The organism is Trueperella pyogenes (genome assembly GCF_001070855.1).
In the GTDB taxonomy this organism is placed as follows: Bacteria; Actinomycetota; Actinomycetes; order Actinomycetales; family Actinomycetaceae; genus Pauljensenia; species Pauljensenia pyogenes_A.
In genome coordinates, this window is record NZ_JVLH01000008.1 from 57,672 (window position 1) to 115,342 (window position 57,671).

Annotated in this window: 56 protein-coding genes (2 of these 56 cut by a window edge); 8 read left to right on the top strand and 48 right to left on the bottom strand. The window is 55.1% G+C overall.

Annotated elements, in window-relative coordinates; genetic code table 11:
• A protein-coding gene (locus tag ADG72_RS03070; protein WP_048712156.1) for a hypothetical protein crosses the window boundary here: on the bottom strand, nt 1-384 show its 5' portion. Its footprint begins 1,224 nt before the window's first position; 384 of the gene's 1,608 nt are visible here — the first part of the coding sequence; the start codon lies at nt 382-384; its stop codon lies off the left edge, out of view.
• Nucleotides 385-623: 239 nt separating this feature from the next.
• Here ADG72_RS03070 and rpmB point away from each other — a divergent pair, with 239 nt between their 5' ends.
• The 3 genes from rpmB to ADG72_RS03085 all read left to right on the top strand — a co-directional run bounded on the left by rpmB (nt 624) and on the right by ADG72_RS03085 (nt 3,936).
• Complete coding sequence (rpmB, locus tag ADG72_RS03075; RefSeq protein WP_019127135.1) at nt 624-815, top strand: 50S ribosomal protein L28; 192 nt, start codon at nt 624-626, stop codon at nt 813-815.
• Between the two features lie 294 nt (nt 816-1,109).
• Nucleotides 1,110-2,615: a sucrose phosphorylase gene (gtfA, locus tag ADG72_RS03080; protein ID WP_048712157.1), complete on the top strand. Its 1,506-nt coding sequence runs from the start codon at nt 1,110-1,112 to the stop codon at nt 2,613-2,615.
• Nucleotides 2,616-2,634: 19 nt separating this feature from the next.
• Complete coding sequence (locus ADG72_RS03085; RefSeq protein ID WP_048712159.1) at nt 2,635-3,936, top strand: MFS transporter; 1,302 nt, start codon at nt 2,635-2,637, stop codon at nt 3,934-3,936.
• 89 nt (nt 3,937-4,025) lie between these two features.
• Here ADG72_RS03085 and ADG72_RS03090 read toward each other — a convergent pair whose 3' ends face one another.
• From ADG72_RS03090 to ADG72_RS03115, 6 genes are all read right to left on the bottom strand, one after another.
• Nucleotides 4,026-4,874: a TrmH family RNA methyltransferase gene (locus ADG72_RS03090; RefSeq protein WP_048712161.1), complete on the bottom strand. Its 849-nt coding sequence runs from the start codon at nt 4,872-4,874 to the stop codon at nt 4,026-4,028.
• Between the two features lie 7 nt (nt 4,875-4,881).
• Nucleotides 4,882-5,262, bottom strand: coding sequence for a 50S ribosomal protein L20 (gene rplT / locus ADG72_RS03095; protein WP_009747984.1), 381 nt, complete (start codon nt 5,260-5,262; stop codon nt 4,882-4,884).
• Between the two features lie 29 nt (nt 5,263-5,291).
• Complete coding sequence (gene rpmI, locus ADG72_RS03100) at nt 5,292-5,486, bottom strand: 50S ribosomal protein L35 (RefSeq protein ID WP_009747983.1); 195 nt, start codon at nt 5,484-5,486, stop codon at nt 5,292-5,294.
• Between the two features lie 43 nt (nt 5,487-5,529).
• The gene (gene infC, locus ADG72_RS03105) at nt 5,530-6,204 is read right to left on the bottom strand and encodes a translation initiation factor IF-3 (RefSeq protein ID WP_080978643.1); all 675 of its coding nucleotides are present in this window, start codon (nt 6,202-6,204) and stop codon (nt 5,530-5,532) included.
• A gap of 241 nt (nt 6,205-6,445) precedes the next feature.
• A complete protein-coding gene (locus ADG72_RS03110; protein WP_048712167.1) occupies nt 6,446-7,210 on the bottom strand; it encodes an SseB family protein in 765 nt (254 codons plus the stop codon).
• A complete protein-coding gene (locus tag ADG72_RS03115; RefSeq protein WP_107070838.1) occupies nt 7,210-7,818 on the bottom strand; it encodes a hypothetical protein in 609 nt (202 codons plus the stop codon). The genes ADG72_RS03110 and ADG72_RS03115 overlap by 1 nt, the downstream gene beginning before the upstream one ends.
• A 160-nt stretch (nt 7,819-7,978) precedes the next feature.
• Between ADG72_RS03115 and ADG72_RS03120 the strand changes: the two genes are divergently transcribed.
• Nucleotides 7,979-8,212: an RNA-binding S4 domain-containing protein gene (locus ADG72_RS03120; RefSeq protein ID WP_009747979.1), complete on the top strand. Its 234-nt coding sequence runs from the start codon at nt 7,979-7,981 to the stop codon at nt 8,210-8,212.
• 74 nt (nt 8,213-8,286) lie between these two features.
• Here ADG72_RS03120 and dnaE read toward each other — a convergent pair whose 3' ends face one another.
• The 21 genes from dnaE to dinB all read right to left on the bottom strand — a co-directional run bounded on the left by dnaE (nt 8,287) and on the right by dinB (nt 31,588).
• The gene (dnaE, locus tag ADG72_RS03125; RefSeq protein WP_048712168.1) at nt 8,287-11,835 is read right to left on the bottom strand and encodes a DNA polymerase III subunit alpha; all 3,549 of its coding nucleotides are present in this window, start codon (nt 11,833-11,835) and stop codon (nt 8,287-8,289) included.
• A 57-nt stretch (nt 11,836-11,892) separates the two neighbouring features.
• The gene (locus ADG72_RS03130) at nt 11,893-12,807 is read right to left on the bottom strand and encodes an RluA family pseudouridine synthase (protein WP_178707037.1); all 915 of its coding nucleotides are present in this window, start codon (nt 12,805-12,807) and stop codon (nt 11,893-11,895) included.
• 2 nt (nt 12,808-12,809) lie between these two features.
• Nucleotides 12,810-13,274 carry a signal peptidase II gene (gene lspA / locus ADG72_RS03135; RefSeq protein WP_048712169.1) on the bottom strand — a complete coding sequence of 155 codons (465 nt, stop codon included), beginning with the start codon at nt 13,272-13,274 and terminating at the stop codon, nt 12,810-12,812.
• An 82-nt stretch (nt 13,275-13,356) separates the two neighbouring features.
• Nucleotides 13,357-13,974, bottom strand: coding sequence for a DivIVA domain-containing protein (locus ADG72_RS03140; RefSeq protein ID WP_048712171.1), 618 nt, complete (start codon nt 13,972-13,974; stop codon nt 13,357-13,359).
• Between the two features lie 194 nt (nt 13,975-14,168).
• A complete protein-coding gene (locus tag ADG72_RS03145; RefSeq protein WP_048712172.1) occupies nt 14,169-14,477 on the bottom strand; it encodes a YggT family protein in 309 nt (102 codons plus the stop codon).
• A 2-nt stretch (nt 14,478-14,479) separates the two neighbouring features.
• Entirely contained in the window at nt 14,480-14,944 is a 465-nt protein-coding gene (locus ADG72_RS03150) for a cell division protein SepF (protein WP_009747973.1), read from the bottom strand.
• Nucleotides 14,945-15,003: 59 nt separating this feature from the next.
• The gene (locus tag ADG72_RS03155; RefSeq protein WP_048712174.1) at nt 15,004-15,750 is read right to left on the bottom strand and encodes a polyphenol oxidase family protein; all 747 of its coding nucleotides are present in this window, start codon (nt 15,748-15,750) and stop codon (nt 15,004-15,006) included.
• Nucleotides 15,750-16,988 carry a cell division protein FtsZ gene (gene ftsZ, locus ADG72_RS03160; protein ID WP_048712175.1) on the bottom strand — a complete coding sequence of 413 codons (1,239 nt, stop codon included), beginning with the start codon at nt 16,986-16,988 and terminating at the stop codon, nt 15,750-15,752. The genes ADG72_RS03155 and ftsZ overlap by 1 nt, the downstream gene beginning before the upstream one ends.
• Nucleotides 16,989-17,124: 136 nt before the next feature.
• On the bottom strand, nt 17,125-18,228 hold the full coding sequence (locus ADG72_RS03165; RefSeq protein ID WP_048712176.1) for a cell division protein FtsQ/DivIB: 1,104 nt from the start codon (nt 18,226-18,228) through the stop codon (nt 17,125-17,127).
• The gene (gene murC, locus ADG72_RS03170; RefSeq protein WP_080978644.1) at nt 18,225-19,631 is read right to left on the bottom strand and encodes a UDP-N-acetylmuramate--L-alanine ligase; all 1,407 of its coding nucleotides are present in this window, start codon (nt 19,629-19,631) and stop codon (nt 18,225-18,227) included. The genes ADG72_RS03165 and murC overlap by 4 nt, the downstream gene beginning before the upstream one ends.
• Nucleotides 19,628-20,755, bottom strand: a complete 1,128-nt coding sequence (gene murG / locus ADG72_RS03175) for an undecaprenyldiphospho-muramoylpentapeptide beta-N-acetylglucosaminyltransferase (protein WP_048712178.1) — start codon at nt 20,753-20,755, stop codon at nt 19,628-19,630. The genes murC and murG overlap by 4 nt, the downstream gene beginning before the upstream one ends.
• Nucleotides 20,752-22,035 carry an FtsW/RodA/SpoVE family cell cycle protein gene (locus ADG72_RS03180; RefSeq protein ID WP_048712179.1) on the bottom strand — a complete coding sequence of 428 codons (1,284 nt, stop codon included), beginning with the start codon at nt 22,033-22,035 and terminating at the stop codon, nt 20,752-20,754. Before ADG72_RS03180 ends, murG begins: the two co-directional genes overlap by 4 nt.
• On the bottom strand, nt 22,032-23,486 hold the full coding sequence (gene murD / locus ADG72_RS03185) for a UDP-N-acetylmuramoyl-L-alanine--D-glutamate ligase (protein WP_048712181.1): 1,455 nt from the start codon (nt 23,484-23,486) through the stop codon (nt 22,032-22,034). Before murD ends, ADG72_RS03180 begins: the two co-directional genes overlap by 4 nt.
• The gene (mraY, locus tag ADG72_RS03190; RefSeq protein WP_048712183.1) at nt 23,468-24,553 is read right to left on the bottom strand and encodes a phospho-N-acetylmuramoyl-pentapeptide-transferase; all 1,086 of its coding nucleotides are present in this window, start codon (nt 24,551-24,553) and stop codon (nt 23,468-23,470) included. Before mraY ends, murD begins: the two co-directional genes overlap by 19 nt.
• Nucleotides 24,550-25,944 carry a UDP-N-acetylmuramoyl-tripeptide--D-alanyl-D-alanine ligase gene (locus tag ADG72_RS03195; protein ID WP_048712185.1) on the bottom strand — a complete coding sequence of 465 codons (1,395 nt, stop codon included), beginning with the start codon at nt 25,942-25,944 and terminating at the stop codon, nt 24,550-24,552. Before ADG72_RS03195 ends, mraY begins: the two co-directional genes overlap by 4 nt.
• Before the next feature lie 42 nt (nt 25,945-25,986).
• Nucleotides 25,987-27,750, bottom strand: a complete 1,764-nt coding sequence (locus tag ADG72_RS03200; protein ID WP_048712186.1) for a peptidoglycan D,D-transpeptidase FtsI family protein — start codon at nt 27,748-27,750, stop codon at nt 25,987-25,989.
• Entirely contained in the window at nt 27,747-28,142 is a 396-nt protein-coding gene (locus ADG72_RS03205; RefSeq protein ID WP_009747962.1) for a hypothetical protein, read from the bottom strand. The genes ADG72_RS03200 and ADG72_RS03205 overlap by 4 nt, the downstream gene beginning before the upstream one ends.
• Nucleotides 28,139-29,152 carry a 16S rRNA (cytosine(1402)-N(4))-methyltransferase RsmH gene (gene rsmH, locus ADG72_RS03210; RefSeq protein ID WP_048712188.1) on the bottom strand — a complete coding sequence of 338 codons (1,014 nt, stop codon included), beginning with the start codon at nt 29,150-29,152 and terminating at the stop codon, nt 28,139-28,141. The genes ADG72_RS03205 and rsmH overlap by 4 nt, the downstream gene beginning before the upstream one ends.
• Before the next feature lie 72 nt (nt 29,153-29,224).
• Complete coding sequence (gene mraZ / locus ADG72_RS03215; RefSeq protein ID WP_019127157.1) at nt 29,225-29,656, bottom strand: division/cell wall cluster transcriptional repressor MraZ; 432 nt, start codon at nt 29,654-29,656, stop codon at nt 29,225-29,227.
• A gap of 333 nt (nt 29,657-29,989) precedes the next feature.
• A complete protein-coding gene (locus ADG72_RS03220) occupies nt 29,990-30,361 on the bottom strand; it encodes a DUF3040 domain-containing protein (protein ID WP_009407982.1) in 372 nt (123 codons plus the stop codon).
• A gap of 9 nt (nt 30,362-30,370) precedes the next feature.
• Complete coding sequence (dinB, locus tag ADG72_RS03225; protein ID WP_048712189.1) at nt 30,371-31,588, bottom strand: DNA polymerase IV; 1,218 nt, start codon at nt 31,586-31,588, stop codon at nt 30,371-30,373.
• A gap of 30 nt (nt 31,589-31,618) precedes the next feature.
• On the opposite strand from dinB, the gene ADG72_RS03230 reads away from it, so the two are divergent.
• Nucleotides 31,619-32,416 (top strand): spermidine synthase, encoded by a 798-nt coding sequence (locus ADG72_RS03230; RefSeq protein ID WP_048712191.1) that lies wholly within the window; start codon nt 31,619-31,621, stop codon nt 32,414-32,416.
• Here the strand turns inward: ADG72_RS03230 and ADG72_RS03235 are convergent.
• On the bottom strand, nt 32,413-33,600 hold the full coding sequence (locus tag ADG72_RS03235; protein ID WP_048712193.1) for a proteasome assembly chaperone family protein: 1,188 nt from the start codon (nt 33,598-33,600) through the stop codon (nt 32,413-32,415). The genes ADG72_RS03230 and ADG72_RS03235 overlap by 4 nt on opposite strands.
• A gap of 174 nt (nt 33,601-33,774) precedes the next feature.
• Here ADG72_RS03235 and ADG72_RS03240 point away from each other — a divergent pair, with 174 nt between their 5' ends.
• Nucleotides 33,775-36,030 carry a HelD family protein gene (locus ADG72_RS03240; protein WP_048712195.1) on the top strand — a complete coding sequence of 752 codons (2,256 nt, stop codon included), beginning with the start codon at nt 33,775-33,777 and terminating at the stop codon, nt 36,028-36,030.
• Between the two features lie 88 nt (nt 36,031-36,118).
• On the opposite strand, the gene nrdR is transcribed toward ADG72_RS03240, so the two are convergent.
• Both nrdR and ADG72_RS03250 read right to left on the bottom strand, forming a co-directional pair.
• Nucleotides 36,119-36,601, bottom strand: coding sequence for a transcriptional regulator NrdR (gene nrdR / locus ADG72_RS03245; RefSeq protein WP_026066715.1), 483 nt, complete (start codon nt 36,599-36,601; stop codon nt 36,119-36,121).
• 72 nt (nt 36,602-36,673) lie between these two features.
• Complete coding sequence (locus ADG72_RS03250; protein WP_048712270.1) at nt 36,674-37,120, bottom strand: LysM peptidoglycan-binding domain-containing protein; 447 nt, start codon at nt 37,118-37,120, stop codon at nt 36,674-36,676.
• 194 nt (nt 37,121-37,314) lie between these two features.
• Between ADG72_RS03250 and lexA the strand changes: the two genes are divergently transcribed.
• Nucleotides 37,315-38,001: a transcriptional repressor LexA gene (gene lexA / locus ADG72_RS03255; RefSeq protein ID WP_048712197.1), complete on the top strand. Its 687-nt coding sequence runs from the start codon at nt 37,315-37,317 to the stop codon at nt 37,999-38,001.
• Between the two features lie 82 nt (nt 38,002-38,083).
• Here lexA and ADG72_RS03260 read toward each other — a convergent pair whose 3' ends face one another.
• From ADG72_RS03260 to hflX, 3 genes are all read right to left on the bottom strand, one after another.
• Nucleotides 38,084-39,070, bottom strand: a complete 987-nt coding sequence (locus ADG72_RS03260; protein ID WP_048712199.1) for an L-lactate dehydrogenase — start codon at nt 39,068-39,070, stop codon at nt 38,084-38,086.
• Nucleotides 39,071-39,165: 95 nt separating this feature from the next.
• The gene (locus ADG72_RS03265; protein WP_048712201.1) at nt 39,166-41,115 is read right to left on the bottom strand and encodes an ATP-dependent DNA helicase; all 1,950 of its coding nucleotides are present in this window, start codon (nt 41,113-41,115) and stop codon (nt 39,166-39,168) included.
• Entirely contained in the window at nt 41,112-42,659 is a 1,548-nt protein-coding gene (gene hflX / locus ADG72_RS03270) for a GTPase HflX (RefSeq protein ID WP_048712202.1), read from the bottom strand. Before hflX ends, ADG72_RS03265 begins: the two co-directional genes overlap by 4 nt.
• 139 nt (nt 42,660-42,798) lie before the next feature.
• Between hflX and ADG72_RS03275 the strand changes: the two genes are divergently transcribed.
• On the top strand, nt 42,799-43,416 hold the full coding sequence (locus ADG72_RS03275; protein WP_019127169.1) for a class I SAM-dependent methyltransferase: 618 nt from the start codon (nt 42,799-42,801) through the stop codon (nt 43,414-43,416).
• Nucleotides 43,417-43,517: 101 nt separating this feature from the next.
• Here ADG72_RS03275 and ADG72_RS03280 read toward each other — a convergent pair whose 3' ends face one another.
• From ADG72_RS03280 to ADG72_RS03345, 14 genes are all read right to left on the bottom strand, one after another.
• On the bottom strand, nt 43,518-44,807 hold the full coding sequence (locus ADG72_RS03280; protein ID WP_048712204.1) for a S8/S53 family peptidase: 1,290 nt from the start codon (nt 44,805-44,807) through the stop codon (nt 43,518-43,520).
• Nucleotides 44,808-44,827: 20 nt separating this feature from the next.
• The gene (locus ADG72_RS03285) at nt 44,828-45,376 is read right to left on the bottom strand and encodes a hypothetical protein (protein WP_048712206.1); all 549 of its coding nucleotides are present in this window, start codon (nt 45,374-45,376) and stop codon (nt 44,828-44,830) included.
• A 56-nt stretch (nt 45,377-45,432) separates the two neighbouring features.
• Nucleotides 45,433-46,437: a tRNA (adenosine(37)-N6)-dimethylallyltransferase MiaA gene (gene miaA / locus ADG72_RS03290; protein WP_048712208.1), complete on the bottom strand. Its 1,005-nt coding sequence runs from the start codon at nt 46,435-46,437 to the stop codon at nt 45,433-45,435.
• Nucleotides 46,424-47,962 carry a tRNA (N6-isopentenyl adenosine(37)-C2)-methylthiotransferase MiaB gene (gene miaB, locus ADG72_RS03295; RefSeq protein WP_048712210.1) on the bottom strand — a complete coding sequence of 513 codons (1,539 nt, stop codon included), beginning with the start codon at nt 47,960-47,962 and terminating at the stop codon, nt 46,424-46,426. The genes miaA and miaB overlap by 14 nt, the downstream gene beginning before the upstream one ends.
• A 12-nt stretch (nt 47,963-47,974) precedes the next feature.
• Nucleotides 47,975-48,475: a CinA family protein gene (locus tag ADG72_RS03300; protein ID WP_048712212.1), complete on the bottom strand. Its 501-nt coding sequence runs from the start codon at nt 48,473-48,475 to the stop codon at nt 47,975-47,977.
• Complete coding sequence (locus ADG72_RS03305; protein WP_048712214.1) at nt 48,465-49,061, bottom strand: regulatory protein RecX; 597 nt, start codon at nt 49,059-49,061, stop codon at nt 48,465-48,467. Before ADG72_RS03305 ends, ADG72_RS03300 begins: the two co-directional genes overlap by 11 nt.
• Before the next feature lie 3 nt (nt 49,062-49,064).
• On the bottom strand, nt 49,065-50,156 hold the full coding sequence (recA, locus tag ADG72_RS03310) for a recombinase RecA (RefSeq protein WP_048712272.1): 1,092 nt from the start codon (nt 50,154-50,156) through the stop codon (nt 49,065-49,067).
• A gap of 201 nt (nt 50,157-50,357) precedes the next feature.
• Complete coding sequence (locus tag ADG72_RS03315; RefSeq protein ID WP_048712216.1) at nt 50,358-50,606, bottom strand: DUF3046 domain-containing protein; 249 nt, start codon at nt 50,604-50,606, stop codon at nt 50,358-50,360.
• A complete protein-coding gene (locus ADG72_RS03320; RefSeq protein ID WP_026066718.1) occupies nt 50,603-50,926 on the bottom strand; it encodes a helix-turn-helix domain-containing protein in 324 nt (107 codons plus the stop codon). The genes ADG72_RS03315 and ADG72_RS03320 overlap by 4 nt, the downstream gene beginning before the upstream one ends.
• Nucleotides 50,927-51,125: 199 nt before the next feature.
• Entirely contained in the window at nt 51,126-51,770 is a 645-nt protein-coding gene (gene pgsA, locus ADG72_RS03325; RefSeq protein ID WP_239667639.1) for a CDP-diacylglycerol--glycerol-3-phosphate 3-phosphatidyltransferase, read from the bottom strand.
• A gap of 18 nt (nt 51,771-51,788) precedes the next feature.
• On the bottom strand, nt 51,789-54,467 hold the full coding sequence (locus ADG72_RS03330; protein ID WP_048712218.1) for a DNA translocase FtsK: 2,679 nt from the start codon (nt 54,465-54,467) through the stop codon (nt 51,789-51,791).
• A gap of 72 nt (nt 54,468-54,539) precedes the next feature.
• Nucleotides 54,540-55,472, bottom strand: coding sequence for a PfkB family carbohydrate kinase (locus tag ADG72_RS03335; RefSeq protein ID WP_048712220.1), 933 nt, complete (start codon nt 55,470-55,472; stop codon nt 54,540-54,542).
• A 54-nt stretch (nt 55,473-55,526) separates the two neighbouring features.
• Nucleotides 55,527-57,218 (bottom strand): ribonuclease J, encoded by a 1,692-nt coding sequence (locus ADG72_RS03340; protein WP_048712222.1) that lies wholly within the window; start codon nt 57,216-57,218, stop codon nt 55,527-55,529.
• Between the two features lie 47 nt (nt 57,219-57,265).
• A protein-coding gene (locus ADG72_RS03345) for a GNAT family N-acetyltransferase (protein ID WP_239667640.1) crosses the window boundary here: on the bottom strand, nt 57,266-57,671 show its 3' portion. It continues 146 nt past the right edge of the window; only the last 406 of its 552 coding nucleotides appear in the window; its start codon lies off the right edge, out of view; its stop codon occupies nt 57,266-57,268.

Sequence of the window (57,671 nt, forward strand, 5' to 3'; positions counted from 1 at the left end):
TGTGGCGCTTCCCTGAGCGTGCGCAGCCTTCAGTGCGGAAGGGGTCGCCAAGAGCATGCGACGAAGAACAACCGGAGTGATGGAGGCATCATCAAGCGCTGAATGCCAAGAAGAAAGGATCGATACGAGAAGCACACCGCAGTGTCCCAGAGCTCCGCGGATTCCCGATTGGATTGCACAGTCGAGGCCAACGGAGAGTGGATCGCTGTCGGAAAGCTGTTCGCATCCGTGAGCAAGGGTTTGGAAGGTGACACGCGCATTTGTTCCGGTATCGCAGTCTCCCCCGCCGACTCCGTCGAGGTCATCGATGAAAGGGGCGAGCTTTGTCATTTCATCAGCCGCGATCTGGAAGCTACGCGCCAAAACTCCAGAATCTAGTGCCACAACTTGTCCTTATAACGATGTCTCAACCTGATAGTGCTGCGAAATGGGATACCTTCAACATTGTTCCGCCTTCGGGCACATGTGTGCCACCTGACACGCATATTTTCCTCTGTGGACTTGGTTATTCGGGACGAAATCAGTTAAGGTGTCATAGTTGCCTGCGGTGAGCTGTCACCAATGGCCTCTTGATCTTCATGATCAAGACAACTAATCGTGTAAGAAAAACCGAGGAGAACATCGTGGCTGCCGTTTGTGACGTGTGCGGTAAGGGACCCGGCTTCGGCAAGAGCGTGTCGCACTCGCACGTTCGTACCAACCGCCGGTGGAATCCGAACATTCAGCGCGTTCGCGCCCTGGTCGATGGGACGCCCAAGCGCCTGAACGTGTGCACCAAGTGCCTGAAGTCTGATCGAGTCGTTCGCGCTGCCTGATTCAGACTGAGATCGGCCGAGCTCGCTTTGCGGGTTCGGCCTTTTCTTTTATCCCAGAGCAGCCTTTAGTCCTATTCGACATAGAAGCAACCAAAGCAACAAAACTAAGAAAAGCGCAGGTCAAAACACTTTTATCTCCCTAGCACTCGCCAGCTTCAGGCTCTTCTCAGTAAATATCCACCTTTTTGGTTGACTCAATATCTGTATCCGACAGAACATTTTATTTTTTCGCACGTTATTCTGAATTTGCTCATATCCAATTTGCGAAATCTCGCACCTCGATTGGGGAGACCATTGCAGAATAAGGTTCAACTCATCGCCTATGCCGATCGTTTCGGTGGCAGTACTATTTCCGCCTTGACCGCTACGCTCCGCCAGCATTTTTCAGGAGTCTACGAAGGCGTTCACATCCTCCCCTTCTTCACCCCCTTCGATGGTGCTGATGCAGGTTTCGACCCTGTCGACCATACAAAGGTTGATCCGCGTCTTGGTTCTTGGGATGACGTCGCGGAGCTCTCAAAGAGTCACGAAATCATGGTCGACACCATCGTCAATCACGTGTCATGGGAATCCGAGCAGTTCCAAGACGTCATGAAGAATGGCGAAACTAGTCCTTTCGCTCCAATGTTCCTGACCTTGTCGAGCGTTTTTCCCGAAGGTGTAACCGAAGAAGAGCTCGCTGGCATCTACCGTCCTCGCCCGGGTCTTCCGCTCACCCACTACACCTGGGGTGATAAGACCCGGCTAGTCTGGACGACCTTCACACCGCAGCAGGTCGATATCGATACAGATTCGAAGCAGGGCTGGGATTACCTCATGTCAATCCTTGACCAGCTGGGTGCAAGCCATGTTTCCTCGATCCGCCTTGATGCAGTCGGATATGGAGCTAAGGAAGCACGCACCTCCTGCTTCATGATCCCTAAGACCTTCAGACTGATCGAACGGATCAAGGAAGAGGGCGCAAAGAGGGGCCTGGAAACTCTGATCGAGGTTCACTCCTACTACAAGAAGCAAATCGACATCGCCAGCAAGGTCGACCGCGTCTACGACTTCGCGCTTCCCCCGCTCTTGCTCCACTCAATTTTCTCAGGCAGCGTGGATGCTCTTGAGCACTGGATCAACGTACGTCCCAATAATGCTGTGACTGTGCTGGATACCCACGATGGAATCGGCGTCATCGACATCGGTTCGGACCAACTGGACCGGTCTCTCAAGGGCTTGGTTGCAGATCCCGACGTCGACCGCCTCGTCGAAACAATCCACACAAACACCCACGGGGAATCGCGCGAAGCGACGGGGGCCGCAGCCTCGAACCTAGATCTCTACCAGGTTAACTCCACGTACTACTCCGCATTGGGATGCAACGACCAACACTACCTCGCCACGCGAGCAGTTCAGTTCTTCCTACCCGGGATCCCCCAGGTCTACTACGTGGGTGCTCTTGCAGGCGCAAATGACATGGATCTGCTCAAGCAAACCAACGTTGGTCGTGACATTAACCGTCATTACTACACCGCACAAGAGGTCGAAGAAAACCTTCAGCGTCCGGTTGTTCAGGCCCTCAATGCACTGTGTGTATTCCGCAATACTCTTCCGGCCTTTGATGGCGAATTCTCTTACCAACGAGATGGCGAAGTCCTCACGCTCACTTGGGAAGCTAGGGACTCCAGCGCACAGCTGATTTTCAATCCCGCCAGCCCCTCTGAGACCGGGTCTATTGCTTCCCTGACGTGGACCGACAGCGAAGGCCAACACCGCACTGATGACCTGCTTGCCCAGCCACCGATTGCCCACATCTGACTAGCCATAAGGAGCCACAATGAACAAGGTTTCTAGACAGCCAAGAGAAAACCGGGTCAACCTCATCCGCCTGAGTGTCGGTTTCACCGTCAGCGCGGTTGCCTGTGCGATCCCCTGGGTCGCGTTGACCTCCGTCATTTTGCCGGCAGTGCTTGAAGATATTAACGCGGCCGGAAAAGAATCAATGCTGGGCACCATCAACGCGGTTGGTTCGGTAGTTGCGCTTCTTGCAAACGTTATTTTCGGAACTTTCTCCGACCTGACCCGTTCGCGTTTCGGTAAGCGCACTCCCTGGATCATCATCGGTGGGCTCATTGCTGGTGGCGCGATGGCACTGCTTGCACTGAACCAACATTCATTCCCGATGATCCTCCTGCTGTGGTGCACGGCCCAGCTGGGATACAACGTCATGCTTGCGCCCTTTGTGGCAACAATGTCTGATCGCATTCCCGACGAGGTCCGCGGAACAATTTCGGGCTTCTATGGCGCCGGAATCGCGGCAGGTCAAACCATCGGCAATCTGGTTGGAGCCCGCCTTCTCAAGGCGGACAATGGACTGACTCACGGCTGGCTCCTGGGCGCCGCAGTCTTTGCCGCTATCGGTATCGTCACCGTGATCATCTGGCCACGCGAAGGGGACAATCGGGGTGAATCTGATGAGAGCTTCTCAGCAAAGCGCATCCTCGAATCCTTCCGCCCGCCAAAGAATGCACCTGATTTCTACTACGCACTTGTTGGCCGTACCTTGATGATGGGCGGCTACTGGATGATCAACACCTACCTGCTCTACATCGCTCAGGACTACATCTTCGCAGGTAATGCGAATGCAACCACACTAGCAGCGGAGCTCATCGCCTCGATGGCAGTGATTACTCTTGCTGTCTCACTGGTCGCTGCGCTGGGCGCTGGACCGATCACCGATCTCATCGGTCGCCGCAAGCTTCCGGTTGCCCTGGCCAGCGTCTTGTTTGCGATTGGCTCCGCAATGCCGCTGATCTTCCACTCTGCACTAGGTATGTACCTCTTTGCGGGAATCGCAGGCCTTGGGTATGGCGTATACAACGCGATCGATCAGGCGCTCAATGTTTCGGTCCTTCCCAACCCCGACGAGGCCGGGAAAGACCTGGGAATCTTGAACCTGGCGAACACGCTGTCGATGGTCGTCGGCTCTTTGATGACCTCCGCAATCGTCGTGATTGTCAAGAACATGACCCATACATCGACAACGCCAACCTCGGCCTACACGGTCGTCTTCATTGTTGCGATCATTATCGTGCTGATTGCCGCATGGCTTATCATGCGAATCAAGAAGGTGAAGTAAACCTCACACACAATCGCCCGGTGCGTCAGTTGCTTCTTAAGCGACCGATGCGCCGGGCTTTTATTTTCGAGGCCGTACCTGAAAGACCCCTACTCCCCCACGCGCGCGTTCTGCGAGGCAAAGAGGCACATAGCAGCAGCGCTCGCAACGTTGAGGGACTCTGCCTGGCCACTCATCGGAATCATCACCAGTGCATCGCATGCGGCCATCTCATCGTCGCTCATTCCCTGAGCTTCATTTCCGAAGACCCACGCATGTGATTGGACAAGCCAGCCGCGCCCTTCAAGAGCGGCCTGGGACATCAGTTCACTCAGACTGTAGGCGCCCTGTGCGCCAGAAGTCCCCAGGATTACACAATGATGATCACGAAGGTGCTGACAGGCCTCGTCAAAGGAGGAAAGGGGAACAATGGGAAGATGGAAAACGGAGCCGGCGGAGGAACGAATGACCTTGGGGCTTGATGCCTCGACACTCCCCTTAACGCTAACGATTGCACGCGCACCCATCGCGTCTGCAGTACGCATAATCGTTCCTGCATTGCCCGGGTCCCTGCTCTGCGCAAGAACAACAATGCAGTCGCCGGGATAAATTTCAGGAAGTTCGCTCTCAATCGCGCCGGTGCGAGCAACCGCGCAGATTCCCTGGCTATCACGGCTCAGTACCTCGCAGACTTCGTCGGTCACCTCGTGGACCCAACGACACGCTCTGCGCGCATCTTCAATAACGTCGGGATGAGTCTGAGCGGCTAGCGCCGTGTAATAGACGTCTTCAACGAATGAGGAACGGTATCGGACCAGTTCACGAACTGCCTGGGGGCCCTCAACAAGGATCTTTCCTTGCTTTGAACGTGCCGAACGCCCGGCCAATGCCGCGACTTTCTTCACGCGATCAGCGCGAGGATTATCGAGGATGGACGGGCGTTCGGAAAAGCTGCTCACTGAATGCTCAGGCCTTGGGCGCGTTCACGTCGGCGGGCAGAGCCTTCTTCGCAACCTCAACAAGAGCGTTGAAGGTGGCGATGTCGTTGACGGCCAGCTCGGCGAGCATGCGGCGATCGACCTCAACACCAGCCAGGTTCAGGCCCTGGATGAAACGGTTGTAGGTCATGCCCTGTGCGCGGGAAGCAGCGTTGATGCGCTGGATCCACAGGCGACGGAAATCGCCCTTCTTCGCCTTGCGGTCACGGTAGGAGTACACGAATGAGTGCGTGACCTGTTCCTTGGCCTTGCGGTACATGCGCGAACGCTGGCCACGGTAGCCGGATGCCTGCTCGAGTACGGTGCGACGCTTCTTCTTGGCGTTAACAGAACGCTTAACACGTGCCATTTTCTAAATCTCCTTGTCGAAGGTGCCGGTCACTTGCCCAGCAGGGTACGGACGCGCTTGACGTCGGCGGTGGCCAGAACCTGGTCCGAGGCCAGACGACGGGTCTTGCGGGAGGACTTGTGCTCGAGGAGGTGGCGTGCACCAGCCTGCTCGCGCATGATCTTGCCCTTTCCGGTGAGGCGGAAACGCTTCTTAGAACCGGAATGCGTCTTATTCTTCGGCATTATTTTGATCCTTCTTCTTCCGGACGGGGTTTAACCCCAACCTTCACTTCTTCTGTGCATCTACCTCTTGCGAGGCCACACGAGCTTGGTCCTTACTGGCGCGTTCTGCGCGCTTACCGCGACGCTCTTCACGTTCGGCTTCGCGACGCTTGCGCTGCTCGTTGACCGCATCGGACTTGCGCTTCGTAGGCGCAAGAACCATGGTCATGTTGCGGCCGTCTTGGCGAGGCATCGATTCGACAGTGGCGAGTTCTCCAACTTCCTCAGCAAGACGCTGCAGAAGTCGGACGCCCGCTTCAGGTCGTGACTGTTCACGACCGCGGAACATAATCATGACCTTGACCTTGTCACCGGCGGAGAGGAAACGCTCAACGTGTCCCTTCTTCACCGAGAAGTCGTGGTCATCAATCTTCAGGCGGAAGCGAATCTCCTTGAGCTGCGTGTTCGCCTGATTACGGCGAGCATCGCGAGCCTTCTGGGCCGCTTCGTACTTGTATTTTCCGTAGTCCATGAGTTTTGCAACCGGCGGCTTAGCGTCGGGTGCAACCTCAACCAGGTCAAGGCCCGCTTCTTCAGCAAGACGCAGTGCGTCTTCCACGCGGACAACACCAACCTGTTCTCCTCCGGGTCCCACGAGACGTACCTCGGGAACTCGAATCCGCTCATTGATGCGAGGCTCGCTAATGAGTGGCTCCTTCCACAGTCGTATCCGTGACACGAAAAAGGCCTTCGTGCCACTGTGCGCACGAAGGCTTATCCCGGCAACAACATCCGTCCGGATGCTACCGTTTAACCCGATCCCCTGGCTCTACGTGGGCAACCCGAAAACTCGGGCGGGAATCAAGGTGGGAGAAACTCCGCTTGCACGATCGGGGCGAAATCCCCGATTGGTCGCTAATATCTTAGCAAATTCACGCCTCAAGGGCGATATTCGATTGATGGCAATGTGATGGAATGACTCACATCCCCACCCATCGAGGAACCCATTGAATCTGGTCGGTAACGGCGCGCAGCCTAGGAAGAGCGCTGAGTCCCTCAATGACGCCCTGAACTTTTTCTCGCAGCTCAGAGCGCGTCAGGTCACCCTCATTCCTACGCACCTTCGACGCATCAATTTCAAGAATGATGCGACAGATTTCCTTGCCGGCATATTCCACGTGGAGATCGCTCACTGGCGAGAAATCCCGGCTTGCCTGCTCAAGTAGCAGATTCTTGAGCTCCCGATCTTTCCAGGCAGGAAGCCATTGATCTCCCTGAGCCAGAGCCGCGGTTGCACTTCGAGGAATCACGATATCTACGCTCCGGGGATCAAAGACAACGCGCCCTGCACTTTCAACCAAAGCGACCAGTGCAACTCGCTTGAAGGGAAGTCCCATAGGACGCGAGCTCGGATCAAAAACTGAAAGCGATGCAGAAGAGCTAAACGCAGCGATCGCCGGGCCCGCAGAGGTTTCAGTCACGAGAAAACCAGCAGGATCATGCCCCAATTCCCCCGCATGGACTCCAGTTACTCGAGGATCCTCTTCGACACGGATCGGGACAATCACACGCTCATTCTCAAGAGCATGGACCAGCTCTTCGAGTTGTTGCGCACTATCTTTAGGACACTCAAGCGCATGCTGAGTTTTACTCAGAGCCTGCCCGTGATCATCTCGGTTTTGCGTAGCCATCGAAAGACGCTGCGCCAAACGGTTCTTCTGCTCTTCGCCAATCGCCTCGGCCATCAGCGCTTCCTAAACCACGAGAAGGGACCGCGGCGGCCTCCCTTTCCATCCGCTTGAATGGAATCGGGATAGTCGGAGGGAAGAGTTCGTCCAAGCAATAGGTCCTCGGTCGCCTGAGGCATTGCCCCCAGCAGCAGCCCAGCCGGAATATCGTCCTCGCTACTTCCATTGACGTAGCGCTGTGCAGTGATCTGGCCTGAGACACCGGGCTCCACGCCATCGCCCTCGACCAGCCAGGACATAATCGCTACGGCACCATACTTCGACAGGCGTGAAATTACCGATGCAATCCGATCAACTTCCGGTGGCATCGGACGACGCCCCGTCAAAAGTACATTGAGTTCTTCTTCTTGAGTCGTCTGGGTCTGTACTCGCAGCCACACCCCCGTCCACGGCTTCAAACGCACCACGGCCTCGTGAATACCGGAAAGGGCGAGCAACGAATGGAGGGCTTCGGCGGAAGGGATGGGAGCAAGAACCAGGGCGACGGAAAGCTTGCCACCCTCAAGGTGAAGCGACTCATCAACGGGGGTATCCAGCGCATCTCGTGTCGACGACGCATCCTCCCCCGCGTCTTGTGGCAGATCCCCCTCGAGATCGGACTCCATGTCTGCGACTAGATCACGAAACTGCGCATCCAGATCCCGATTCTTGTCTTCAGACACAAGGGCCTCCACTTCGTGTTGGGTAACAGCGTTTATCGTATCGCGACATAGAGGCGTGTGATAATACAAAGCGAAAAACACGCCCTCAAGCACAGGAGCGCACATGCCTTCCATCCCTACTATCGAGGTCCGCGGCTCAATCCGACTAGGCCAATTCCTCAAGCGCGCTGGTCTGGTTGAGGACGGTGCAGAAGCGCGCGACTTGATTCAAAGCGGTGACGTTAGTGTCAACGGCGAAGTTGAAACCCGCCGCGGGCACGCCCTCGAAGATGGCGAGCTCGTCGAGCTTCGCACGCCACAGGGAGTCTTCGCCGCTAAAGTTCGCGTCATCGACTAGCAGCCGAGGCCCACGCTCTCAGCTCGCGCCCCGCTTGCTTTCCCGAGGCCACGAGGCCTGCCCGAGTGCAGGCCTCAGTGCGAGGTCAGCACCCCGTCAGCGCCGACAACCGCCTTAACGTGACTAAAGAATGGACCCGATTGGGTGACGCGCAGGGACGAATCCAATTCGACAATTGTCACCCGTCCAGGTTCACGCAGGTGCAAACGTACGGGTGAGGAGCCCGGGAAGGTTTCCAGTACTTCCTTCAATTCACGCAAAAGCTCAGGAGTGCAGCGCGAAGCAGCCAGTTCCAGGTCAAGGGGCACATTTCCGTCTTCGCGCAGCTCGAGGATATTCATCGACTGGCCATAGATTGACACTTGTTCATCGCGAGTGTTGACACGACCCTCAATCTGAACAACAAGGTCAGGAGCAAGGAAGGTTTGCACTGTCTCATAGGCGCGCGGGAAGAAGAGCACCTCGACCGAACCGCTCAGGTCTTCGATCGTCGCAATTGCCCACGGGTTACCCTGTTTGGTGACCTTGGTCTGAACCGATGAAACCAAGCCCGCGATTTTGACAGTGCGGTCGACCATGCTCTCATCGCCGCCAACAATCTGCGCGATCTCAACGTCTTGATGACGGTCCAAGGCACCTTCAAGTCCACGCAGAGGGTGGTCCGAAACGTAGAGGCCCAGCATCTCGCGTTCTTCAGCGAGCTTTTGACGACGGTCAAACTCAGGAAGATCTGGGATTTCAATAGCCAGAGAAGAACCTGAGTCCTCTCCCATGCCCATTCCACCAAAGAGGTCAAACTGCCCGATGGCCTCGTTACGCTTGACGTCGATCACCGCATCCACGGCCTCGTCACAGCGCGACAGAAGAGCGCGCCGCGTGTAACCCAGCGAATCAAAAGCGCCTGCACGCACGAGCGACTGGATCGTTCGCTTATTGCAAACCACCTGAGGAACCTTGTCCAAGAAGTCTTGGAAGGTGGTGAACTTGCCTTTCTCCTGACGCGTCTCGACGATCGCGTCGACAACGTTCGCACCAACATTCTGAATAGCATTCAGACCAAAGCGAATGTCCTTACCATCAGGTGCAAAGGTGCCCATCGAGGCATTGACATCGGGGGGAAGAACAGTAATTCCCATGTGGCGGCACTCCGCCAAGTAGAGCGCACGTCTGTCCTTATTGTCCTTCGTCGAGGTCAAAAGAGCGGCCATATACTCGGTGGGATAGTTTGCTTTAAGGTAGGCAGTCCAATACGACACCAAACCGTAGGCTGCAGAGTGAGCCTTATTGAATGCGTAGGCCGAGAAGGGAACAACCACATCCCACAGAGCCTTGATTGATTCTTCGGAATAGCCGTTATCGAGCATGCCCTGCCGGAAGCCCTTGAACTGTTGATCCAGAACTTCCTTCTTCTTTTTACCCATGGCCTTACGCAAGATATCTGCTTGGCCAAGAGAGTAGCCCGCAAGTTTCTGGGCAATCTGCATAACCTGCTCTTGATAGACAATCAGACCGTAGGTCGTGCCCAGAATATCCTTCAAAGGCTCTGCGAGTTCGGGGTGGATCGGAGTGATCTCCTGGCGTCCGTTCTTACGCAGAGCATAGTTTGTGTGCGAATTTGCACCCATAGGACCGGGACGATAGAGCGCACCCACAGCGGAGATATCTTCGAAGTTATCCGGTTTCATCAGCTTGAGAAGGTCACGCATACCGCCACCATCAAGCTGGAAAACGCCCAAGGTATCGCCGCGGCCCAGCAACTCATATGTTGCCGGGTCATCTAGAGGCACATGGTCCAGATCGGGATCTTGCTTGCCATTGAGTTTGATGTTTTCAAGAGCATCAGAAATAACCGTCAGGTTACGCAGTCCCAAGAAGTCCATCTTGAGTAGCCCCAGACCTTCACAGGTCGGGTAATCGAATTGGGTGATGATCGCCCCGTCTTGAGGACGCTTCATGATGGGGATAATGTCCGTCAGCGTGTGCGATGACATGATGACCGCACATGCGTGGACGCCCCATTGACGGGTCAGCCCTTCAAGCCCCAGCGCGTACTGAACAACCTCGTGGACATCGGGGTTCTCTTCGTAGTACTTACGGAACTCCGCAGCTTCGGCGTAGCGTTTATCCTTCTCATCGAAGATACCCGCGACCGAGATGTCCTTGCCCATGACCGAAGGAGGCAGAGCTTTCGTCAGCTGCTCCCCCACCTTGAAGTCGCGTCCTAAGATTCGCGCAGAATCCTTCAGGGCCTGCTTGGTCTTAATTCGACCGTAAGTGACCACCTGTGAAATGCGGTCTTCGCCGTACTTTCGTTTAACGTACTCGATGACCTCATCGCGACGACGTTCGTCAAAGTCAACGTCGAAGTCGGGCATTGAAATACGCTCAGGGTTCAAGAAACGTTCGAAGATCAGTCCGTGGTTGAGCGGATTAAGCTCGGTGATCTTCATGGCGTAGGCAACCATGGATCCAGCACCCGAACCACGACCGGGTCCCACGCGGATTCCCTGGCTCTTTGCCCAGTTGATGTAGTCGGCAACGGTGAGGAAGTAGCCCGGGAAGCCCATCTTGATGATGACGTCTTCCTCATATTCAGCCTGCTTGCGTACATCATCCGGAATGCCTTTGGGGAAACGCTCCTGAAGGCCCTTTTCAACTTCTTTAATAAACCACGAGGTCTTATCTTCCCCTTCCGGAACAGGGAAGTCAGGCATGTACGAGGCACCCTCAGCGGTGGTCCTGAAGTGGACATCGCATCGCTCTGCAATTTCCAGTGTCGAATTGCAGGCTTCTGGCAATTCCTTCCAGATCGAACGCATCTCTTCGGACGAACGAATGTAGTAACCGTCGCCATCGAACTTAAATCGATCCGGATCAGAGATTCGCGAACCCGAGTTGATACATAGCAGCGCGTCCTGAATTCCGCGGTCTTCCTTTTTGACGTAGTGCGCGTCATTTGTAGCGACCAGTGGTGCGTCCATGAGCTTTGCAAGCTCGAGAAGCTGTTTTTGCGTACGCCTCTCAAATTCAATCCCGTGGTCCATAACTTCCACGTAGAAATTCTCAGGCCCAAAAATGTCGCGCAGCTCTGCGGCCTCAGCCACGGCCTCGTCCCATTGGCCCAAACGCATCCGTGTCTGCACTGCACCCGAAGGGCAACCGGTGAAAACAATCAGTCCCTTGTGGAAGCGTTCAAGCAGTTCCTTATCGGCGCGAGGCCACTTACCGAATTGCCCGTCGACCGAGGCATAGCTTCCCAGGCGGAAAAGGTTGTGCATTCCTTCTGTTGAGTACGCGAGCAAGGTGAGGTGGTTATACGAACCCGAAGCTGATACGTCATCGCTGCGTTGCCAAGGCTCACCCCAAGTCACCTTTTGACGATCGAAACGTGAAGTACCCGGAGTGACATAGGCTTCCAAGCCAATGATGGGCTTGATACCAGCCTTTGTCGCAGCATCATAAAACTCATAGGCACCGAAGAGGTAGCCATGATCGGTCAGGCCAATTGCGGGTTGTCCCAGCCTTGCAGCTTCTGCGACCATCGGCTTGATTCGTGCCGCTCCATCGAGCATCGAGTATTCCGAGTGATTGTGCAGATGCACGAAAGAGTCCGCTGGTGCCATGGTGTCAGTCTAGTGTTTCTTGAGCCAGCACACTGGGCGAAGCGTGCAGCAAAATGCTTAGGCGTGACGCAAAATCTCCAAAGCGTGATTGAGGTCATCCGGGTAAGGAGCCCGTACCGTCACAGGAAGTTGAGTTCGCGGATGCGTAAATCCCAGCTCAACCGCGTGCAGCCACTGACGGTCCAAGCCCAATTGTTCTGCCTTCGTGGGGTCAGCACCATAGAAGACGTCACCAACACAGGGATGGCCGATAGCAGCCATATGCACGCGAATTTGGTGAGTACGTCCTGTTTCCAGGTGTACATCCAAGAGCGCAGCACCCGGCATGAGTTCGAGGGTGTCGTAGTGCGTCACCGCGCGCTTTCCCCCGTCGATCACTGCCATACGCCATTCCCGCGAGGGGTGGCGCCCAATCGGTGCGTCAATCGTTCCCGAGGCTGGGTCTGGGTGTCCGGCAACCACCGCATGGTAGATCTTGCGTACAGTCCGTTCCTTGAAGGCGCGCTTCATCACCGAATAGGCGAGTTCGGACTTGGCGACCATCATTGCGCCCGAGGTTCCTACATCCAGTCGATGAACAATTCCTTGACGTTCAACTGGACCATGAGTCGTGATTCGATATCCCGCTGCCGCGAGGTTGCCAACAACAGTAGGACCTGTCCAACCCGGACCCGAATGCGCTGCGACACCAACCGGCTTATTGACAACGACAATATCGTCATCGTCGTAGAGAATATCCATCCCCACTACTGGAGTTACAGGAGTCTCCGGTTCAGGAATCGTAATTTCTAAAAGGTCGCTCTCTCCAAGCCTGTCTGATTTAGAAGCAGGAGTACCGTTAATCGTCACATTCCCGTCAAGGATGAGCTCACTACAACGTGAACGCGATAGACCAAGAATGCGCGAAAGCGCTGCGTCGACGCGCTCTCCGACTAAAGCATCAGGCACGGGCATCAAACGAGTATCGGACATATTCAGCGCACCGAGTGCTTGTTACCGGCAAAGCTTGCAATGAGCAAGATAACAACCGCGCAGACAATCCAAATATCAGCAACGTTACCAATGAACCACGTCCCATATCCGATGAAGTCGACGACGTGGCCACTTCCCCATCGAGGTTCCTGAATAAAACGATCGATCAAGTTACCAGCCGCACCGCCAAGGAGCAGAGCGCATCCGAAGGCAAGCAGGCGCGAGTCAACGCGCGGTAGATACATAACAATCGCGGTAACAACAACACAGGCGATGCAGGTGAAGATGATTGTCGTCTGCGAGCCCAAGGAAAAGGCTGCACCTGGATTCGCAGTGAGCTCGAGTCGAAGGAAGGATCCAAGGAGCGGGCGTTGCTGCCCATCACTCAGATTCTTCAGTGCCCAGAACTTTGAAGCCTGATCCGTTGCCAATGCGATTAAGGCAATGATGTACGCCCAGATGAGCATGCTGCGATTATTTTTCTTCACATAAAGAATTATGACGGTGGCGCCGCAAAGGCGCCACCGTCATAGAGATCTAGATCCGAAATCAGTTCTGAGTTCCGGCGTTCACTTCCTGGAGCAAACCTTCCAGGTGCTCGCGCAGGTTTGCACGGTATTCGGACTCGAAGGAACGCAGTTCGTTGATCTTGCCTTCGAGCAGTGCGCGCTCCTGATCCAGCTGAGAAAGAATGTTCTGGTGCTGGTTCTGTGCATCAGCAATAATTTCGTCGCGCTTTGCGTTTGCGTCGGCGATGATGCGATCGGATTCTTCGCGGCCATCGCGAACGTACTCGTCGTGGACGCGCTGTGCCAGTGCAAGCATCGAGGTTGCAGACTCTGCACTCTCGGGAGCAACAGCAACTGCGGGGGCAGCAACAGCGGTCTCAGTGACGGAAGGCTCGGATGCAACGGGCTCTTCAACGACAGGAGCAGCGGTCTCTTCTGCAGGCTTGTAGCTGGGGGCCTCGCCACCGGACAGCTCAGCGACACGACGCTCAGCAGCCTCAAGCTCTTCGCGCAGGTTCTGGTTCTCAGCCTGGAGAGTATAGATCGTGGAAACAACCTCATCGAGGAAGTCGTCAACCTCGACCTGGTCATATCCTTCACGGAACTTCACGATGTTGAAGGTTTTTTCCAACACATCTTCGGTTGTGAGCAGAGCCATTTGTTTACCTCTCGGTACTTGTTGTGTGACGCTTGCATGCTTGCGTCACCGGATCACCGATGAGGATGACCCGAACTACACACTGGAATAATAGCGGAACTAGCGTCACAATAACACCAATTTCCCCATATTTCACTTATTACTCAGGTGACATGCAACCGCGATAGACCCGAGGTTACTGCCAAACGCCAGAGCTAAAAGCCCAAGCTGCGAACGAAAACCCCGAGGTTTTCAACAATGATCGTTGCCAAGAACAGGATCATAAATCCCAGATCGATGGCAACGTTCCCTCCAAGACGCAGCGGCGGAATAATCCTGCGCAGGAAAGAAAGAGGAGGATCAGTCAACGCATAGACTAGATTCGCGATGGGCAGAATGACCCCTGACGGCCTCCACAGTGGAGAGAAGAAGCGAATCCAATCAAAAATCATGCGCGCGATCAACACGAGCATGTACAGACCCGCAAGAAGAGCAATCGCTCCCCCCAACCACTGGGAGATCATGATCAGCGTCCGAAGAGCGAAGTGGCCGAACGGTTCGACCCGGTCACGTCGCCAGTTACCTCAACGCTGTGAGGCGAAAGAAGGAAAACGCGATCGGTAACGCGCTCGAATACCCCCTGAAGGCCATAAGTCAAGCCGACAGCGAAGTCGATGAAACGCTGCGCATCCTTATCTGAGACCTCAGAAAGATTCATGATGACAGGAACACCATCACGGTAGGGTTCGGCGATTGCCGGCGCATCGTTGTAGTTCAACGGACGCACGGTGACGATACGCGAAAGATCCGCCTGCTGAACGCTGCGGCGCTCCTCACGGTGAATGGGCGTGACATTCGATGCGGGAGTAATGTGAGCCACTTCTGTCTCCTCAACTTCTTCGGGAAGGAAGTCCAAGGTGCTCTCATCGACCTCTTCCGGGGTGTACCAACCCATGAATTGGCGTGCTTTTGCTCCGAAGCCTGACATCATGCTCTCCTCTATGTAACGGGACCTGAGCACAAAGTAATGCGCCGGAGCGATTGACACGCTTAAGCATGCCGGCATGTCGCAATTACTGATGCGAAACGCCCACAACCTGGGTCTCGACGATAGGAATGATATGAGGGATTTTCCAGTGTGCATTCATTGATCCACGAGGCCGCAATCCCTCGCTCCGTGGCCCATGCCAATGCCGCACCGGGAAGATCTAGGGCGTCACTGCCCCACGATGTGCGCGAAGCTATCGCGGGAGCAATAAGCGCACTCTGATCTTTCATTGAAGTCGGGACTTCGTAGCATCGACCGCAGATAGACGGTCCAATAAGCATCTGAATATCAGCAGTGTCCACACCAAGAGAAGCAAAGACCTCACATGTTCGGTCAAGAATCCCTCCGAGGAATCCCACGCGCCCGGCGTGAACTGCGCCGATGACTCCGTTTCCACTACTCAGCAAGATCGGCATGCAGTCTGCAGTCATCACAGCCAATGCTGGAGGTTGTTCCCACTGACGTGAATCGATCAGGACACCATCGCAGTCAAGGGGTCCTATTTCCCCTTGATACTCCTGTGACAAAAGGAAGGCACTCGCAGGGGTAAGCGCCTCAACGTTCACCGAATGCGTCTGATTCATCCAAACAATGGGATGACCAATTCGTATGGAAAGCTCACGGCGACGCTCATGCACATGCTCCGCATTATCGCCGACGTGCGTCCCAAAGTTGTCCCGATACGGGTCGGTGCCCGCGCCGACTTCAGTGAAGTAAACGCGGGCACCGTGCAGGTCAGTGTGCTTCATCAGCGCAAGAAATCAGGAATATCCAAGACGTCCGAAGGCTGCTCCTCTTCGAAGACACGAGGTACTTCGAGGGAAGGAACTTCCTTCGACGACTCTTCTTCGCTCTGGCGGGCAATCGGAATCTGGTTGGTGCGCGTTGGCAATTCAGGATCTGCGCGGTGAGCTGCAGTGTGCGCCGAGGCGACCTCCCCGATGCGGCGCTGAGGAGCTGCTGGAGCTTCGGTCTTTTCCGGACGAGCGTGGACCGGTCGAGGAGCCACGACGGGCTCATTTGCCGGAGAAGATTGGGATGCTACCTCGTCAAAGCCCGCCGCGATGACGGTCACGCGAATTTCATCGCCAAGGGAGTCATCAATGACAGAACCGAAGATGATATTGGCTTCGGGGTGCGCGGCCTCGCGAACCAAAAGCGAGGACTGGTAGATCTCCTGCAAGCCCAGGTCGGAACCGCCTTGGAAGAACATGAGGACACCGTGTGCACCATCGATCGAGGCTTCGAGGAGCGGTGAGGAGATAGCGGACTCCACTGCTCGCAGAGCGCGATCTTCGCCGGTTGCCGAACCAATACCCATCAGGGCAGAACCGGCATCCTTCATTACGGACTTCACATCGTTGAAGTCCACGTTGATCAGGCCAGGGGTAGTGATCAGTTCGGTGATACCTTGAACGCCAGAAAGCAGAACCTGATCGGCTGCACGGAAAGCTTCGAGTACCGAGATATTGGCGTCTGAGATCTGAAGCAGACGATCGTTCGGAATGACGATCAGGGTGTCAACCTCTTCACGGAGCTTCTCAACACCGGCATCAGCCTGAGATGCGCGGCGGTTTCCCTCAAAGGAGAAGGGACGGGTGACAACACCGACGGTCAGGGCGCCTGCGGTGCGTGCAATCTTCGCAACAACGGGGGCAGCACCGGTTCCGGTACCGCCACCTTCACCTGCGGTCACGAAGACCATGTCCGCGCCTTCAAGGGCCTCGGTAATTTCGTCAATGTGGTCTTCGGCTGCCTGTCGTCCCACTGCGGGGTCTGCACCGGCGCCGAGGCCATGGGTAAGGTCACGACCAATGTCCAACTTCGTCTCTGCATCGGACATCAGCAAAGCTTGCGCGTCGGTATTCACAGCAATGAACTCAACGCCTTTCAAGCCAACTTCAATCATTCGATTGACGGCGTTAACACCGCCGCCACCAACTCCGACGACTTTGATAACCGCCAGATGATTCTGCGGTGCGACCATAACCTTGCCCTCTTTCTGCGCACCAACCTTAAACCTCAAGTAGAAGGTTGATGTTTGACCTGCGTGTAGACGGGAAGAAGGTAGGGGTAAGACCCCAATTCTTCAAGACAATTCGCGGGCGTGTCGCTTCTCTAACTTAAGAAGTGACAGGATGCACGGGCGAGGACACATCATAGTTCCGTGCCTGACGCTGTGAAATCAAAACAGCCGCGACTTTTGCCTTGAGCTCATTGTCCTTCGCTACTCCCCAATTGAGCGTTCGAGAATTCGTCAAGGTCATAGAGATTGTTTGACCATCGTGAGTGATCATCGCGATATTCGAGCGCAGATCATCCCCCATCGCTGTCCAAATCGCCGCGACATCAGCTGCAGCTTGCGCGCGTTGATCACCGTCGGGAAGGGTCGTTGGAGCCATTCCCTCGGGAGCTGTTGAGGCAGAAGAAACCGTTACTCCCTGATCGTCGACCAAAGCCCAAGAAGAACCGTCTTTCACCGCCAGAATCGCTTGCCTCGGACGGACCTGAACGGTTAATCCACGCGGCCAGGAACGCTGGACATTAGCTTCACGAACTAAACGCACCTTCGCGATTTGCTCGTCGATCACAGAAGTCTTTAGACGTGGAAGCGGAACAGAGGCATAAGGCTCGATCGCGGCACGCACATCGTTTTGAGTAGTCGTATCATCACCGAGTCCCTCGATCGACACCTTAGACATATCGAGAGCAAAAAGCGGCGAGAAGAAAACTCCCCACACCAAAGCACACACGACAATGACAGCGCCACAGGCGGAGGCGACTCGCGTAAGGAGAAGACGCCGATGCGCATGCGTGCGTTCACGACGCCTCTCGTTCAAATCAGCTGTTGCGCTCTCATCACTAGAACCCAAAATCGCAGCCGCATCCGATTGCCCCAATGGGCGGTTGAGCAGTTCTCCGCTACTGGGTGACTGTGCGCTTGCCTCGCGCCTCGCGCGACGCAACTCGCGATTTCGTTTCCTACGCGCAGCGCGTTCTGTCTCTTTTTTCTCCTCGGCCGACGAGGCCTGAGCTAAAGAGAGCGCAGGGCGATCCGAAATCGAGGCCTCGGGAGACGAAGCGACGGTATCGGAAAAGGAACCTTCCTCGAACGCTTCCTCAGGCGCGGCAAAGTCCTGCGAGGATGCAGAAGAAACCTCTGGCGCAGAAGAGCCCTCGGGCGCAGAAGAAAAACGGGAACGACGGGGACGCGGAGGCTGCTTCACTGGCCGCTCCCCTGCTCCTCGTGCTCCCACTCATCCAGAACATCGCTACCGGCCTGCGTAATTGAGCCAGCACCCATTGTGACTAAGATTCCGTTCTCGCCGAGCTCGCGGGCAGCCATACGTGCGGCCTCATGCATATCTGGAATGTAGTGCGCTCGAGACAGATGCGAAGTAATGAGCTGCGAAGTCACGCCGGGCACCGGATCCTCACGCGCGCCGTAAATATCGCAGACGTAGACATGATCCGCGTGCGAAAGCGCCTGGGCGAAGCGCTCGGCGAAAGCCTGAGTACGCGAATACAGGTGCGGTTGGAAAACCACGCTTACTTCCCCGTCGCCGACTGCAGTTCGGGCCTGCTGCAGTGCTGCAGCGACCTCGGTGGGATGATGCGCGTAGTCATCAAACAGACGACGAGTGCCAGCCTGCCCCTTGAACTCGAAGCGCCGAGAAGTTCCAGCAAACGCAGCAAGAGAGTGAGCCATAGTCTGCGCATCGGTTCCCAAGCGAACTCCCGCAATCCACGCCGCACAGGCATTGAGAAGATTGTGAATTCCGGGAACTGTCAGATGAATCTCGGCCTTCACATCACCCCAAGCCAGGAGCGCCGATGCGGTATGGCCATCAGTATGAGCATCTTCGATAATGACGTCTGCGACTCCACCCAGGTCTGTGCTCTCATGACCGGAGCGCGCGTAGGTCACAGTATCGATGCCCTGAGTTCGAGCATATCGGGCCAAACGGGCACTTCCACCGTCTTCTCCGCAGCACACCAAGGTTCCACCCTTGCGCAGACAGCCAACGAAATCAACGAAAACCTGCTCAAAAGCCTCGCGCGAACCATAGCGATCTAAGTGATCAGGTTCGACATTGGTGACAATCTCGATCCACGGAGTGTAGTTGAGGAAGGAGCCATCGGATTCATCGGCTTCGGCAACGAAAACATCTCCGCTGCCCAAGTAAGCACCCGAACCCAGCTGAGGAATCACCGCACCGACCGCAATCGACGGATCCTCGCCGGCTTCACGCAGGGCCATCGAGAGCATCGCGGAAGTCGTCGTCTTCCCGTGCGCTCCCGCAACTGCCACAAAACGCATACCGCTTGCAGCCAGGGCCAGAGCCTGGGAACGGTGAATAACGCTTTGTCCACGTCGACGGGCCTCGGCTAGCTCCGGGTTACTCTCACGCACTGCGGTGGACACAACAACTACCGCGTCAGCAGGAACATGGGCAGCATCATGACCGACAAAAACTTCAATCCCTGCATGACGAAGGTGGTCAAGAATGGGAGATTCCTTCTGATCAGAACCCGAAACCTCAAGACCGCGATCCTTGAGAAGTTCAGCAACCACTGACATTCCAGCGCCGCCGATACCAATGAGATGGAAGCGATGGGAAATACTCACTTCTGGTCCTTCTTCTGAAGAGTCGATTCAATAAGGTCAGCAAGTTGTTGAGCACCATCGGGGCGTGCAAGCGCGCGGGATGCGATGGCCATTTCAGAAAGTTTTTCGCTTCCGGGCAATGGGAAGATCGTGCCTCGGACGTAATCGGCAGTCAGCTCGTGGTCAGCAACAAGAAGTGCGCCACCCTGCGCAACATGATCCGCAGCATTCAACTTCTGCTCTCCATTACCAATGGGCAGTGGAACATACACGCAGGGCAGTCCGAGTGCGGTCATTTCGGCAACCGTGCCCGCACCCGAGCGACACACGACCAAATCAGCAACGGCAAGCGCATCTTCCATTGTTGAGAGGTAGTCAATGACATGCCAACGATCAGCAACCCCTGCTGCTTTCACCGCATCGCGAACCTCTTGGTCCTTCCCCTTGCCAGTGAGGTGAACGACCTGGACCCCTTGGGGCAGCTCAGCAGCGACTTTCACCATCGCACGGTTCACATTGAGAGCCCCCAAGGAGCCACCGGTAATGAGTAGAGTCTGCATATTGGGGTCGACCCCCAACTTCGAGGCCGCAGTGCGTCGCGCAGATTCACGTCCTTCTTCGGTGGTACGAGCGGCGGCAAGAGCCTGGATAGCAGGACGCAGAGGAAGACCCGTCACCACAGTTACTCCGTGCTTCGCTTTCAGAGGAGTCGAGGGGAAAGTCAATCCCAAGGCCGATGCCCAGCGCACACCAACGCGGTTGGCAAGTCCAGGACGCGCGTTTTGCTCATGGATGATGATCGGAAGGTTCATCTTTCGTGCAGCAAGGTAGGCGGGGGTAGAAACATATCCGCCAAAACCAACGAGCGCATCTGCTCCATTCAGGGCTGAACGGCACTGAGCGATCGCACGCTTCATGCGTCCCGGAAGAGAGAAAAACTGTAGAGAAGGTTTACGGGGCAGCGGAACACGCTCAATTGTCAGCAACTCGACACCCGCAGCAGGAACCAGCGTTGTTTCCAGCCCTTGAGAGGTTCCAAGAGCAACGACATCATAACCGCGCGAACGAAGTTCCAGTGCAGTAGACAACAAGGGGTTCACGTGCCCAGCGGTGCCGCCACCTGCAAGAACAATTTTCTTTGTCATCGTGTTCCTTCCGTAGATCCACCGCTAGCCTTTCCTGCGCGGCGGCGACGACGCGAAAGTCGCGGATCGCGCGAGGATCCCGCCGAAAATTTCAGTCCCATAGTCATACCCGCGTTCTCACGCGCGCAAGCAGCAACCAATGCAATAGCCGAAATCGTGAAGAGGTAGGACGAACCGCCATACGACACCAGCGGCAGAGGCACACCAATAACCGGACCAAGCCCAGTTACAGAGGCGATATTAATAATCGCCTGAATGCCGATCCAAGCAGCTACGCCACCGCTGACAATTGTTGCGAAAAACGAGTGAGTTGAGTGGATGAGCCGTACCATCCCCCAAATCATCAAACAGATGCACGCAACAATGGTCAGCGTCCCCAAAAGGCCGAATTCTTCGCCGATAATTGCCAAGATGAAGTCGGTATGCGCGGCTTGGAGATAATTCCACTTTTCTCGCGATGCACCAGGGCCGAGGCCCGTAAGCCCACCCGAGCCAAGCGCCCACAGCGCGTGGTCAATCTGTTCGGGGGCCGAAAGGTTACGCGCGGGACGATTCCACGGAAGAACTGCAAGAATTCGCTTCATGCGCGTTGGGTTTTGAAAAACCAAGAAGATAGCGACGGGAATTACGGAAAGACCAATAATTGCAAACCACTTGCGCGGAAGACGCGCGACCCAGATCGCACCAAATGCACCAGCAGCCATGACCATTGCGGTGCCCATGTCCTTACCGAGCATGACGTCGACAAGAGCACCAAGAATTGGGAGTCCTACCGTGACTGCCATCTGTCGCCAGTCAGTTCGACGAGCCCCTTCCCGCGACAGTGAGCGTCCCAAGGCAACGATCAACGCTAGTTTGAGAAACTCCGAAGGCTGGAATGTTCCAAGTCCAGGAAGCGACACCCAGTTAGTGTTTCCGCCCTGGGATGCCGCCAGTGGCGTCATGACGAGTACCTGGAAAAACAGGGCTGCAAGATAAATGGCCGGTGCCAGGCGGTACCACACTGCTGTGGGGATTCTTTGGATAAAAATCGCCGCAAGCAGGAAGGAAACACCAATAATGAGCAGCTGACGCAAGAATGCCGCGTAGGGACTGCCACCACTGGCGATAGTTGTAACCGCAGAAGCTGAAAACCCCATCACCAAACCAAAAACGGTCAAAATGAGCGCGGGGATAACGATCAGATAGTAGGTTGCGACAGGCGAATACACCCGATCCCCACGTTCTTTCGACGCAAATTCGAAACGCGGGATATGCAGGCGCTCCAGTAGGGAGCTCATTGCGCCGCCCAATTCGCTTCAAGACGTTTAACCGCATCGCGGAAAACATCCCCGCGTTGCGCATAGGAACGGAACTGATCCCAAGATGCGCACGCCGGCGCGAGCACAACAGTATCTCCCGGGCGGGACAGAGCCACGGCCTCGTTAACGACAGAGAACATCCAGTCCTCGTGTCCATCGACTTCAACGAAGGGAATTTGAGGTGCACGCTGACGCATCGCGTTCACAATCGCACTGCGATCCTTGCCAATGACAACAACGCCTCGTAGAAGCGGAGCAACACGAGCAACCAGGTCGCCAAACTCTTGGCCCTTCGTATCTCCTCCCGCGATCCAAACCGCAGTGCCGGGAGTAATTCCAGACAGCGAAGCCACGGCTGCATGGGCATTTGTCGCCTTTGAGTCATCAATCCAGGTGACATCAGCTGCATGTGAAATTACTGCACGTCGGTGATGAGCGGGGGTAAAGCTTCGAAGACCTTGTGCAACTGCTTCTGGCGGAACACCAAAGGCGCGCGCAAGACCGGCTGCAGCGGTTGCATCCATACGCGCAGCATCCGTAACACCGTCATGGTAGGCAACACGAAGGTCATCGACTTCAGCTAAGAATTGGGCCTGTATATGGCGTTTCTCAACAAAGGCACGCTCAACGAGCGCGTCTTCAACCCAACCAACCTGAGAGATTGAGGGGATCCCCAAAGTCAATCCAATTGCTCGGGCTCCCTCGACGACATCGGCCTCGGCGACCATGTTCTCCACGGTGATATCGGAGGCGGGATAGAAACAGGCTTTTTGTGTCAGGTGATAAACCTTCGCTTTATCTGCTGCATAGGCCTGTGCACTGCCATGCCAATCAAGATGATCGGCGTCGACATTCAAACACACAGAAGCCAATGGAGAAACAGTCGAAACGGTATGTAGCTGGAAGGATGAGAGCTCGACAGCGAAAACCGTTGCATCGGTATCAATGGCTTCACAAATAGGAAGGCCGATATTGCCAACTTCGACGGCGTTCTCACCTGCTGCTCGCAGCATCGCTCCCAGCATTCCAACCGTCGTCGTCTTGCCGTTAGTTCCAGTGACGCAAAGCCAGGGTCGGCCTGCGTGCTCGGAATCTTCTTGAAGACGCCAAGCCAGTTCGACCTCGCCAATCAGTTCAATACCAGCATTTTTTGCCGCCGAAAAAATGGGATGATGAGCGGGGATTCCCGGAGAGACAACAATGCAATCCGGCTTCCAATCGATGACCGCCTGAGCGAGCGCATCAGAATCAGCCTCGCTGACAAACTCGACATTCGCGTTGTTTTCAGACTGGTCATCCTCGCGGGCTCTTCCGTCAAAGGCGCATAGCTGCGCACCGCGTTTTACAAGTGCGTGTGCTGATGCCTTCCCGGATACTCCCCAACCGAGGATTGCGAAGCGGCCCTGCCAATTCACAGTTGTGACACCCATTCCGCGTAGAAGAGACCGGCTCCCATCACTGCGAAAAGCGCTGCGATGAGCCAGAAGCGAATGACAATGGTGATTTCTTTCCAGCCCTTGAGCTCAAAGTGGTGGTGCAAAGGAGCCATTCTGAAAACACGCTTGTGCGTGAGTTTGAAGACGCCGATCTGGATGACATCCGAAAGAGTCGTGATGACGTAGAGTCCGCCAATCAAAATTGCAAGGAACTCAGTGTCGGTCAGGATTGAAACACCGGCGACTGCCGCACCGATGGCCTGCGAGCCGGTGTCGCCCATAAAGATCTGGGCGGGCGAGGCATTCCACCATAGGAAACCTGCCAAGGCGCCAACCAAAGAGGAGCAGAAAATTGCGATGGAAAGAGGATCCCGGGTGTCGTAGCACGCGGCAACATTGACCGTGTCCCCCCAGCAGGACTGAAGCAGCTGGAAGTACGAAATGAAGGTGTAGGAGACGAAAACAAAAATACCTGCGCCGGCGGCCAAGCCATCCAAGCCATCGGTCAAATTCACTGCGTTGGACCAGGCGGCAACGATGAAGTTCACCCACAAGACAATGAGGATGACGGCCGCGACAATCCCCCACTGGGTGAAGGTCAATCCGAGGGGGCGAGCAAGAGAAATATCAAAAATACCCGGAGTACGACCGTGAACATTCGGAATCGTCAAAATACCCCACGTGAACAGCGAGGCAATAGCAACTTGACCAACAATCTTTGCCCATGCGTGCAGACCAAGCGAACGCTGATGCATGATTTTTAGTGCATCATCAAGCAGTCCGATGAACCCGATTCCCACGAAAAGGAATACCAAAAGGATTCCCGACCACGAGGGAAGCCCGCCGTTAATCAGGGTTCCGATAAACCATGCAACGACAGTGGCAAAAATGATGACAACGCCGCCCATTGTTGGGGTGCCGCGCTTCGTCATATGCGACGTCGGGCCATCTTGACGAATGAACTGTCCGTAATGGTTGTGCACCAAGTAGCGGATGAACAGTGGGGTGAGCGAAATGGAAAGGACTAGACCAACTGCAAAGGCAATAATGAGTCCAATCATAAAGTGCCCTCCTCCACTAGGTGATCGGCGACCTTCCAGGCACCGGAGCCATTCGAGCCCTTGATGAACACAACAGAATTATCTTCCAGTATGCCGTCTAATGCACTAAGTACCTCGTCAACATTCCGCAGGTGACGGTGAGTGTGGTCCTCGCCTCGCTCAGTGAAGTAGTACTGCGAGTCCTCCCCCAACGCAAGAACGCAATGAGCACCCGCTTGATCGAAGAAGCGCGCAACCTGTTCATGGGTACTTTGCGAGGCTTCACCAAGTTCAAGCATTCCGCCGGCAACAACGATTAGCTGTCGGCCCGCCGCCAAATCTCCAGCGGCTTTACATCCCGCGCGGAAAGAATCAAGGTTTGCATTGTACGAATCATCGATGAGAGTCACCTTCTTACCCTTGAGGGTAAGTTCATGGATACTCATTCGATGTGGACTGGCTGGCCTGCGGCCCTCAACAGCGGCGCAGGCTTGATCAAGATCAATTCCAAGCGTCCATGCTCCGGTAATTGCAGCAAGTGCGTTGGCAACATGGTGAATACCAACAAGTCCCAGGTGCACAGGGATCACTCGCCCATCGAGGTGGAGTTCGAAAGAGGCTTTCCCCTGTTCATCCAGGGAAATTGCGTGGGCGCTGCTATCTGCCTGGCGATTTCCCGAGGCCGAGAAGGTGACCACTCGCCCGGGTGCGTAAGCAGCCATCTCCATGACGTGCGGGTCGTCAAAGTTCAAGATTGAGCTTCCCGATGGCACGAGGCCTTGAATCAACTCAGCCTTGGCATCGCGTACCCCTTCAACAGAGCCGAAGCCCCCGAGGTGTGCATGTCCAACCATCAGTTCAATTCCGGCGTCAGGTGGAGCAATCCGCGTCAGATATGCGATATGCCCAGGTCCAGAGGCCCCCATTTCCAGAACAAGGTGGCGCGTGGATTCATCGGCACGCAGAACCGTCAAAGGAAGCCCGACCTCATTATTAAAAGACAGCTGAGGAGCAACTGTCGGAGCATCGGCGCTCATGATCGCTGCAAGAAGGTCTTTGGTCGTTGTTTTTCCGACCGAACCGGTCATTGCAATCACATCCAGCTTCTGGTGTGAACGCAAATCTGAAAGGTAGGCTCGAGCCAATTCACCCAGCGCGATGGTCGAATCCTCGACAACAATCTGCGTCAAAGGCGAGTCACACAGGTGTTCAACGATTGCCGCCACCGCACCATTTTGCGCAGCCGCGTCTAGATAATCGTGGCCATCGCTATTTTCTCCACGCCGAGCAACGAAGAGAGAGCCTTGACGAATTTCGCGTGAATCCGTGTCAACTGTCCCGGTGACCTCGACGTCGTTTCCGTGGAGCTGTGCGCCCAATGCCTGAGCGATCCAGCGACTGGACCTATGCATTCTTCTCCTTAGGGTCTACCCAACGGTCTGGACACTAGCCTACTAGGGTGTCGTGGGATACAGCTGGGCACTTTCTGTAGACGCGGGGATCCCGAGGTTGCGAACAGCCTCGGTCGTGACTTCACTCCACAGCGGTGCGGCCGCATCAGAGGACAAACCAGCAACACGCGGGTTGTACAGGACAACCGAAATAGCCAAGCGCGGTGATTCCGCTGGAACCAGACCAGCAGTGTTCGAAACGACCGCATCCGCGCCATTGACTTTAATATCTGCAGTACCCGTCTTGACTGCCACGCGGTAGCCTTCAACCTTTGCGAGTTGACCGGTACCCTGCTTATCCATAACAACAGATTCCATCATGGTGATGAGTTCTTTTGAACGATCCGCGGACATCACTTGCTTCGGCTGAGGAGCCGTAGCTTTCTCGGCGCGCCCCTGCGAATCGACCGTTGAGTCGATAATTCGAGGCGCGATCATCACACCACGGTTTCCGATTGCCTGAATGAGTTGATTCTGTTGGACGGCGGTAACAGCGTAGGACTGCCCGAACATCATCGTGTAGCGATCTCGGCCTTGAATATTGTCGAAATCTCGCATGATGCCCTGAGACTCGCCCGCCAACTCGATTCCAGTGGGCTGGTTAAGACCCATCTTCGTCATGAAGTCGTAGCGATCACGATCGCCCACCTGCTCGCCAATCTCAATCGTTCCAACGTTCGAGGATTCCGCAACGATACCGGTCGACGTCAAAGTCTCAGTTCCGTGCTCGTGGTAATCCTTGATCGGACCGCCGGCATCGGGAGGGTTAATGCTATACGGGACGCTGTATTGACTCGTTGGCGTAGTCGTTCCCTTTTCCAGGGCCGAGGCCACAGTTAGCAGCTTGCCCACCGAACCCGGTTCGTAGGGAGCCTGCACCCCCATGACAGATTGAGGTTTTGCGGCATCCGGCGTCGTGGACCCCGAATCGGCAAGAACAAGAATACGTCCCGTCGACACATCAGAAATGACGACGACTCCCCAGTCCGCATTGTGCTTACGAACACGAGCATCCAAAGCATCTTGAACCAAGTGTTGAAGATCTGCATGGAGGGTCGTACGGACCGATCCTCCGTCTTGAGGCTCCTTTGTGACCTTCTTTCCACCGGGCATCACCGCGCCGTTGGGAGAGATCTCATAGGCCTCTTCTCCAGAGGTTCCCTGCAAGAAATTATTGAAATAGGCCTCCAAGCCAGAGACACCGTCTCCTTCGGCATTGACGGCGCCCACGATCGGACCGGCTGTATTGCCATTGGGATAGGTTCGATCAAAGACCGCTTCCCATTCAATACCGGTGATGTCGAGCTTGCGGATTTCACGATAGGTGACCGCATCGACATTCTTTTTCAGATAGACGTAGGTCGAATCCCCAAGCATCATGCCGCCCAGTTCCGCTTGGCTGATACGAAGGAGAGGCGAGAGCTGTTTTGCGGCCTCGGCAGGACCACGGCCGACAACATTGCCGTTGTCATCTTTATGCTCGTAGGTCGTAATTGCCTTCTGATTTACCGCAATGTGGTAGGCCTGAACCGAATCGGCCAGAACAACACCGTTAACGTCAAGAATTTCTCCACGTTTTGCGCCAATTTCACTGACGGCTGTACGTACTCGTTCCCCCTCGGAGGCAAGGGTCGAGCTTTGGAATACCTGAATAACGATGAGCTGGATGACGCAGAACGCAAATCCCAAGAACAGAAGCCCGGACATCCAATTCGCACGATGAGGCGAAGTGTCAGGCGCCTTGAAAATGCGTTGCAACCTGCTCATCGCGCGGCTACACCACCCTCAACTTGGCCATCGGCCAAACGGATTGTTCCCAGTTTTCCTGCGTGCACCATTCCCTGTGCCTTCGCCGCTTTCTCGAGCTCGACGGGAGAAGCCTTCTCCTGAAGCTGCGTCTGCAGGGTCCACGATTGCGCCTCCAACTCATTGAGCTGGATCTGGTATTCGCGAATCTGGTAGGAGGTCTGGGCCATGTGCGTGTTGATCAGCATCGGCACAACAATGGCGATAGCAATCATCACCAGAGCAACAAAGGTCATAGGGATGACCGAGCGGCGAGGCTGGTTAGCCTTCACCACTGTGAGCAGTGGGCGTACATCTTCACGTACGTATGCCGGACGAGAGGTCGCGCGTGCGCGCGCGGTGGCTCCGCTCATGGTCGTTCCTTCCAGGGGCGTATCATCTGTGCGCCGCGCAGCCGCACGGAAGCGGAGCGCGGATTATGGGATTTTTCTGTGTCATCAGCCAGCTGTGCGCCACGTGTCAGTAGACGCAAGCGAGCTTGAAGTTCTTCAGGGATCATGGGCACACCAGCAGGGGCCTGATCCGTGGCGCCGCGACGGAAGATGTCCTTCACCAGACGATCTTCAAGGGACTGATATGACTCGATGACGATTCGACCGCCAACGCGCAGGTGTGCAAGAGCGGCGGGAAGCGCGGCCTCGAGAATGGTCAGTTCGTCGTTGACCGCAATACGCAGCGCTTGGAAGCTGCGCTTTGCGGGGTTCCCCCCCGTACGGCGTGCCGGCGCGGGAATACAATCGCGAACGATCTGAGCCAGCTGCGAAGTGCGCGTTAGAGGCTCGCTCTCTCGAGTGGCGACGATACGTCCAGCGATCTTCGAGGCGAACTTTTCTTCCCCGTAAACGCGAAGAATCCGCGTAATTTCCTCTTTCGAGGCCGAGGCCAAGAGCTGTGCTGCACTGATGCCCGTCTGGGGGTTCATTCGCATATCAAGCGGGGCATCATGCGAGTAAGAGAAGCCTCGCTCTTCTTGGTCCAACTGGAGGGAAGAGACGCCCAGATCCATGAGGATGCCATCGACCATTCCAGAGGGGGCGTGCGCAGCAACCTCATCCATCTTGTCGTAAGTGGTGTGGAAGGCACGGAAACGCGGGCCAAAAGCTTCAAGGCGCTTCGATGCGAGGGCGATCGCCGAAGGATCTCGATCGATACCGAAAACGGTGAGCTGGGGGAAACGTGTCAGTGCCGCTTCCGTGTGCCCACCCATTCCGAGAGTCGCATCGATGAGAACAGCTCCAGGAGCCTCAATTGCAGGCGCAAGCATGTCCAAGCACTCATTGAGGAGAACAGGAACATGCAGCTGCGCGGGATCGCGGTCGACAGACACTTCTGCCCTCCTTCTGTGTGATGGGTGCCCGTCCATCCAGGTCCCCCACCGTGCTCTGCCATCGGGGAAGTGACGTCAGAACAACGGGAGGAGACCTGGAAGGGCGGACTAGAACATTCCTGGGATAATTTCGTTTTCTGTTTGCGAGAAGACGTCTTCCTGGACGGACAGGTAGTCATTCCATGCCTGTGAATTCCAGATCTCTGCGCGCGAACCCGCACCAATGACGGTGAGCTCACGATCAAGACCGGCGTATTTGCGCAGATCCGGCGGAAGAGTAATTCTTCCCTGTTTGTCCGGAACCTCCTTATACGCACCCGAGAGCAACACGCGGATATAGTCGCGTGCCTGTTTGGAGGACAGTGGAGCCCGGCGAAGCTCAACCGTCATCTGCTCAAACTCTTGGGCAGGAAAGGCATAGATGCAGTGCTCTTGCCCTCGAGTGAGGACAATCCCACCTTCCATATCCTCTCGGAATCGGGCAGGGAGGATCACTCGTCCCTTGTCGTCGAGCTTTGGCTCGTAGGTACCAAGGAACATCATTCACCACCTTCCCCTATGTGACATCTTCCCCCACTTTACTCCACAAATTGTCAATTTGGTGCGATTTCGACACATGTCTCATATATTTCTAGCAATAAATCTGCTAGATTCCAACGAAAATTTGAGGTGGAGGAAAGTGGGGGAAATTTTCAGTGTTTCTCGTTAGAAATCTCAGAAATAGCGATTTTCTGCAGAAAATGAGTCTCCACGAGCACCGATGGTGGAAAGTGGAGACTCATTGGAAAACAGGAATGAAGGTTTAGCCCCTGCCTTCGGGAGGGATAAAAAAATTCCTGGTGACGATGTCACCAGGAATCGAAGCATTAAGAATTAGCGATCGTCCGAACGCCGATCCCACTGTTCTTGTTGGCGCTCCATAAAGGAGCTTCGCTTTTTACCCGAACTCGAGGAACTTCCCTTCGCAGTGAGCGCATACCAAGCGCCACCGACCATCAAGAGGAAACCTGCTACGCCGACAATCAGAGAGACCACCGAATAACCAAGAGACACAGCGGCAATCAAGACCAGAAGACCAGCAACGATCATCAGTGCGCCAGCAGCGACTTTACGCGGCGACAAACGAGCAGGCTGCTGCTCCACATTGGCATTCGGACGTGAATGATCATTGAAGGAGGCAGGCTGAGAACCAAACTGCGCCTCCATCTCTTCGAGAACTTGCTTCTCATAATCCGAAAGTGCCATAACCCCATCCTACTTGTTTTCTTCAAGCAGTGATGCAAGCGATATCGCGCCTGCACCATATTTTCCCCGGATTTTATCCATAGCGCGTTCGGCCGCTTGAGGGCGTTCATCCTGATCAAGGGCAACTTCGAATCCCTCATCTCGCGCAATTAAGCCTTCAGCGCGAACGCCAAATAGTCTCACTCCCCCACTTGGAAGAGTTTCCCGTTCAAACAGCTGGTGAGCAGCAACAGCGATTTCTCGACCTAGATCCGTGGGAACTCTCAGGCGTTGCTGACGTGTAATGGTCGAAAAATCCGCCCCGCGCATTTTGATTGCAACCTGCTTACAGAGCCAATTTCCCGCACGTAACCTCCTCGCACATTCGTGAGAGGCCTTCGTAATGAACTGATCGAGAAGTGCCCGATCGCGAATATCGGTTTCGAAAGTACGCTCCATCCCCACCGATTTTTCTTCACGCGAGACAGTCACCGGCCTCGGGTCAATCCCCCATGCCAAATCATGAAGACTGTGAGCCGCAGCAGCACCGAGCAATCGTGATAGCCGAGGCAGTGGGTGCGCCGCCAATTGTCCGATTGTTTCGATTCCTTCACGCTCAAGTACCTGCGCGCTCTTGGCACCAACACCCCAAAGCGCTCCCACGGGAAGGCCATGAAGGAACTCAATCGTGGCCTGGGCAGGAACTAAAAGCACACCATCTGGCTTCGCATTCGAGGAAGCAATTTTTGCCACCGATTTTGTCGAAGCGATGCCAACGGAAGCAGGAAGGCCGATTTCCTCTCGAATCTGGCGTCGAATCTCGCCGGCAATATGCATGGGCTTGCCGAAACGCAAGCGCGAACCGCGAACGTCAACGAAGGCCTCGTCAACGCTCACCTGCTCAACGATCGGGCTGAAGCGACCAATAACTGACATGACACGCTTCGAATACTCACGGTAGAGCTCAAAATGCCCGGGAACGAATACGGCGGTGGGGCACAGCGCACGCGCTCGCGCGGTTGGCATTCCTGCACGCACACCCAAAGCACGAGCCTCGTAGGTCGCAGAGGTCACGACACCACGATTGCTACTCCCGCCGACGATCACGGCTTTGCCTAGCAACGATGGGTCTTCACGAATCTCCACCTGCGCGAAGAAGGAATCCATATCGATGTGCAAAATGTTCGTCTGGGAATCGTCATCGCCCCAATAGCGTTTTCCACGGCGGTCGCGCGGAGCATTCGACATCGTATCCTCCTTCCCACGTACAGTAGCCCTATGACTACTCTAGACTCCCCGTCAATCGAGATCCGCTGGGACGGCCCGCGAGCGACCCTTCTCATTAACGGGGCGGAGTCATCGTGTATCGATACTTCTGATCCCAGTTACCTAGATTTCGAATACATGCAGCATGCGACCTGCGCACTGCAAGCAACTTACGCAGCCAATGACCCCATTCGCGTATTACATCTGGGTGGCGCGGCGTGTGCGCTCCCCTGGGCCTGGTCTATTCTCTTCCCCACCTCACGCCACACCGTTGTTGAGATTGACCAAACTATTGCGCAATTTGCTCGAGATCACTTTGATTTACCGCGTTCTCCAATTCTAAAAATCCGTATTGGCGAAGCACGTCAAGTCATCGATTCCCTGCGAGATTCTTCCTTCGATGTCATTGTCCGCGATGCTTTTGCCGGAGAATCTGTCCCCCCACAATTGAGGACCAGCGAGTTCGCAGCTCAGTGCCAAAGGGTCCTCCGCAACGACGGGATCCTCCTTGAAAACAGCGCGCACGGCGGTGGCGACAATGCGCGTCTGGATTTAGCTGGGATGAGTGAATCCTTCGCAGATGTACAAGCACTGTGCGATCCCAAAGTTGGTCGCGGAGCTCGCCGCGGAAACATCGTCTTCCTTGCGCAAACTACTCCCGGCCGCACCGATGAGGTTGAGCTTGACCGCCTCTTGCGCAAGCTTCCCCTTCCCGCCCGCCCACTTCGTGGGAAGGAACTAAGTAAGTGGCGTGCTGGGATCCGTCCTCTCACCGACGAGGCCGTCGGCTGGGCAGAAAGCGCGCTCTAGTCCTGCGGCTTGGTGTCGTCCTCAGAATCAGCCTCGACTTCAGCCGGCGACTGGGTCGTCTGCTCCTCAGCGGTACCTGATTCCCCAGAGACCTCTACTGAGGTTGCATCACCGCGGTGACGAGGAGCATGAGGAACGGTGCTGCCTTCGCCTTTCTTTTCACGCTGCGCGATGCGCTCAAGTGCCTGAGCTAATAGCTCCTCGGTTGAGGGTGCCTCAGCGGGAGTCTCCGCCAGCTCTTCAGTAACGTCTACGCCAGCAGCACCATCGGTCACCGAGGCAAGGTAGGCCTCGATCGCGTCGGTAATGCCGCTCGCATCGCTCTCTTTATCTTGAGGATTTGGGACATTAAAAGCTGAGGGAACAGCATTGAGGGGAATTCCCAAGCCATCTCCCGAGAAAGAGTCGTAGTGCTCTTCCAATGCACGAACGGTGTGCTGAACCTCCGGGTTGGCATCGACAAGGGCTGCGAAGGTATCCAAATCCTCTGCTGCTCCCTGCTCCAGATCACCAACGGGTAGGGAAAGGCCCGAGAACTCAGTAAGCTTACGCAAAATCGCTGAGGAGGCTGCAGGATAGGCCGACTCTGACATGTAGTAAGGAACGATCGCCAAGAGAGTCATCCCATCGATCCCCGCTTGTTTCAGCTTCCACTGTAGGAAGGACACAATCGACCCGGGGAATTGCATGGTCGCAGCCATATGCGGCTGCGCAGGAACAAGGGAGGCATCGGTCGTGTGGACATGAACCGGAGTTGGGCGCGTATGCGGTACACCCGAAGGAACGCCGGTCATCCCAAATACGACCTCGACGCCGGCATCGCTGACGATCTTGCGAACACGCTCAGCGAACTCTTCCCAGCGATAGTCCGGTTCAGGACCGTGGAGCAAAAGGAAAGATTCTCCCCGATCATCACGCAGAAGATCCAACGAAATCTTCGGAAGCTCAACCTCCTGCGTCACCCAGTTTTTCACCGTGATCACTGGTCGATGTGACCGATAATTAATGAAGTCTTCTGCTTCAAAGTCAGCAATATGCGTGGTTGGAAGAGCGCGCAACATCTGTTCAGCGGCCATGCGACCGGATGCTCCCGCATCCATCGCGCCATCGAAGTAGATGACCAGAATTCGCGCGCGAATCGGGGGAGCTTGGTGATTGTCCCCATGAGTCTGGGTTTCGGTCATGTTCCCCTCCTTCGGTTTCCAAGCGTCTCAACTGGTATCACTCATTCTAAAGCTACATTGTTGAGCCGCCCTAGGCGCGGCTAATCCCACATTTGCGCCATCGGCTTAGAGAGTGAAAATCACTGGAAATTAGGGCAAAATAGAACGCCAGACTTTTTCTACCGGAAGGTCCCAATGTCTGACTCCGCTCGCGCTACTACCCCAGTAGCTGAAGAACAAGAATTCGTTGACCGCGCGTACTCGCGATTGGATCAACTGCGTTCTCAATACCGCGAGCAGCGTCAGAAGATCGATGCTAATCACGGGGTCGGTAATGCTCAGGGATGGACTGAGCGCGATGCTCTGGCCACTCACTTTGCCGAATTGTCTTCCCGATTGGATAACGTCGAAGAGCGCTTAGTATTCGGGCGCCTCGACATGAAGGACCACGCGACCCACTACATCGGTCGAATCTCTCTTCTCGATGAGCATTCCTCTCCGCTTCTTGTCGACTGGCGAGCTCCAATTTCTGCCCCCTTCTATCAAGCGACAGCCCAAGAGCCTCTGGGAGTCGTTCGCCGCCGACATATTGCGACTCGCGCGCGTTCAGTCACATCGGTTGAAGATGAACTTCTTGATGTCGATCAGGCACAGCATCAAGGACTTACCCTTCAAGGCGAAGGCGCTTTGATGTCCGCACTCTCTTCGGCACGTAGTGGCCGAATGGGAGATATTGTTGCAACGATCCAGGGCGAACAGGACCGGGTGATCCGTGCCAGCGATCGAGGAATCCTTGTGGTTCAAGGTGGCCCCGGCACAGGCAAGACTGCCGTTGCTCTACACCGAGCCGCCTATCTTCTCTACACGCAGCGCGAGAGACTCGAGCGTTCGGGAGTACTTATCATTGGCCCCTCTCGTACCTTCCTGCGCTATATCGAGCAGGTTCTTCCATCCCTCGGCGAATCCGGTGTCGTACAGATGACCATCGGTGACATCGTCCCCGGCTTAAGCGCGCAAGACGATGATCCCGTCGATATCGCTGCAATTAAGGGACGCGCGGCGTTTAGCCGTATTCTGCGCGAAGCAGTTCGTCTAATCCCGCGTCTTCCTGATCGTGATCAAGTTCTTCAAGTCTGGAATCGCCGCGTTACTTTGCGAATCAAAGATGTGCAGGAAGCTCTTTCGCGAGCGCGCCGTAGCGGCCGTCCACACAATGTTGCCCGAGAGTCTTTCGCGATGGGCCTTATGGAGCTACTTGCTGGACGCCTGATCGTGGAAGCTGGGGATGCATCCAGCACGGCAGATATCGATCCTGATGATTTGAGGACCTGGATGTCTGAGATCCGCGACTCGGTCGATGCCCGTCGGGCAATTAACTTGGCGTGGATGCCCACACAGGCACCTGCCTTCCTTCGCAAGCTGTGGTCGCGCCCTGATCTCTTGGCCCAAGCGAACCGTAAGGCAGGCACTCCCCTGTCGGTCGAAGACTTGAGCCTCTTGTACCGCGCTCAAGATGAGCCGCTCACCATTTCAGATATTCCGCTGATCGACGAACTCGAAGAGCTCTTGGGGACGCTTGATCTCGCTTCAGCCCAGAAGCGCCGAGCCGAAGAACAGCGAGAAAAAGAGGAACGGGAGCGCGCGAACGAGGCCTTGAAGGCAACGGGCCTGGGCGGCGGAATTGTCACCGCAGATATGCTGATGCGCCAGACTCAGGAGGCACCCTCGCTCCGGCCGCTGGCTGAACGCGCACGGGCAGATCGTTCATGGACCTATGGGCACATTGTCATTGACGAGGCCCAAGATCTTTCACCTATGGCGTGGCGTTGTCTTTTGCGACGTTGCCCAAGTCGCTCAATGACGGTTGTTGGCGATCTCGACCAAAAACGAGGCCACCGACGCCCAAATTCATGGAAGCAAGCTCTTGGCCCAGCGGCTCGCGCCTTCAACGAAGAGTTCGTTCTTTCAATTTCATATAGGACTCCTCGGGCGCTAACCCGAATCGCGCAGGCCGTTATGGCACAGCACGGCACTCCGGTTCTCTACCCCATGGAAGCTGTTCGGGATGTTCCCGACTGTTACCAGGTTTCACATACACACAAAGACACACTCAAGGAATGCGTCTCTCAAGTCGTCTCCACATTGGAGGAACGCCTTGACCGCGAAGAGGGCGAAGGAAAGGGACGTATTTGCGTTATCGTTCCTGATGATCAAGCGCAGCTGTGGCATGCGGATGAATCGGGGGCAAGCGCTTTGGACCAGCGAGTGAGTTATCTGACTGCAGCTGGATCTAAGGGTTTGGAATTTGATTCCGTCGTTGTTGTCGAACCAGGTGAGATTCTTGAGCAAGGAAGCGGCGACCTTTTCGTTGCTCTCACCCGCGCAACTCACGATCTGCATGCCGTTACAACTACGCAGCTGCCACGCGGCATGGAAGAGTGGGACGCCTAAAGGCGATATCTAAGCTCTTTTAGAGCCGCGTCTGCGAAAATTTTCTTGGAAAAGGCAGGCCGGCTATTTCCTCAGCTGCAGCCCTGACCTATTTGTTTTTCGCAGCCTGCGTAGCCTTTTTTGTCTGAGAGCGTTCGCGCAGTGAATCAATCGCATCTGCAAAGTCGTCTAGCGAATTAAACGCGTGATAGACAGAGGCAAAACGTAGGTATGCGATCTCATCAAGATCCTGAAGGAAGGGCAAAATCGCTTTCCCAACCTCATCGCTGGATACAGAAGAAACGCCGGAGGTACGAAGATGCTCTTCAACCTGTTGGGCCAAAAGCGCCAGCTCATCATCGGAAACAGGACGCCCTTGGCACGCTTTCCTTACCCCAGCAACAACCTTATTTCGCGAAAATGGCTCAATGACACCAGAGCGCTTAACAACCTGGAAAGAAGACGTTTCCAATGTTGTGAAACGTTTCTTACATGAGGTGCATTCCCTACGCCGGCGAATCGAGGCGCCATCATCCGCAATACGTGTATCAACCACACGCGAATCAGGGTTATGACAGAAAGGGCAGTGCACCCTCTAAAACTACGGTTGATCGATCAGATTCGCAACTAAGACACCACGGCGACAGGGAGAATAAAACGCAGGTCAACGAGTCGGGACACGCACTTCCTGACCAACTTGCAATGCGCCCTGAACATCATTGAGCTCTTCGATGTCGTTGACAACATCTTTCAGTGGACGAGTGGTCGAGACTCCCTGAGCCAAACTCCACACGCTATCCCCGCTTGCCACAGAAACCACACGGGTCGGACCGTCGTAAGGCTGGGTTTGCAAAGCAAGACCCGCACCAACTGCAATTCCCGTAGCGGCAATAAACGCTACAGCACCGCTCAGCAAGCGCCGAAGTCCCAGAGACGAACGCGTAGCAACGACCGGGCGACGACGCATCGAAGGATCATCATTGCGAAGGAGCTCACGGCGACGTCGAGCCGATGGTGCCTGACGAATGTCATAAACAGAGGCCAGGGATTCCTCGGAGACGAGTTGAAGGTGCGGGCGACGAGCCCTCTCTTGAGACGCTGCAACAGTCATTGTGCTCACGATGTTTCCCTTTCAGTCGTACAGATGTTCGTCGAACACTTGTACGATAGCAATTCTTTCGGGAGATGTCGAGCCACTTTCGAACATATGTTTGATTTACTCAATTTCTCCCGTATTCTTAACACTGTGAGTGGAACATTGAGCACGCTCACTTCCGTCCAGTTTTTAGTTCCGAAGGGATAATCGTGAGCAGCGACACAGAATTGACAGGTCGGCAAATCGAAATTTTGCGCCTGATCAACACCGAGGTGCGCCGACGCGGCTTCCCTCCTTCGGTACGCGAAATCGCACAAATCGTCGGCCTTTCTTCACCTTCGACGGTAAAGCACCACCTCGACACGCTCGAACGCCTTGGCTACCTTCAAAAGGTTCCCGGGCTCCCCCGAGCACTCGAAGTATCTGAATCTGGAAGAACTCTTCTCGGAGAAAAGGACACAAAAGCCTCGTCGCCCCAAGAGATTGTGACGGTCGAAATTCCAACCGGCCACGTAGATGAGGACGCCTCAGCGATTCCCTTGGTCGGGCGAATCGCTGCTGGCGCGCCGATCACCGCCGAACAGGCAATTGAAGACATCTTCCAACTGCCGACACGATTGACCGGTCATGGTGAGCTCTTCATGCTTGAAGTCCACGGCGACTCCATGGTGGACGCCGGCATCCTCGACGGTGATTTCGTTGTCATCCGCAGCCAATCCACTGCGATCAACGGCGAATTCGTTGCTGCAATGATTGACGGAGAGGCAACGGTTAAAGAATTTTCCAGAACTTCTGACCACGTCTGGCTCCTCCCCCACAATCAGGACTATGCGCCTATCCCAGGTGATAACGCCACAATCATGGGCAGGGTCGTCACTGTCATTCGTTCACTGTAGTAAACGACAGTTCCTGAGATTTAATGGGTGTGGCCACGACGCAATGCGTCGTGGCCACACCCATTAAATCAATGCCTCAAATTTAGAAACCCAAATCTCGGGCGACTTGACGAAGGCGAGTTGCCGATTCGGTCAATCCATCGCGCTCGGCAAGAGTGAGCGGCGGGTTCAGCACGCGGCCCGCGCCATCGCGACCAACCAGGGTCGGTGCCGCCATGCAGACATCCGAAATGCCTTCCCAGTCTTCAAGAAGCGTCGAGACAGTCAGTACACGCTGCTCATCACGCAGAACCGCACGTGCAATGTTCGATCCAGCCAAGCCGATTGCGTAGTTTGTTGCCCCCTTGCCTTCAATGATCTTGTAGGCAGAGTTCACAACGTCCTTTGCGATTTCTTCGCGAAGCTCCGTATCAAAGAGTCGGCCTGAAAGCGTCGGTCCCCAGTGGCGCAGAGGAACATTACCAATCTCAGCGGAAGACCACAGGGCAACTTCAGAATCTCCGTGCTCACCGGCGACATATGCGTGAATGTTCTGAGTGGCAACACCTGTTTCGCGAGAAACCAGGTAGCGCAAACGAGAAGTGTCCAAAACCGTACCCGAACCGAAGACCTGATTACGCGGAAGCCCTGTAATCTTCAGCGCCGCATAGGTCACGACATCGACGGGGTTCGTGATGAACATAAAGCGAGCCTCGGGGGCAACATTCAACAGATTAGGGAGGATCTTACGCATGAGGTCAACGGTGGAACCGGCAAGTTCCAGTCGCGACTGACCGGGCTTTTGCTTGGCACCGGCAGTGACGATGACCAGGTCTGCTCCACGAACGATCTCAACATCGTCCGAGCCCTCAATGGAGCCAGAAGGAGTGAACTGAATGCCATGCGCCATATCCAAGGCTTCGGCTTCCACCTTCGGCTTGTTGATATCGTGCAAGACGATGTCACGCGCATCTCCGCGCATCAAACAGGCGTAGGCAACGGCAGTACCAACAGCACCTGCGCCAATAATCGCAATCTTTGAAGGACGACCAGACGAGCTGGGATACAGGCTTTGAGAGTGGGTGGGCATGAAGCAACCTCCTAAACAAATGAACAGCTCTATTCTCTCAGATCACTCTTCATCCTGATAGGCCAAAATCCCCTAATCGAACGAAGTGTGCTGCTTCAGTCTTCATGCAGCTCAGTATTGAGTCTTTCCAAAGCACCCGTCACAACATCAAGGTCGCAGGTACGCCAAAACTCAGGCATCGACTGAATAATAAAACGCCCGTAGCTGCGGGAGTGAAGCCGCGAATCAAGAACGGCAACAACGCCTCGGTCATTATGGGATCGCAGAAGACGTCCGGCCCCCTGCGCCATCATGAGCGCTGCCCTAGTTACGCTCACTTGGAAAAAGCCCTTACCTCCCTGCCGATCAGCATCCTCGGTCAAGGCCTTGATGATCGGATTTTTTGGATGAGGGAACGGAATTTTATCGATGACGACCAAGCGACATGAGTCCCCGACGACATCGACGCCCTGCCACAGCGACATCGTCCCAACCAAAACGGAATCGCGATTAGACCGGAAGCGTTTGATCAAGGCTGGTAGAGAGTCTTCTCCTTGGAGTAGAACATCGGAGACGCCCTCATCTCGAAGCTTTTGCGCGCCCTGTCGCGCCGCCGCCCACGAGGCATAAAGAACAAGAGCTCCACCGCCACTGGCCTTGACCAAAGAGACCATCTGCTCCATCGCTGCTGGACTAGGTTGCCCATTACTCGGTGCTGGAAGTCCTGCTGCGATGTACAAGATCCCCTGGCGAGAGGCGTCAAATGGCGATCCGACATCCACTCCCCTCCATGGCAGTGGAGCCAAATTCAACCCCGTGCTATACGCAAGCGAATCAAAACTCCCACCCAGACTCAATGTTGCAGAAGTCAGAATTGCCGGCCGCTGACCAAAGGCGTTGTCAGCCAGAGAAGGCGCAACTTGCAAGGGCGCGATCATCAAGGATGACAGGCCTCGGTCTTCATCGCGCTCAACCCAGGTCACGCTCTTCTCAGCGTCACGCCCCCACGCTTGCAGTACCTCATCAAGTTCATCGCTGAAGGCTCGCACCAGAACTTTCGTCGCGGCCTCAAGTTGAAGAGTGGAAATCTGCGTATCAAGGTCACGTTTAGCCGTGTCCAAGGCGGACATGACTGGTTTGAGGCTTGTCCGGTCAGTCATTAATCCGACTTGGAAGCTTTGAAGGACACCATCAAGCTGCGCTGCGACATGATCAAGCGCATCAGTGTCCACAGAAGCCAGACTTCGAAGTCTGCGTGAAATCCGCGTCATAGACTTCAAGGACACTGCAACCGATGCCTGTTCACGCACTCGTTCAGCAAGCTCATGAGCCTCGTCAACCGCGAGCGCACCAATCTGCCCGAACAGATCGCTATCGCTCAAAGCACTGATCCCCAACAACGAATGGTTGGTGACGACAACATCCGCTTCTTGCGCGGTTTCACGGGCCGCCTGGGGAAAACAGCCATCAAACATCGGACACTGCTTGCCCAGGCATTCCACACGTGACACTGAAACTTGCGACCATGCTCGATCGCTTACTCCGGGATCAAGTTCATCTCGATCCCCCGTTTCCGTCTGCGAGGCCCAGCGGCGTAGACGCACGATCTCCGTGCCCAACTCGCTGGCCGGCGCGGCCTCGTCATCATCATCGCGCTGGTTTGGAACATCAAAAAGGGTTCCCTCCAGGGGGTATCCGCCGCCAAGTCGGAAGGTGCACAGATAGTTATTCCACCCTTTGAGGAGTGCGACCCGAGGCCTGCGTCCGTGAACATCTTCGATTGCTTGAGCTGCAACCGGAGCATCTTTGGTGAGGATTTGGTGCTGGAGGTTCAGTGTCGCGGTAGAGACAAGGACTCTTTCATCTCGACTGACCGCAAAATCCATAAGAGGAATCAAGTAGCCAAGAGATTTACCCGTACCGGTTCCCGCCTGAACAAGAAGGTGCTCAGGAGCTTCAAGGGCACTACAGATTTCCTCGAGCATCGTCTCTTGTCCGCTGCGCACCTGACCGCCCATCTCGTGAACAGCCGCGCTCAGCGCTTGCTTCGCCGTCGTAAGGCTCATTCGTAGTCCTCAGCAGGGGCCGCCATGTCTGGCTCGGACATACCTTGAGAACCAACACTTGGAGCTTCTGCCTGCAATGGAAGAGCAACTGCTCGCACAGCCGCAGCTAATGCTCCGTCTACGCGAGCACGAATGCGCTCTCCCTCGCCAAGGTACTCTTCCAGAAGAACTTCACCTTCTTCGTGGATACGATGGATGAGCGCTCCGTAAATATAGGGAACGACGCAGTCGATGACCTCGCGAGGACGCGGGAGCATTGATGCGATGACAGTTTGAAGTTCAGAAATTCCTTCGCCTGTCACGGCACTAACAAGCACAGCACGTTCACTCAGAGAACGGACAAATGCGCGTTGTTCGTCACTGGCAAGATCAGCCTTATTGAAGACGATGAGCTCGGGAATATCGCGCGCTCCTTCAATAGTATCCAGAACCGAATGAACAGCCTGGATCTGGCCAATTGGATCGGGGTGCGCAGCATCGACAACGTGAAGGATCACATCGGCCTCGCCGACTTCTTCCAAGGTCGAACGGAAGGCCTCAACAAGCTGGGTAGGAAGGCGCGACACAAAGCCAACGGTGTCTGAAAGCGTATAGGCACGCCCATCCTCTGTTTGCGTACGACGGACCGTCGGGTCAAGGGTTGCAAAGAGAGCGTCTTCAACCAAGACATCCGCGCCCGTCAGGGCATTAAGAAGCGTGGATTTTCCAGCATTCGTGTACCCCGCGATGGCAACAGAAGGAATGGTTGAACGCGAGCGATTCGCGCGCTGCGCTTGGCGTGCCGGCTCCATTCGACGAATCTGCTCACGCAGTTTTGCCATGCGGTTTCGAATACGGCGTCGGTCCAGCTCAATCTTCGTTTCACCCGGGCCTCGCGAACCTATACCTTCACCCGAAGCGACGCGGCCGCCAGCCTGACGCGACATCGAATCGCCCCACCCACGAAGACGCGGAAGGAGGTATTCCAACTGTGCCAATTCGACTTGAGCTTTACCTTCTCGCGATTTGGCGTGCTGAGCGAAGATGTCCAAAATCAACGCGGTTCGATCAACAACCTTAATCTTGACAACGTCTTCCAAGCCGCGTCTTTGGGAAGGGGCAAGGTCACCATCAACAATGATTGTGTCTGCACCATCAGCAGCAACAAGCTCAGCCAATTCACGTGCTTTACCAGACCCCAAATAGGTTGCGGGATCGGGATGCGAACGTTTCTGGATGACACCGTCGAGGACTTGAGAACCAGCTGTTTCAGCAAGAGCTGCCAGCTCACGCAAAGAGTTCTCTGCTTCTTCTTCAGTTCCAGTGGTACGCAGCCCTACAAGCACGACCTTTTCAAGTCGGACCTGCCGGTACTCGACTTCAGAAATTTCTTCAATGTCGTTCGAGAGTCCTTGGATACGACGGGTCCCCGCACGCGCCTCTCGTTCAAGTTCACCTGCCTGCGCGTGATGATCTTGCCCTTGAGTTGATTCCAGGGCGGTTCCTGTGCGCGCAAGGATACGCGCGACAACACCTTTTGCCCGCTCAGTGGAATCTTCGGTCATTCAGTATCTCCAAGATGGTGAAAGTTCGTGTGGGATCCGCTTCTTATTTTCCCATGTTTGGCCTATCTATGGGCGCGCCTGTGGAGAAAAAGAAGAGAGTTTCTCGTCGGGCGTAGTACTTCTCAAGTACCCTTGAAGCGTGGATGAACAGTACTTCACCGATTCTGAACCTGCCTCAGCTGATGAGCTTCACCTGATTCGCGATCGAGTTCGCGGCTTCGATCTGGAGATGTGGGTGAGCGACAGAGTCTTTTCTGGTTCGCGTATTGATCTGGGGACCCGCCAGCTTCTTGCCGAGGCCCCCGCCCTCCCCGAGCGCGGCAACTTCCTTGATGTGGGCTGCGGCTGGGGTCCTTTGGCCGTCACTATGGGCTTGGAGTCCCCCGAGGCAAGCGTTTGGGCCGTCGACGTCAATTCGCGCGCGCTTGACCTGACCGCGCGCAATGCTTCCCTGAACGAGGCCGAGAACGTCCATACCCTGCATGCCGAAGAGGCCCCTGAGAAGCTTCGCTCTCAAGGAATCACCTTTGATGTGATCTGGTCTAATCCGCCTATCCGCATTGGAAAGAATGCTCTTCACGAGCTGCTGAAGACGTGGCTTTCCATGCTGAGTGCAAACGGTGTCGCCTACTTGGTTGTTCAGAAAAATCTTGGCGCCGACTCTTTAACGCAGTGGCTGTGCCAGCAAGGTTTTCCTGCAGAAAAGATCGCTTCCAAAAAGGGCTATCGGATTATTGAGGTCCGTGCGCATTCCTGAATCTGCATCCCAATAATTTCAGGATTGTTTTGACATGAATGAGTGGGTGGGAGGAAACCCTGTGTTTCCTCCCACCCACTCATTTTCAGATCAGCGTTCCGCTACTTCTTTTTCTTGTGGAAGCGCGGGCTTGTGCCCAGGTGGACTGGAGACGAAATATAGTCGCCACCCGGGGAAGCCGCGGAATCATCAAGGCCACGATAGACATAGTTGGGATCTTCGTGCTCCAGCTCTAATGGGAACTTGATTCCATCAGCGTAATCTGCAACCTCTTGAGGTAGTGGAATTGAGCCACCTTCTGAGGAGCCAAATCCCGAGGCAACAGAACCGTCAAGAAGGTGTGGCAGTTTCGCCTTATCTGCAAGAGGATTCTCGTCTGGAAATTGAGAGGGGTCAGTGCTGAGCATTTTCTCAAGATCCGTTGGACCGAATCCTGTTCGTTCGTTCCAGGAGTTCCCAGGATTCGTGCCAGATCGGATCAAAAGCTGAAGAAGCTGGTTTGAGGTTGCCTGCGGCCATTTCTCACGCGCCAAGGCAAGAAAACCCGCAGTGATTGCGGGAGCACAGCTCAGGCACTCCACCTTTTCGACATTTTTGTCTGGATATACCCGCGCATTGATGTTTGCACCAACAGAGGCGGTAACCGTGTGTTGACTCCACGAAGAACGCGCCGTGAGCTGCCCATCGGTCGAGATATTTGTAACCCCAACGACACCGGAGAATAATGAATATGAGGCTACCGACATATCAGCCGCCTCATCACCAACACTTGCAACGACTGGAACCCCTCGTGCCATCGCGTGTGCGAAGGCCCACTTGTAGTAGTCCTCTAGGTTCCCTAAAACAGGACCTCCGTCGAAGCCAAAATCAGCATAGGGAACCGAAAGGACAATAAGTTGTGCTCCATCGTCTACAGCCTGATGAATAAGATTCCGTATCTGGAACTTCGGTATTCCATGGTCGTCTACGCACTCACCTGAAACATCGTAATGAGAACCCGAAAGACTGTAAGTCATCAGCGTTGCTCCTGGGGCGACACCGTATGACTGCGATACCAAGACCGATGCCATGGCAGTTGGACGCGTCAATGTTTGAGTAATCGGATCAAACTTGCACGGGCTTTTATCAATAATTGACGCCCCGGCAAGTTCAGGAGCAGAGGTGTCAACTTGGCCTCCAATGAGAGCGATCTTGACTCCCTTACCGGTGATGCCTTTCGCTTTCACTTGATCCAAGCGATAGTAAGAAACATAATCTTGTCCGGTGATGGCATCATCTGCCGCTGCGTCACGAAGCGGGAGGAACGCGCCGGCGAGGGCCAAAGCACATGCACTTCCTGCACCGATAAGTGCCCGCACTACCTTGCGATGTGAAAAAAGCATCGATTTCATTTCGCTTCTCCCTTGACCTTTCACTTCGCAGCCTGGAAACGACGAACCAGGGGCTTTCCATCCACCTGTGTCGCATCGCTATCAATTGTCAGGGTCCAGACGTATTCTGCCCCGCCACGTCCTTTTTCAACCTCGACGGTCCACTCTGAGTAGTATTCACATCCCTGATCCACACAGAGTTCGTAGCCGTCTTCACCCAAGCGCCAATAGTCCGCGGCTGACATATACAGGTAGGCATAATCGTTCTTATCGGCTTCGACCGTACCGTCGGTTTTAAGCTCATAGGTCCGCTGATAGGCGATCGGCGGCTCCTTCATCAAGAGTTTAGTTCCGATCATCTTGTTTAAGGCCACTGCCTGTTGTCCGATTTCTGCACGCTCAGAGGCTGAAGATGCCGCTTCCATTCGGGAAATCAAGGTATTTTTCTGCCCTTCAGGAATATTCTTCATTGCGCGAATATCATCACTGCTCACATTCGATGTTCCCAATAAGGAACATCCGGCAAGGCTTGCCCCAAGAAAAAGGGCACACAGTGCCGCGACGATACGGCACCCCCTGTTCACAGACATCTCGACTCTCTTTCTTCTTGAACAGAAAACAGAATACGGGAGTCTAAGGGGCAATCTCAAATGTCTCTATGAAGTGCTGACAACACAAGCTGACGGGCAGTCTGTAACGCCGCCTCGGCACTGGTGGAGGTGCCCTCGATACTACGATCTATCCACACGATTCTGGGGTCGCGCCGCAGCCACTTGACCTGCCTGCGAGCCAACTGGCGCGTTGCCAAGGCAACAGAATCAATGGCCTCAGGGATGGTCATATCACCGTCAATAACAGCAAGAGCCTGCGCATAACCGGTTGCTTTAGCGGCAGTCTTTGTATCTCGAAGCCCCAATCGGTCTAGTTCCCGCGTTTCCTCAACGAGCCCCTGGTCAAACATCAAGCGAGTGCGCTGCGCAATACGTTGATCAAGCTCATCCATCGGCCAACGAAGCGCAAGCATAACGGTGGGGGCCGCATACACATACTGCGGCATCGACGAAGAATAGGGCTTGCCCGTCAGCTCAATGACTTCGAGCGCTCGAATAATTCTGCGCGTATTGTGCGCATCAATGCGCTGCGCAGACACCGGATCTAATTCCTCGAGCCGATGAAAAAGAGTGGCCACTCCCCCGGGGTGACAAGACTCTTCCTCAAGACGTTTCCGAAGCTGAGGATCTGTCCCAGGAAAGTCAATTTGATCCAAAAGTGCCCGCTGGTAAAGCCCCGAACCGCCAGCGACAACTGCAAGATTCGAGCGTGCATGAATCTGCGCGATATCGGCGCGCGCGTACTTCTGGTAGGAGGCGACAGAGGCCTCGTCGCTTATCTCCAAAACATCGATTTGATGGTGCGGAATCCCACGACGCTCCTCGAGGGGAGTTTTCGCTGTACCGATATCCATTCCGCGGTATAGCTGAAGCGCATCTGCTGAAACCAGCTCCCCTGCGCGTGCCCCCATATCCGCAGGCAGGCTCTGTGCAAGGTCTAAAGCAAGATCGCTTTTTCCCGAGGCCGTGGGCCCCACCACCGCAACGATCAGTTGCGATGCCTGAGCTAGAGGAGGCAACGCGGTATCAGGCATTACCATTCGGGGCCCCGATACGGATGCGAGGCATACCAAGGGAGATCTTCGAATCTTCTTCGTGCGCTTGACGCTTTTGCCAAGCATCTCCCGCACGGGTTCGACGAAGTTCAAAGAGACCGCCATCCTCCAATGCTGAATCAGCAATGAGGTGGTGAGGAGCTCCGTGCGTTACGCGGGCGCGAAGCATGTCACCGGGACGCGGACGATCTGCTTCGCTCATCCCCACAGGAAGGGCAACGTGAACCAGGCGGTTATCCCGCGCTCGTCCAGAAATACGGTGGGTTGCTCCGTCTTTACGACCTTCCCCTGCCGCGACAAGCACCTCAACTTCATTCCCGACAAGTGCTGCATTGTCCTCGGCACAAATGCGTTCCTGCAGAGCCAAGAGACGCTTGTAGCGTTCAAGAGCAACGTCTTGTGGTACCTGATCTTCTCGGTCAGCTGCCGGGGTACCGGGACGAGGAGAGTACAGGAAAGTGAAGGCAGAACTGAAGCGCGCTTCTTCAACAACTTCAAGAGTCTGTTGGAAGTCTTCTTCAGTCTCTCCGGGGAATCCGACGATGATGTCCGTGGTAATTGCTGCGTCGGGAATTGCAGCGCGTACTCGTGAAAGAATTCCCATGAAACGATCACGACGGTAGGAGCGGCGCATTTGACGCAGGACCGCGTCCGAACCCGACTGGAGCGGCATGTGCAAAGAGGGCATGACAGTTGGCGTCTCGGCCATCGCCTCAATAACGTCATCAGTAAAGGCCGCCGGGTGTGGGCTGGTGAAACGAACGCGTTCCAAACCGTCAATCTTGCCTACGGCTCGCAGGAGATCAGCGAAAGCACCGCGTTGACCGAAGCTCACGCCGTAAGAGTTAACGTTCTGTCCCAGAAGGGTAATTTCAATTGCGCCTTCATCAACGACAGCTTGCACTTCTTCAAGAATTTCACCGGGACGGCGATCGCGTTCTTTTCCGCGAAGGTGAGGAACAATGCAGAAGGTGCAGGTGTTATTACAACCAACTGAGATTGAGACCCACGCTGCGTACGCGCTTTCACGGTGAGTAGGAAGTGTTGAAGGAAAAACCTTCAGGGATTCTTCGATTTCAACAGCTGCTTCACGATTGTGCTCTGCACGGCGAAGAAGAGCGGGAAGGACATCGATATTGTGAGTACCGAAAACTGCATCAACCCAGGGAGCTTTTTCGATGATCCCGTCACGCATCTGTTGGGCAAGACAACCGCCCACTGCAATCTGCATTCCCGGGCGTTCACGCTTCACTGCCGCGAGCTGCCCGAGGTTTCCAAATAGACGCGTCGCAGCATTCTCACGAACGGAGCAGGTGTTGATAACAATGACGTCTGCACCCATGTCTCCGGCGTCAGTTGCGCGCGCTGCTGCGGCAGGAACGCGATCGACGGGGACTAAGCCCGCCTTCTCTAAGAGGCCCGAAATACGTTCGGAATCGTGCTCATTCATCTGGCACCCGAGGGTGCGCACCGCGTAGGTTCGCGGGAAATCCATCATTTCAACACTCATCGTCGTTGAATTCTAGCGCGTATGGATATTTGGTGTCGCTTTCAGCACTTCCCTGAATAGTTCAAGTGCGGCGATCACTGCGCCCTGTCGGACCTGGTCGCGGTCTCCACTCAGATCAAGTCGCTGTACCCGCGAGCCACTTTCCCACGCGCAACCCACATAGACCGTTCCAGCAGGATGTCCATCAGCAGGGCCCGGACCCGCAACGCCAGTCGTTGACAAACCAAAATCCGCACCCATAAGTGTGCGAACTCCCTGTGCCATTTGTCGAGCAACTTCATCATCAACGGGACCCGTCTGCGCAAGGCGTTGATCGCTCACCTTCAAAACCGAATGCTTCGTATCTGTCGCATAGGTACAGACTCCCCCACGCACAGCGTTTGAGGCACCCGGTACGTGAACGAAGGCCGCGCACAAAAGACCACCGGTTAAGGACTCTGCAACAGCAACAGTGAGGCCTGCATTGCTTAAATCAGTAATCAGTTCCTGACAGATAGCATCTTCAGTACTCATCATCCCTGCCTTCGACGATTGCATCAAGCACACGTATACAAACCTGTGGAGAGTATCCCTTGCGTCCAAGCATCGAGAAAATACGTCGACGCGCAACTTGAGCATCACAATTTGGCATCGATCGCATCTTCTTCTGAGCAAGGTTTAAAGCTCGCTCAAACTGTTCATCGACTCCGATTTCTGAGAGCACGGTATCGATGATCTCCGAGGAGATCCCTTTCCGATGAAGATCGACGCGAAGTGCAGATCCTGTTTTTCCACCTGCTTCAAAACGTCCCCGCGAAAAGGCACGCGCAAAGGCAAGGTCATCTACCAACCCCAATTGAGTGAGGCGTTCGATAACAGAGGCAGCCACTTCAGAGGAAAAGCCGCGGCTGGTTATTGCGGTTTCTAATTCGCTTCGTGAACGGGCACGAACATCGAGCTGACGAAGGGCTACTTCACGCGCAGCCTCGAATGCAGCTTGACCTTCTAGAGCAGCATTGCGCTGGCGCATAAGAGCCTGGCGTTCCGCCGGGCTCTTAGTGCGCGTGCGCGGACGAACATCCTCTTCTGATGTGGTCTCTGGGTCGTAATAACGGACCATTAACTAGAAGCCAGCATCCTCGAGTGAATCATCGATATCTGACGTAGTTGGCTCTGTCACTTCGCCATCTTGCACGCCGATTCCCAAAGAGACCAAGATCTTCTGTTCAATTTCATTAGCCAATTCGGGATTATCCGAGAGGAACTGGCGAACATTTTCCTTGCCTTGCCCAAGCTGATCATCACCATAGGTAAACCATGAGCCAGACTTACGGATGATGCCCGTTTCCACACCCATGTCGATAATCGAGCCTTCGCGGGAGATGCCCTTACCGTAGACGATATCGAACTCAGCCTGCTTGAAAGGCGGAGCCATCTTGTTCTTGACGATCTTTGCGCGGGTACGGTTGCCGACGGGAGCTCCAGCTTCCTTCAGGGTTTCAATTCGGCGAACGTCAATACGGACGGAGGCGTAGAACTTTAGAGCCTTACCGCCGGTTGTGGTTTCGGGATTACCGAAGAAGACACCGATCTTTTCACGAAGCTGGTTAATGAAGATTGCGGTTGTTCCGGTCGCCGACAGAGCGCCGGTAATTTTACGCAGGGCCTGACTCATCAGTCGGGCCTGCAGGCCGACATGAGAGTCGCCCATTTCGCCTTCGATTTCAGCCTTGGGAACAAGTGCCGCGACGGAGTCGATGACAATGATGTCAATGCCGCCCGAACGAATCAGCATGTCGGCAATTTCCAGCGCCTGCTCACCGGTATCAGGTTGGGAGACCAAGAGGTTATCCGTGTCGACGCCGAGGGCGCGTGCATAGACGGGATCAAGTGCGTGTTCAGCGTCGATAAATGCGGCGTTTCCACCTGCTTTTTGCGCGCTGGCAACTGCATGAAGCGCAACGGTCGTCTTACCGGAGGATTCAGGGCCGTAGATTTCAATGACGCGCCCCCGAGGCAGACCGCCAATTCCAAGAGCGACATCAAGAGCCAGCGAACCAGTAGGGATCACCTGCACCGGGGGACGAGAATCATCTCCCAGTCGCATGACAGAACCCTTACCAAACTGCTTATCGATCTGAGAGAGCGCGAGCTCTAAAGCCTTATTTCGGTCCCCGTTCACTGATGAAGAGGAACCCTTTCGAGCTACTGCCATGGTGATACCTTTCGTCGAAGCCTCTCCGGCCACTGTTCATCTGGTCTATGCAGCAGATCCCCTCTCCGGGGACTACTCAGTGAAGATATGCTCGACCACAGGCATTTGCGACCACTTTTCCGTATCTGTGGAAAAACTGATCACACTTCACTTCTTCCACAGAATAAATGGAACAAATGTTCGACGCATGTCGACACGCCATTAAGAACGCTTCGAACGACGAATCTTCTCACGCTCTTTCGCATCAAGACGATGAACCCAGCGCACAGCCTCGTCTGCATCGCTTTCACGAAGTAACTCAGACCAGACCATATCTGGCGAAGCTCCCCTATCAAGGGCCTCCACACAGGTTCCACGCAGCGAAGGTAAATATAGGTCAGCCGTCAATGAGCGTCCAAGGGTGGCCCCATAGACGTCATCGACGGCATCCCAAAATTCAGAGAGAGTCACGAGATCAAGGTCACCGGGACCAGATTCTCAGGAACCGTATCTGGAACAACAGTCCCGTCCAGAACAGCCATACGCTCAGAAACCTCACGCAGGATGTACCACAACGGCACCCCTAAGGCCTCGCTAATCGCGTCAAGAAGTTCAGACGATGCTTCCTTCTGTCCACGCTCAACCTCAGAAAGATAACCCAAGGAGACCTGAGCCTCGGAAGAAACTTCCCGCAAAGTGCGCCCTTGCTTACGGCGAATCTCGCGCAAAACATCGCCAATTTCAGTGCGTAGCAACGGAGCGGCTGCACGATCATGGGCCGGGCGATTCATAGCTTGACGATAACCTGCCGCCAGCGCCTTCTGCATGGCCAGCTCATTCAGTGGACGCACAGAACTGCGGATATTGTTCTTCTGCTTCTTCATCATGTTCTTCCTAACGTCTGAACGACCCTGCCTATTCCCACCATACACGAGGGATTTAAAACTTGCGTCCAAGTCACTCAACTTTGCGCTCAAGGCGCAAGCGTAATTACGCCTCGTTTTGAGGCTCAGAATCACGAACCTCACGGGCAAGAATGAGGCCCTCACGCACATACGCAATGCCCGACCAGAGAGTCGCAGCAAGCGCAGTACCCGCAACGCACAACGCTGACATTAAGGCAACTGACGCCCACCCGCGATTGGCTGCATTGAGGAAGTAGAAATAATCCCACGGGATCAAGAGAAGGAAAATAGCCAAGACCTGAAGGACAGTCTTTATTTTTCCGGACTGCGAGGCCGAAACCACAATCCCCCGCCGCAGGAAGAATGCGCGCATAACAGTGATTCCCAATTCGCGGATGGCCACAAGGATTGTGAACCACCACGGGAGAACGCCCTGAATGCTCAGAATAATGAACGCGCTGAGTGTGAGAGCCTTATCTGCAATAGGATCGACGACACGACCGAAATCGGTGACCAAACCGTAGGCGCGCGCAATTTTTCCATCGAGCTGATCGGTTGCAGCAGCAACACAAAACACCAGCAAAGCCCACCACTGCGCGCTCCAAGTGTCCACAAACTTCAAGTAGATGAATACGGGGACTAGCAGCAGGCGAAAAACCGTCAGCGCATTGGGCACATTGATCGTAGAGACCTTCGTATAGCGTTCAACACGCGACACGTGAGTAGCCACGACTTGCCCCTTTGCTTCTTAGCGCCCGGTCAACTGCCAGGCGTCTTCGTTCTCTTCAGGCTCTTCATCGACCCAGTCGGTCCGACCACCAAAATCATGTCCGGAGTAAGGATCCGAGGAAGCTGCATCTCCATCGTACCCGTTTGAAGGAGTCTTAGAGGACTGGTCAGCAAAATTCGACGAAGAAACTTCCTGTTGCTGAGTAGGTGCAGCTGTGGGTTCAGGCGCACTCTCTCCCCTAAGCATGGCCAAAATTTCGGGGAGCTGTTCGGGAGTCACCAATACCTGGCGCGCCTTCGACCCCTCAGAAGGACCAACAATCTCACGCGATTCCAGAAGGTCCATCAGACGACCTGCTCGCGCAAAACCAACGCGAAGCTTTCGCTGCAGCATCGAGGTCGAACCCAACTGGGTTGAAATAACCAGCTCAGCTGCTGCCAAGAGATCATCAAGATCATCACCAATGTCCTCAGCAACCTTCGCTGTCTTAGCGGGGGCAAGAACATCCGGACGGTACTGTGCCTGCATCTGTTCTTTGACGTGAGAAACGATCGAATGAATTTCGGATTCCGTAACCCATGCGCCTTGGACACGCATCGGCTTACTTGCGCCAGAAGGAAGGTACAAGGCGTCACCTTGGCCAATGAGCTTCTCAGCACCGGGCTGATCCAAGATCACTCGAGAGTCAGCTAAAGATGAGGTCGCAAATGCCAAACGCGAAGGAATATTCGCCTTGATCAAGCCCGTGACAACGTCAACGGAAGGACGCTGGGTTGCAAGAACCAGGTGAATACCGGCTGCGCGCGCAAGCTGGGTAATACGCTGAACCGAAGCTTCAACATCGCGCGGGGCAACCATCATCAGGTCCGCGAGCTCATCGACAACGACCAACAAGTAGGGATAGGGTCGCAATTCACGATTAAGACCAGGAAGAGCCTTCACTTGGCCTGCAGACACAGCCTTGTTGAAATCATCAACATGCTTAAATCCATATGTCGCAAGATCGTCGTAACGCGCATCCATTTCCTTAACGACCCACTCAAGTGCTTCAGCGGCCTTCTTTGGATCGGTAATGATCGGGGAAATCAGGTGCGGGATACCTTCGTAGATCGTTAATTCGACTCGCTTGGGATCGACCAGGATCATGCGAACCTGAGAGGGTGTCGCGCGCATCATGATCGAGGTAATCATCGAATTCACGAATGACGATTTACCGGAACCAGTCTGGCCGGCAACCAGAAGGTGCGGAGTCTTCGCCAGGTTGGTAACGACGTAGCCACCTTCAACATCCTTACCAACACCGACAACCAATGGATGCTGGTTACGCTGAGCTGCGCCAGAGCGAAGAACATCTCCCAGCGCGACAGTTTCTCGGTCAGAGTTTGGAATCTCAATACCGATTGCCGATTTTCCGGGAATCGGCGCAAGAATTCGCACGTCTGCCGAGGCCACAGCGTAGGCGATGTTCTTCGAAAGGTTTGTCAGGCGGTCAACCTTCACACCTGGTCCCAAGGTGACTTCGTAACGCGTCACTGTTGGGCCGCGGGAGAATCCGGTCACTTGGGCATCGACATTGAATTCTGCAAACACCTGACGCAGTGCCTGCACGACTTGATCATTAACTGCCGAGCGAGTCTTATGGGGCGCACCGCGCACAAGAAGTTCGCTTGAAGGAAGCGTGTAGGACAGGTTCTCATCCAGTTCCGCTTGGAATCCGCCTGCAGGCTCTTCAGTATGCGCAGGAGGTTCGGGGTCGACCTGATCCTCGATATTTTCGGTGACCGAAAGAGCAGGGACCTGCATTGCCTCCGTTGGCGCATCCATCGCCGAGGAAGCGGGCTGCTCCTCGGGGACGTGCGGTGCCGAGGCCGGCATCACCCGGGTACGCTGCGTATCCACTTGGGAAGGAACGTCTTCTTGGGGCTCAGATTCCACTGCGCGGCGGAAGTGTTCATCGCCGTCATAGGAATCCAAGAAAGGATCATCGCCAGCAGCAAGGGAGCGACGCGCCTCTTCACGCGCTCGCGTTGCCGGATCGCTTTCCTCTGGCCTCGTCCGCTTGGCAAGACGGTCAACACATTCACGGATCAAGGTCGGGACTTGCGCAACCTGCGTACGCGTCCCCAACAGGATCGAGTAGAGGAAAAGAAGAATCAAGAGTGCCGCCGCGCCCCACGAGGACAGCATGAGAACCAGAGGTCGAGCAATAAACCAACCGAGGATTCCACCCGCATTCTCGATCGAGGCAGCAGAGTCAAAAGCGGGGTTGCCTTTGCTGACATGAACAAGACCGGTCAAAGAAAGGACAACACCAAGGCTACCTGCGACGCGGTGAGGCAAAGCTGAATTTCCTGAGCGGACGCGAACTAACTCAACAGAGAAGGCGACCAGAATAATGGGCAAAACGACGGAAAAAATCCCAACGAAGCCCGCTGCGCACAGGTGAATGAAATCCCCCGCTTGTCCCGAAATACCAAACCACTCACGCAGGGCAACCAGAACGGCAATCGCCATAACAATGAAAGCCAGCGCATCGCGCTTCACCTGAGCATCGGTTGCGCGCCATGCTCGAATCATCGCAAGAATGCCGCGTCCGATCCCGGAAAATACGCGCGCGAGAAGCCCCGGGGTCGCAGTGGACTTCCCGGCTCGTGAAGAAGATTTCGAAGATGCTGAAGATGGGGATTTTCGTGCCATGGTAGGAAAAACGCTACCGCTGCATGTCCGCGAAAAGGCTTAGGCACGCCGCGAAAGTCCCTTCCGACTGCGTCACACACGCCCGTTCTTTATAACTTCTCGGATTTGCTCCCAACTTGGAACGGGAAGAGCCGATTCGTGAGAAATCGTGATCGCAGCAGCTGCATTCGCCATTCGCGCTGCTTCAACAAAGTCGTGTCCCAGAAGAAGCGCCGCACACATAGTGGCGATGTGGGTATCCCCCACCCCGGCGGTATCAACCGTCGTGGATTCGTACGCGGGGATCGAAATTCTGGGTTCGTCGGCATGAAGCTGCAGTTCACAGCCCATGACTCCCAGGCGGCGAACGAAGACCGCGTCAGGACGCATGACTCCGCGAACTCCAGTTCCGTGCTCATAGGAAGCAAGAATGTCAGACAGGGTCGCGGCCTCGCGAATATTCATTGAGACAACGTCCGCACGCCCCAGCAAACGTGGCCACACGGACACCGGGACCTGAGCAACGGCAGGAGAAACGGAAACAACTAGGGTGACGCCCTCGGGAAGATTCTCGGCCCATCCAGTGAGGATTTCCGCACTTGCTGGATTCGCAAGATCCGAGCCTGATACATGGACCAGATCCCCTTCGCGGATCTCCAAGGCATCCAAAGCTTCACGTGAAGGTTCCGATTCCACCCCCGTCGTCACGATCGAGGTCATCGAACCATTGGCTTCGACCAGCTGAATCGCAACGCCAATGTCACCAACAAGTTCGGGAAGAAGAACCTTCACTCCTGCTTCGTGGAGGAGTTGCCGAACCATATATGAATTGGGACCAGTTCCCAGAGGCGAAGCGGTCGCGGTGTAGACACCGAGCTTTGACACAGCAGACAAAGCCGTGAAACCACCCGCTGGAAGCGAGGTTGCTGCAGCTGCGTGAACGGAGCCTCCCCGTTCTGGTAGCTGATAAATACGCATGGGAAGAGAGAGCACGATCGAATAGGTCGAGATAAAACGCCCGGTCATGCTTATACCGTACCTTACGCTCGTGCCTCTATCGGCATACTCAAGTCCCGCCCGCTACTGCAGGACGACAACCGGAACAATCATGGGGCGACGACGCAAATGACGTCCAACCCAGCGGCCAATAACGCGACGCATCGCCTGCTGAAGGATGTGCGCATCCACATTTCCACCAGAGGCGGCCTCTTCTAGTGCTGCGGAGACGTCGGGAAGAATCTCGTCAAAAACTGAGGAGTCTTCGGCCATCCCAATTGCGCGAATCGTCGGTGGTGCAAGAACCATCCCCGACTCGCCCTCAACAACCGCGTAAACGCTGACAAAGCCTTCAGACCCGAGCGTCCGTCGAGTGGCCAGTTCATCTTCGGAGATCTCTCCGATAGAGGAACCGTCAACATAGATGTACTCACAGGGAACTGCACCGACAACTCTGGCATGTCCGTCTTCGAGATCAACGACAACGCCATCTTCGGCAAGAACGACGTCTTCGGGTTTTACGCCGGTGAGTACTGCCAATTGACCATTGGCAACCAAGTGGCGAATCTCCCCGTGGATCGGCATCACGTTCTTCGGCTGAACAATGTTGTAGCAGTAGATCAGTTCCCCCGAGGCCGCGTGGCCGGAAACGTGAACCTTAGCATTCGCTTGGTGAACAACCTTTGCACCCAAACGCGTGAGGTCGTTAATCACGCGGTACACCGAGTTCTCATTACCCGGAATCAAGGAAGACGCGAAAATCACCGTATCGCCGGGTTCAATACTGACAAAGCGATGCGATCCTTGCGAAATTCGGGAAAGGGCGGCCATTGGCTCTCCCTGAGACCCAGTTGCCATGTATACCCTCTGATTGGGAGGAAGCAAGGAGATCTCATTGGAATCGACAATGAGCCCCTCAGGAATTGTGAGGTAACCCTTCTCCTGAGCGATACGCATATTCCGTTCCATAGAACGGCCAACCAAGGCAACACTGCGGCCATGATGTGCAGCTGCGTTGATGACCTGCTGGACACGGTGAACATGCGAAGCAAAAGAAGCGACAATGATCTGTCCTGTAGCCTCGGCAAAAACTTGATCCAAGACCGGGCCGATCTCGCGTTCTGGGGTAACGAACCCGGGCACTTCGGCATTCGTTGAGTCCACCATGAACAAGTCCACGCCTTCTTCACCAAAACGCGCGAAGGAGCGAAGGTCTGTCAGGCGGTGGTCAAGAGGCAGCTGGTCCATCTTGAAGTCGCCAGTGATCAGAACTTTACCTGCGGGGGTACGAACGAAAACAGCAAGTGCGTCTGGAATCGAGTGGGTAACCGCAACGAACTCGCAATCGAAGGGACCAATCGCTTGGCGGTCTCCTTCTTCGACAACATGAAGGTTTTCGGCAGAAAGTCGATGCTCACGGAGCTTGGGCTCAACGAAAGCTAAAGTCAGGTCGGAACCATAAATCGGAATATCTTCGCGAAGTTTGAGCAGATATGGAACCGCCCCGATGTGGTCTTCATGCCCATGAGTCAAAACCATGCCGACGATGTCGTCAAGACGGTCTTCAATCCACGAAAAATCAGGCAGAATCAGGTCGACGCCGGGCTGAGACTCTTCGGGGAAAAGAACGCCGCAGTCGACAACCAGGAGTTTGCCGCCAAACTCCAAAACATTCATATTGCGGCCAACCTCGCCCAGGCCACCCAGCGGGACAATCCTGAGATTCCCCTTCTTCAGAGGCGCAGGTTCAGGCAGGTTGTCGTAAAGAGGCATCATGCAATAAGTGTGCCACGTCTAGCCTTGAGAGGCCTGATATGACCACGTTAAGAACGCAATGCCCACCACAGGTGTTCATCCCGAGCCGCAGGAATTTCCGGGTCGAAAACAAAGCTACGACGGACCCCAGCGGGAGAAAATCCGCATCCTTGGATGAAGCGAATAGTCAGCGTATCGTCCGGCGCGACCCACAACCGCATAGACTCCGGATGGAGGGTATCCACAAGAGCTGCTAGCAGTCGCGATGCATGTCCGATACGTCTAAAACTACGGTGCACATAGAGGCTGCTGATTTCTTGCCCCGCAGGAATGACACGCCCTGACGGCTGCTCAAGTTCCAGAGCGGGCGCATGCGAGTATGCGATGAAACCAACGGGAGTCTGTTCTTCAAGAGCAACCAAGGTCTGCCCCTGCGTTGCCCTGTTTCCAGCAAGAGTTTCTTGCCACATCTGA

Excerpts from the sequence above, each read along its gene's own strand:
- ADG72_RS03085 (WP_048712159.1), top strand. The coding sequence starts at position 2,635 with ATGAACAAGGTTTCTAGACAGCCAAGAGAAAACCGGGTCAACCTCATC.
- rplT (WP_009747984.1), bottom strand. The coding sequence starts at position 5,262 with ATGGCACGTGTTAAGCGTTCTGTTAACGCCAAGAAGAAGCGTCGCACC.
- rpmI (WP_009747983.1), bottom strand. The coding sequence starts at position 5,486 with ATGCCGAAGAATAAGACGCATTCCGGTTCTAAGAAGCGTTTCCGCCTC.
- ADG72_RS03110 (WP_048712167.1), bottom strand. The coding sequence starts at position 7,210 with ATGGCCGAGGCGATTGGCGAAGAGCAGAAGAACCGTTTGGCGCAGCGT.
- ADG72_RS03115 (WP_107070838.1), bottom strand. The coding sequence starts at position 7,818 with ATGGAGTCCGATCTCGAGGGGGATCTGCCACAAGACGCGGGGGAGGAT.
- ADG72_RS03120 (WP_009747979.1), top strand. The coding sequence starts at position 7,979 with ATGCCTTCCATCCCTACTATCGAGGTCCGCGGCTCAATCCGACTAGGC.
- dnaE (WP_048712168.1), bottom strand. The coding sequence starts at position 11,835 with ATGGCACCAGCGGACTCTTTCGTGCATCTGCACAATCACTCGGAATAC.
- ADG72_RS03130 (WP_178707037.1), bottom strand. The coding sequence starts at position 12,807 with ATGTCCGATACTCGTTTGATGCCCGTGCCTGATGCTTTAGTCGGAGAG.
- lspA (WP_048712169.1), bottom strand. The coding sequence starts at position 13,274 with ATGCTCATCTGGGCGTACATCATTGCCTTAATCGCATTGGCAACGGAT.
- ADG72_RS03140 (WP_048712171.1), bottom strand. The coding sequence starts at position 13,974 with ATGGCTCTGCTCACAACCGAAGATGTGTTGGAAAAAACCTTCAACATC.
- ADG72_RS03145 (WP_048712172.1), bottom strand. The coding sequence starts at position 14,477 with ATGATCTCCCAGTGGTTGGGGGGAGCGATTGCTCTTCTTGCGGGTCTG.
- ADG72_RS03150 (WP_009747973.1), bottom strand. The coding sequence starts at position 14,944 with ATGATGTCAGGCTTCGGAGCAAAAGCACGCCAATTCATGGGTTGGTAC.
- ADG72_RS03155 (WP_048712174.1), bottom strand. The coding sequence starts at position 15,750 with ATGAAGCACACTGACCTGCACGGTGCCCGCGTTTACTTCACTGAAGTC.
- ftsZ (WP_048712175.1), bottom strand. The coding sequence starts at position 16,988 with ATGGTCGCACCGCAGAATCATCTGGCGGTTATCAAAGTCGTCGGAGTT.
- murG (WP_048712178.1), bottom strand. The coding sequence starts at position 20,755 with ATGACAAAGAAAATTGTTCTTGCAGGTGGCGGCACCGCTGGGCACGTG.
- ADG72_RS03180 (WP_048712179.1), bottom strand. The coding sequence starts at position 22,035 with ATGAGCTCCCTACTGGAGCGCCTGCATATCCCGCGTTTCGAATTTGCG.
- murD (WP_048712181.1), bottom strand. The coding sequence starts at position 23,486 with ATGGGTGTCACAACTGTGAATTGGCAGGGCCGCTTCGCAATCCTCGGT.
- mraY (WP_048712183.1), bottom strand. The coding sequence starts at position 24,553 with ATGATTGGACTCATTATTGCCTTTGCAGTTGGTCTAGTCCTTTCCATT.
- ADG72_RS03195 (WP_048712185.1), bottom strand. The coding sequence starts at position 25,944 with ATGCATAGGTCCAGTCGCTGGATCGCTCAGGCATTGGGCGCACAGCTC.
- ADG72_RS03200 (WP_048712186.1), bottom strand. The coding sequence starts at position 27,750 with ATGAGCAGGTTGCAACGCATTTTCAAGGCGCCTGACACTTCGCCTCAT.
- ADG72_RS03205 (WP_009747962.1), bottom strand. The coding sequence starts at position 28,142 with ATGAGCGGAGCCACCGCGCGCGCACGCGCGACCTCTCGTCCGGCATAC.
- rsmH (WP_048712188.1), bottom strand. The coding sequence starts at position 29,152 with ATGGACGGGCACCCATCACACAGAAGGAGGGCAGAAGTGTCTGTCGAC.
- mraZ (WP_019127157.1), bottom strand. The coding sequence starts at position 29,656 with ATGTTCCTTGGTACCTACGAGCCAAAGCTCGACGACAAGGGACGAGTG.
- ADG72_RS03220 (WP_009407982.1), bottom strand. The coding sequence starts at position 30,361 with ATGGCACTTTCGGATTATGAGAAGCAAGTTCTCGAAGAGATGGAGGCG.
- dinB (WP_048712189.1), bottom strand. The coding sequence starts at position 31,588 with ATGTCGAATGCTCCGCGCGACCGCCGTGGAAAACGCTATTGGGGCGAT.
- ADG72_RS03230 (WP_048712191.1), top strand. The coding sequence starts at position 31,619 with ATGACTACTCTAGACTCCCCGTCAATCGAGATCCGCTGGGACGGCCCG.
- ADG72_RS03235 (WP_048712193.1), bottom strand. The coding sequence starts at position 33,600 with ATGACCGAAACCCAGACTCATGGGGACAATCACCAAGCTCCCCCGATT.
- ADG72_RS03240 (WP_048712195.1), top strand. The coding sequence starts at position 33,775 with ATGTCTGACTCCGCTCGCGCTACTACCCCAGTAGCTGAAGAACAAGAA.
- ADG72_RS03250 (WP_048712270.1), bottom strand. The coding sequence starts at position 37,120 with ATGACTGTTGCAGCGTCTCAAGAGAGGGCTCGTCGCCCGCACCTTCAA.
- ADG72_RS03260 (WP_048712199.1), bottom strand. The coding sequence starts at position 39,070 with ATGCCCACCCACTCTCAAAGCCTGTATCCCAGCTCGTCTGGTCGTCCT.
- ADG72_RS03265 (WP_048712201.1), bottom strand. The coding sequence starts at position 41,115 with ATGAGCCTTACGACGGCGAAGCAAGCGCTGAGCGCGGCTGTTCACGAG.
- hflX (WP_048712202.1), bottom strand. The coding sequence starts at position 42,659 with ATGACCGAAGATTCCACTGAGCGGGCAAAAGGTGTTGTCGCGCGTATC.
- ADG72_RS03280 (WP_048712204.1), bottom strand. The coding sequence starts at position 44,807 with ATGAAATCGATGCTTTTTTCACATCGCAAGGTAGTGCGGGCACTTATC.
- ADG72_RS03285 (WP_048712206.1), bottom strand. The coding sequence starts at position 45,376 with ATGTCTGTGAACAGGGGGTGCCGTATCGTCGCGGCACTGTGTGCCCTT.
- miaA (WP_048712208.1), bottom strand. The coding sequence starts at position 46,437 with ATGGTAATGCCTGATACCGCGTTGCCTCCTCTAGCTCAGGCATCGCAA.
- miaB (WP_048712210.1), bottom strand. The coding sequence starts at position 47,962 with ATGAGTGTTGAAATGATGGATTTCCCGCGAACCTACGCGGTGCGCACC.
- ADG72_RS03300 (WP_048712212.1), bottom strand. The coding sequence starts at position 48,475 with ATGAGTACTGAAGATGCTATCTGTCAGGAACTGATTACTGATTTAAGC.
- ADG72_RS03305 (WP_048712214.1), bottom strand. The coding sequence starts at position 49,061 with ATGGTCCGTTATTACGACCCAGAGACCACATCAGAAGAGGATGTTCGT.
- recA (WP_048712272.1), bottom strand. The coding sequence starts at position 50,156 with ATGGCAGTAGCTCGAAAGGGTTCCTCTTCATCAGTGAACGGGGACCGA.
- ADG72_RS03320 (WP_026066718.1), bottom strand. The coding sequence starts at position 50,926 with ATGAATCGCCCGGCCCATGATCGTGCAGCCGCTCCGTTGCTACGCACT.
- ADG72_RS03330 (WP_048712218.1), bottom strand. The coding sequence starts at position 54,467 with ATGGCACGAAAATCCCCATCTTCAGCATCTTCGAAATCTTCTTCACGA.
- ADG72_RS03335 (WP_048712220.1), bottom strand. The coding sequence starts at position 55,472 with ATGACCGGGCGTTTTATCTCGACCTATTCGATCGTGCTCTCTCTTCCC.
- ADG72_RS03340 (WP_048712222.1), bottom strand. The coding sequence starts at position 57,218 with ATGATGCCTCTTTACGACAACCTGCCTGAACCTGCGCCTCTGAAGAAG.